At 66.0% G+C, this 54,805-nt stretch carries 58 protein-coding genes and 3 pseudogenes (1 of these 61 cut by a window edge); 31 read left to right on the top strand and 30 right to left on the bottom strand.

The window, feature by feature from the left end; translation table 11 throughout:
• Positions 1-455: the final stretch of an ABC transporter substrate-binding protein gene (locus tag QM841_RS34155; RefSeq protein ID WP_283335330.1), read on the top strand. It extends 532 nt beyond the left edge of the window; the window shows 455 of its 987 coding nt (coding positions 533-987); its start codon lies off the left edge, out of view; its stop codon occupies positions 453-455.
• 533 nt (positions 456-988) lie between these two features.
• A pseudogene (locus tag QM841_RS34150) lies at positions 989-1,417 on the top strand (serine/threonine-protein kinase); the annotation flags it as partial.
• Positions 1,418-1,855: 438 nt separating this feature from the next.
• Here QM841_RS34150 and QM841_RS34145 read toward each other — a convergent pair.
• From QM841_RS34145 to QM841_RS34130, 4 genes are all read right to left on the bottom strand, one after another.
• Positions 1,856-2,257: a (R)-mandelonitrile lyase gene (locus QM841_RS34145; protein WP_283335328.1), complete on the bottom strand. Its 402-nt coding sequence runs from the start codon at positions 2,255-2,257 to the stop codon at positions 1,856-1,858.
• Between the two features lie 11 nt (positions 2,258-2,268).
• A complete protein-coding gene (locus QM841_RS34140; RefSeq protein ID WP_283335327.1) occupies positions 2,269-3,153 on the bottom strand; it encodes an aldo/keto reductase in 885 nt (294 codons plus the stop codon).
• An 83-nt stretch (positions 3,154-3,236) separates the two neighbouring features.
• Positions 3,237-4,643 carry an MFS transporter gene (locus QM841_RS34135; RefSeq protein ID WP_283335325.1) on the bottom strand — a complete coding sequence of 469 codons (1,407 nt, stop codon included), beginning with the start codon at positions 4,641-4,643 and terminating at the stop codon, positions 3,237-3,239.
• Positions 4,640-5,689 carry an alcohol dehydrogenase catalytic domain-containing protein gene (locus tag QM841_RS34130; RefSeq protein ID WP_283335324.1) on the bottom strand — a complete coding sequence of 350 codons (1,050 nt, stop codon included), beginning with the start codon at positions 5,687-5,689 and terminating at the stop codon, positions 4,640-4,642. The genes QM841_RS34135 and QM841_RS34130 overlap by 4 nt, the downstream gene beginning before the upstream one ends.
• A gap of 101 nt (positions 5,690-5,790) precedes the next feature.
• On the opposite strand from QM841_RS34130, the gene QM841_RS34125 reads away from it, so the two are divergent.
• Positions 5,791-6,690 (top strand): helix-turn-helix transcriptional regulator, encoded by a 900-nt coding sequence (locus tag QM841_RS34125; RefSeq protein ID WP_283335323.1) that lies wholly within the window; start codon positions 5,791-5,793, stop codon positions 6,688-6,690.
• A 73-nt stretch (positions 6,691-6,763) separates the two neighbouring features.
• Here QM841_RS34125 and QM841_RS34120 read toward each other — a convergent pair whose 3' ends face one another.
• The 3 genes from QM841_RS34120 to QM841_RS34110 form a co-directional block, all read right to left on the bottom strand.
• Positions 6,764-7,588, bottom strand: a complete 825-nt coding sequence (locus tag QM841_RS34120) for a bifunctional allantoicase/(S)-ureidoglycine aminohydrolase (protein WP_283335322.1) — start codon at positions 7,586-7,588, stop codon at positions 6,764-6,766.
• Positions 7,589-7,714: 126 nt separating this feature from the next.
• Positions 7,715-8,377: a transcriptional repressor LexA gene (gene lexA, locus QM841_RS34115; protein WP_283335321.1), complete on the bottom strand. Its 663-nt coding sequence runs from the start codon at positions 8,375-8,377 to the stop codon at positions 7,715-7,717.
• Between the two features lie 392 nt (positions 8,378-8,769).
• Positions 8,770-10,059, bottom strand: coding sequence for a Glu/Leu/Phe/Val dehydrogenase dimerization domain-containing protein (locus QM841_RS34110; RefSeq protein ID WP_283335320.1), 1,290 nt, complete (start codon positions 10,057-10,059; stop codon positions 8,770-8,772).
• A 186-nt stretch (positions 10,060-10,245) separates the two neighbouring features.
• Between QM841_RS34110 and QM841_RS34105 the strand changes: the two genes are divergently transcribed.
• Positions 10,246-11,169: a LysR family transcriptional regulator gene (locus QM841_RS34105; protein ID WP_105420183.1), complete on the top strand. Its 924-nt coding sequence runs from the start codon at positions 10,246-10,248 to the stop codon at positions 11,167-11,169.
• A 6-nt stretch (positions 11,170-11,175) separates the two neighbouring features.
• Here the strand turns inward: QM841_RS34105 and QM841_RS34100 are convergent, their stop codons facing one another.
• Complete coding sequence (locus QM841_RS34100; protein WP_283335319.1) at positions 11,176-11,469, bottom strand: hypothetical protein; 294 nt, start codon at positions 11,467-11,469, stop codon at positions 11,176-11,178.
• A 37-nt stretch (positions 11,470-11,506) separates the two neighbouring features.
• A pseudogene (locus tag QM841_RS34095) lies at positions 11,507-11,908 on the bottom strand (LLM class flavin-dependent oxidoreductase).
• A 48-nt stretch (positions 11,909-11,956) separates the two neighbouring features.
• On the opposite strand from QM841_RS34095, the gene QM841_RS34090 reads away from it, so the two are divergent.
• Complete coding sequence (locus QM841_RS34090; protein ID WP_283335318.1) at positions 11,957-12,427, top strand: NAD(P)/FAD-dependent oxidoreductase; 471 nt, start codon at positions 11,957-11,959, stop codon at positions 12,425-12,427.
• A 76-nt stretch (positions 12,428-12,503) separates the two neighbouring features.
• A complete protein-coding gene (locus tag QM841_RS34085; protein ID WP_502943301.1) occupies positions 12,504-14,012 on the top strand; it encodes a protein adenylyltransferase SelO in 1,509 nt (502 codons plus the stop codon).
• 235 nt (positions 14,013-14,247) lie between these two features.
• On the opposite strand, the gene QM841_RS34080 is transcribed toward QM841_RS34085, so the two are convergent.
• Together QM841_RS34080 and QM841_RS34075 are read right to left on the bottom strand one after the other, a co-directional pair.
• Positions 14,248-14,589 carry a YciI family protein gene (locus tag QM841_RS34080; protein WP_283335316.1) on the bottom strand — a complete coding sequence of 114 codons (342 nt, stop codon included), beginning with the start codon at positions 14,587-14,589 and terminating at the stop codon, positions 14,248-14,250.
• Positions 14,590-14,872: 283 nt separating this feature from the next.
• Positions 14,873-15,310 (bottom strand): hypothetical protein, encoded by a 438-nt coding sequence (locus QM841_RS34075; RefSeq protein WP_283335315.1) that lies wholly within the window; start codon positions 15,308-15,310, stop codon positions 14,873-14,875.
• 183 nt (positions 15,311-15,493) lie between these two features.
• Between QM841_RS34075 and QM841_RS34070 the strand changes: the two genes are divergently transcribed.
• The 4 genes and pseudogenes from QM841_RS34070 to QM841_RS34060 all read left to right on the top strand — a co-directional run bounded on the left by QM841_RS34070 (position 15,494) and on the right by QM841_RS34060 (position 17,021).
• The gene (locus QM841_RS34070; RefSeq protein ID WP_283335314.1) at positions 15,494-15,760 is read left to right on the top strand and encodes a YdeI/OmpD-associated family protein; all 267 of its coding nucleotides are present in this window, start codon (positions 15,494-15,496) and stop codon (positions 15,758-15,760) included.
• Positions 15,761-15,957: 197 nt separating this feature from the next.
• A pseudogene (locus QM841_RS43565) lies at positions 15,958-16,209 on the top strand (alcohol dehydrogenase catalytic domain-containing protein); the annotation flags it as partial.
• Positions 16,175-16,300 (top strand): hypothetical protein, encoded by a 126-nt coding sequence (locus QM841_RS34065; protein WP_283335313.1) that lies wholly within the window; start codon positions 16,175-16,177, stop codon positions 16,298-16,300. The pseudogene QM841_RS43565 and the gene QM841_RS34065, both read left to right, overlap by 35 nt.
• Positions 16,301-16,577: 277 nt before the next feature.
• Positions 16,578-17,021, top strand: a complete 444-nt coding sequence (locus tag QM841_RS34060) for a DoxX family protein (protein ID WP_283335312.1) — start codon at positions 16,578-16,580, stop codon at positions 17,019-17,021.
• 53 nt (positions 17,022-17,074) lie between these two features.
• Here the strand turns inward: QM841_RS34060 and QM841_RS34055 are convergent, their stop codons facing one another.
• Together QM841_RS34055 and QM841_RS34050 are read right to left on the bottom strand one after the other, a co-directional pair.
• The gene (locus tag QM841_RS34055; RefSeq protein ID WP_283335311.1) at positions 17,075-18,367 is read right to left on the bottom strand and encodes a wax ester/triacylglycerol synthase domain-containing protein; all 1,293 of its coding nucleotides are present in this window, start codon (positions 18,365-18,367) and stop codon (positions 17,075-17,077) included.
• A 118-nt stretch (positions 18,368-18,485) separates the two neighbouring features.
• Positions 18,486-20,132 (bottom strand): alpha/beta hydrolase, encoded by a 1,647-nt coding sequence (locus QM841_RS34050; RefSeq protein ID WP_349307440.1) that lies wholly within the window; start codon positions 20,130-20,132, stop codon positions 18,486-18,488.
• Positions 20,133-20,395: 263 nt separating this feature from the next.
• Here QM841_RS34050 and QM841_RS34045 point away from each other — a divergent pair, with 263 nt between their 5' ends.
• The gene (locus QM841_RS34045; protein ID WP_283335309.1) at positions 20,396-20,767 is read left to right on the top strand and encodes a thioesterase family protein; all 372 of its coding nucleotides are present in this window, start codon (positions 20,396-20,398) and stop codon (positions 20,765-20,767) included.
• 80 nt (positions 20,768-20,847) lie between these two features.
• Here QM841_RS34045 and QM841_RS34040 read toward each other — a convergent pair whose 3' ends face one another.
• On the bottom strand, positions 20,848-21,006 hold the full coding sequence (locus QM841_RS34040; protein WP_016880869.1) for a hypothetical protein: 159 nt from the start codon (positions 21,004-21,006) through the stop codon (positions 20,848-20,850).
• Positions 21,007-21,535: 529 nt separating this feature from the next.
• Between QM841_RS34040 and QM841_RS34035 the strand changes: the two genes are divergently transcribed.
• Positions 21,536-22,879 carry an NAD-dependent succinate-semialdehyde dehydrogenase gene (locus tag QM841_RS34035; protein WP_283335308.1) on the top strand — a complete coding sequence of 448 codons (1,344 nt, stop codon included), beginning with the start codon at positions 21,536-21,538 and terminating at the stop codon, positions 22,877-22,879.
• Positions 22,880-23,003: 124 nt separating this feature from the next.
• Here QM841_RS34035 and QM841_RS34030 read toward each other — a convergent pair whose 3' ends face one another.
• Complete coding sequence (locus QM841_RS34030) at positions 23,004-23,207, bottom strand: cold-shock protein (protein WP_005242781.1); 204 nt, start codon at positions 23,205-23,207, stop codon at positions 23,004-23,006.
• A gap of 167 nt (positions 23,208-23,374) precedes the next feature.
• Positions 23,375-24,169, bottom strand: a complete 795-nt coding sequence (locus QM841_RS34025) for a class I SAM-dependent methyltransferase (RefSeq protein ID WP_283335307.1) — start codon at positions 24,167-24,169, stop codon at positions 23,375-23,377.
• 331 nt (positions 24,170-24,500) lie between these two features.
• Here QM841_RS34025 and QM841_RS34020 point away from each other — a divergent pair, with 331 nt between their 5' ends.
• Entirely contained in the window at positions 24,501-25,532 is a 1,032-nt protein-coding gene (locus QM841_RS34020) for an aldo/keto reductase (RefSeq protein WP_283335306.1), read from the top strand.
• A gap of 95 nt (positions 25,533-25,627) precedes the next feature.
• Here QM841_RS34020 and QM841_RS34015 read toward each other — a convergent pair whose 3' ends face one another.
• A complete protein-coding gene (locus QM841_RS34015; RefSeq protein ID WP_283335305.1) occupies positions 25,628-26,692 on the bottom strand; it encodes an LLM class flavin-dependent oxidoreductase in 1,065 nt (354 codons plus the stop codon).
• 456 nt (positions 26,693-27,148) lie between these two features.
• On the opposite strand from QM841_RS34015, the gene QM841_RS34010 reads away from it, so the two are divergent.
• Positions 27,149-27,658 carry a GNAT family N-acetyltransferase gene (locus tag QM841_RS34010; protein ID WP_283335304.1) on the top strand — a complete coding sequence of 170 codons (510 nt, stop codon included), beginning with the start codon at positions 27,149-27,151 and terminating at the stop codon, positions 27,656-27,658.
• Between the two features lie 14 nt (positions 27,659-27,672).
• Here the strand turns inward: QM841_RS34010 and QM841_RS34005 are convergent, their stop codons facing one another.
• A complete protein-coding gene (locus tag QM841_RS34005; protein ID WP_283335303.1) occupies positions 27,673-29,085 on the bottom strand; it encodes a PLP-dependent cysteine synthase family protein in 1,413 nt (470 codons plus the stop codon).
• Positions 29,086-29,317: 232 nt separating this feature from the next.
• Between QM841_RS34005 and QM841_RS34000 the strand changes: the two genes are divergently transcribed.
• On the top strand, positions 29,318-29,578 hold the full coding sequence (locus tag QM841_RS34000; RefSeq protein WP_283335302.1) for a WhiB family transcriptional regulator: 261 nt from the start codon (positions 29,318-29,320) through the stop codon (positions 29,576-29,578).
• A gap of 141 nt (positions 29,579-29,719) precedes the next feature.
• Entirely contained in the window at positions 29,720-30,100 is a 381-nt protein-coding gene (locus tag QM841_RS33995; protein WP_283335301.1) for a hypothetical protein, read from the top strand.
• Positions 30,101-30,124: 24 nt separating this feature from the next.
• Here QM841_RS33995 and QM841_RS33990 read toward each other — a convergent pair whose 3' ends face one another.
• Entirely contained in the window at positions 30,125-30,793 is a 669-nt protein-coding gene (locus tag QM841_RS33990) for a zf-HC2 domain-containing protein (RefSeq protein WP_283335300.1), read from the bottom strand.
• A complete protein-coding gene (locus QM841_RS33985; protein ID WP_349307439.1) occupies positions 30,780-31,337 on the bottom strand; it encodes a sigma-70 family RNA polymerase sigma factor in 558 nt (185 codons plus the stop codon). Before QM841_RS33985 ends, QM841_RS33990 begins: the two co-directional genes overlap by 14 nt.
• A gap of 198 nt (positions 31,338-31,535) precedes the next feature.
• Between QM841_RS33985 and QM841_RS33980 the strand changes: the two genes are divergently transcribed.
• The 3 genes from QM841_RS33980 to QM841_RS33970 are packed head-to-tail and all read left to right on the top strand — an operon-like array spanning position 31,536 to position 33,709.
• Entirely contained in the window at positions 31,536-31,997 is a 462-nt protein-coding gene (locus QM841_RS33980; protein ID WP_283335298.1) for a COG4315 family predicted lipoprotein, read from the top strand.
• Complete coding sequence (locus QM841_RS33975) at positions 31,990-33,096, top strand: catalase family peroxidase (RefSeq protein ID WP_283335297.1); 1,107 nt, start codon at positions 31,990-31,992, stop codon at positions 33,094-33,096. Before QM841_RS33980 ends, QM841_RS33975 begins: the two co-directional genes overlap by 8 nt.
• Positions 33,086-33,709, top strand: a complete 624-nt coding sequence (locus QM841_RS33970) for a cytochrome b (protein WP_283335296.1) — start codon at positions 33,086-33,088, stop codon at positions 33,707-33,709. Before QM841_RS33975 ends, QM841_RS33970 begins: the two co-directional genes overlap by 11 nt.
• Positions 33,710-33,974: 265 nt before the next feature.
• Here the strand turns inward: QM841_RS33970 and QM841_RS33965 are convergent, their stop codons facing one another.
• Entirely contained in the window at positions 33,975-34,859 is an 885-nt protein-coding gene (locus tag QM841_RS33965) for a class I SAM-dependent methyltransferase (RefSeq protein ID WP_283335295.1), read from the bottom strand.
• Between the two features lie 339 nt (positions 34,860-35,198).
• Between QM841_RS33965 and QM841_RS33960 the strand changes: the two genes are divergently transcribed.
• From QM841_RS33960 to QM841_RS33940, 5 genes are all read left to right on the top strand, one after another.
• Positions 35,199-35,348, top strand: coding sequence for a hypothetical protein (locus QM841_RS33960; RefSeq protein ID WP_198602318.1), 150 nt, complete (start codon positions 35,199-35,201; stop codon positions 35,346-35,348).
• A gap of 243 nt (positions 35,349-35,591) precedes the next feature.
• Positions 35,592-35,984 carry an NAD(P)/FAD-dependent oxidoreductase gene (locus QM841_RS33955; protein WP_283335294.1) on the top strand — a complete coding sequence of 131 codons (393 nt, stop codon included), beginning with the start codon at positions 35,592-35,594 and terminating at the stop codon, positions 35,982-35,984.
• 94 nt (positions 35,985-36,078) lie between these two features.
• Positions 36,079-36,783 carry a hypothetical protein gene (locus tag QM841_RS33950; protein ID WP_283335293.1) on the top strand — a complete coding sequence of 235 codons (705 nt, stop codon included), beginning with the start codon at positions 36,079-36,081 and terminating at the stop codon, positions 36,781-36,783.
• A 178-nt stretch (positions 36,784-36,961) separates the two neighbouring features.
• Complete coding sequence (locus QM841_RS33945; RefSeq protein ID WP_283335292.1) at positions 36,962-37,369, top strand: YciI family protein; 408 nt, start codon at positions 36,962-36,964, stop codon at positions 37,367-37,369.
• A gap of 190 nt (positions 37,370-37,559) precedes the next feature.
• Positions 37,560-38,195 (top strand): GyrI-like domain-containing protein, encoded by a 636-nt coding sequence (locus QM841_RS33940; protein WP_283335291.1) that lies wholly within the window; start codon positions 37,560-37,562, stop codon positions 38,193-38,195.
• 29 nt (positions 38,196-38,224) lie between these two features.
• Here the strand turns inward: QM841_RS33940 and dapA are convergent, their stop codons facing one another.
• On the bottom strand, positions 38,225-39,130 hold the full coding sequence (dapA, locus tag QM841_RS33935; RefSeq protein ID WP_105423806.1) for a 4-hydroxy-tetrahydrodipicolinate synthase: 906 nt from the start codon (positions 39,128-39,130) through the stop codon (positions 38,225-38,227).
• Between the two features lie 54 nt (positions 39,131-39,184).
• Positions 39,185-39,337 (bottom strand): hypothetical protein, encoded by a 153-nt coding sequence (locus tag QM841_RS33930; protein WP_280780224.1) that lies wholly within the window; start codon positions 39,335-39,337, stop codon positions 39,185-39,187.
• 258 nt (positions 39,338-39,595) lie between these two features.
• Here QM841_RS33930 and QM841_RS33925 point away from each other — a divergent pair, with 258 nt between their 5' ends.
• Positions 39,596-40,135 carry a hypothetical protein gene (locus QM841_RS33925; protein WP_283335290.1) on the top strand — a complete coding sequence of 180 codons (540 nt, stop codon included), beginning with the start codon at positions 39,596-39,598 and terminating at the stop codon, positions 40,133-40,135.
• Between the two features lie 944 nt (positions 40,136-41,079).
• Here QM841_RS33925 and QM841_RS33920 read toward each other — a convergent pair.
• Genes QM841_RS33920 through QM841_RS33905 form a run of 4 tightly spaced genes read right to left on the bottom strand, consistent with a single transcriptional unit; the run spans position 41,080 to position 45,129 of the window.
• Positions 41,080-42,216, bottom strand: a complete 1,137-nt coding sequence (locus tag QM841_RS33920; RefSeq protein WP_283335289.1) for an alpha/beta hydrolase — start codon at positions 42,214-42,216, stop codon at positions 41,080-41,082.
• 42 nt (positions 42,217-42,258) lie between these two features.
• A complete protein-coding gene (locus QM841_RS33915) occupies positions 42,259-43,284 on the bottom strand; it encodes a zinc-dependent alcohol dehydrogenase family protein (protein WP_283335288.1) in 1,026 nt (341 codons plus the stop codon).
• 27 nt (positions 43,285-43,311) lie between these two features.
• Positions 43,312-43,830: a cyclophilin-like fold protein gene (locus QM841_RS33910; protein ID WP_283335287.1), complete on the bottom strand. Its 519-nt coding sequence runs from the start codon at positions 43,828-43,830 to the stop codon at positions 43,312-43,314.
• Positions 43,831-43,863: 33 nt separating this feature from the next.
• Positions 43,864-45,129 (bottom strand): MFS transporter, encoded by a 1,266-nt coding sequence (locus QM841_RS33905; protein ID WP_283335286.1) that lies wholly within the window; start codon positions 45,127-45,129, stop codon positions 43,864-43,866.
• Between the two features lie 167 nt (positions 45,130-45,296).
• On the opposite strand from QM841_RS33905, the gene QM841_RS33900 reads away from it, so the two are divergent.
• The 3 genes from QM841_RS33900 (at position 45,297) to QM841_RS33890 (ending at position 47,636) form a co-directional block, all read left to right on the top strand.
• Complete coding sequence (locus QM841_RS33900) at positions 45,297-46,214, top strand: helix-turn-helix transcriptional regulator (RefSeq protein ID WP_283335285.1); 918 nt, start codon at positions 45,297-45,299, stop codon at positions 46,212-46,214.
• An 80-nt stretch (positions 46,215-46,294) separates the two neighbouring features.
• Positions 46,295-46,576 (top strand): hypothetical protein, encoded by a 282-nt coding sequence (locus QM841_RS33895; RefSeq protein ID WP_283335284.1) that lies wholly within the window; start codon positions 46,295-46,297, stop codon positions 46,574-46,576.
• Positions 46,577-47,003: 427 nt separating this feature from the next.
• Positions 47,004-47,636 carry a hypothetical protein gene (locus tag QM841_RS33890; protein ID WP_283335283.1) on the top strand — a complete coding sequence of 211 codons (633 nt, stop codon included), beginning with the start codon at positions 47,004-47,006 and terminating at the stop codon, positions 47,634-47,636.
• 80 nt (positions 47,637-47,716) lie between these two features.
• Here QM841_RS33890 and QM841_RS33885 read toward each other — a convergent pair whose 3' ends face one another.
• Positions 47,717-49,957 (bottom strand): NADP-dependent isocitrate dehydrogenase, encoded by a 2,241-nt coding sequence (locus tag QM841_RS33885; protein WP_283335282.1) that lies wholly within the window; start codon positions 49,955-49,957, stop codon positions 47,717-47,719.
• Positions 49,958-50,282: 325 nt separating this feature from the next.
• Positions 50,283-51,155, bottom strand: a complete 873-nt coding sequence (locus QM841_RS33880) for an LLM class F420-dependent oxidoreductase (protein ID WP_283335280.1) — start codon at positions 51,153-51,155, stop codon at positions 50,283-50,285.
• 1,038 nt (positions 51,156-52,193) lie between these two features.
• On the opposite strand from QM841_RS33880, the gene QM841_RS33875 reads away from it, so the two are divergent.
• The 3 genes from QM841_RS33875 to QM841_RS33865 all read left to right on the top strand — a co-directional run bounded on the left by QM841_RS33875 (position 52,194) and on the right by QM841_RS33865 (position 53,833).
• On the top strand, positions 52,194-52,721 hold the full coding sequence (locus tag QM841_RS33875) for an Rv2253 family sensor-like surface protein (RefSeq protein WP_283335279.1): 528 nt from the start codon (positions 52,194-52,196) through the stop codon (positions 52,719-52,721).
• Between the two features lie 73 nt (positions 52,722-52,794).
• On the top strand, positions 52,795-52,977 hold the full coding sequence (locus QM841_RS33870) for a hypothetical protein (RefSeq protein WP_283335278.1): 183 nt from the start codon (positions 52,795-52,797) through the stop codon (positions 52,975-52,977).
• A gap of 256 nt (positions 52,978-53,233) precedes the next feature.
• On the top strand, positions 53,234-53,833 hold the full coding sequence (locus tag QM841_RS33865) for a VOC family protein (RefSeq protein WP_283335277.1): 600 nt from the start codon (positions 53,234-53,236) through the stop codon (positions 53,831-53,833).
• 448 nt (positions 53,834-54,281) lie between these two features.
• On the opposite strand, the gene QM841_RS33860 is transcribed toward QM841_RS33865, so the two are convergent.
• Positions 54,282-54,560 (bottom strand): hypothetical protein, encoded by a 279-nt coding sequence (locus QM841_RS33860; RefSeq protein WP_283335276.1) that lies wholly within the window; start codon positions 54,558-54,560, stop codon positions 54,282-54,284.
• Positions 54,561-54,805: the final 245 nt, after the last annotated feature.

The following is a 54,805-nucleotide window of genomic DNA, read 5'->3' as shown; positions in this document are numbered from 1 at the left end:
AGTACCTCCAGGACAAGAACGGTCCCAATTATCTGCCTGAGTTGGCGGAGCAGAATCCGAAGTTCTACCCCTCGCTCATCCCGATGGCGCAGGCTGTGGCCTCCGGCGAGATCGGCGTCGCCTACACCGCCAGCCCTGCCGTCGTGCACGACCTCGAGAGCAGAGGAGCGCCGATCGACTCTGTGCTCATCAAGGACGGCTGGGCATCTCCGTTCATTGCCGGCATCCTCAAAAAGTCTCCACGCCAGGACGATGCCCAGATCGTAATGGACTACCTTCTCTCACCTGCAGGCCAGGGGGTATTCAACGGAAGTGGCGACGCCGGCAGTCCGATCGAGGGACTCGACGGCACGATCGACACCACACAGATGCGAGTCCTGTCCGAGAAGGACACCCCTCCCAAAGTGATCGCGGAGTGGGCCGTCCGGCTGCGTGAGATCTTCAACCGCGGCTAAACCCGCGCGCCTCCCCGCCGGACGCCTCGCCACAAAGGCTCCGCTCGACCCACGATCGTCCACCGTCAGTCGCGTTCTGAGGTGGCAACTGAGATAGGTGCCGTCGAGTTCAGTCGGTAGGGGCCCCTTTGTGCGATGTAGGCATGGGGTGGGCCTGTGGACTGAAGCAGGGTGTATGGGTCGTGCACTCAGTCCCGTGGCAGTGTGACATCGTCATCGCCGAACTCGGGCTTGGTCGCAAGCTCGCGGGCGTCGGGCACGCCAGCCGTCGAAATCTCCATGCAACGCCAGATGCGTCGGAGTCTCAGCATGCAAGGTCGGCGGTTGGCAGGTGCCCTAATCGGTCACAACCGACAGCAGCGATATCCTTGAGAAGACGTCATCGAGAAGTGAGCGAAAGGTCGATCCTCCCTTACTGGTCGTGCCGTCGGGACCAGTGCACAGGAACGACAGCGGCGTCGTGAATAGACCATGTGATGGGCACAGGTGATCCGCTCGACACAGAGTCGTAGTCGACTCCCCCGGTCGCCGAGCTGAGGGCGACCGGGTTCGATGATGCCCGGGAAATTGGGCGCGGCGGTTTTGGTGTTGTCTAGCGCTGCATCCAGACCCCATTAGATCGCACGGTGGCGGTGAAGGTTCTCCTCGTCGAGCTCGACGAGGAGAATCGGGAGCGATTCTTCCGGGAACAACGGGCGATGGGCCGTCTGACCGGGCACCCGAACATCGTCACCGTCCTGCAGGTCGGTGCCACCAACAGCGGCCTTTCCTACATCGTGATGCCATACCATCAGCAGGATTCTCCCGACGTCCGGATCCGCGACCACGGTCCGCTGCCGTTGCCTGAGGCGTTGCGGCTTGGTGTGAAGGTGGCCGGCGCGGTGGAGACAGCACACCGACTCGACATTCTCCATCGCGACATCAAACCGGCGAACATCTTGCTCACTGATTACGGAGAGCCGGCACGGCCCTGGCCGAAGAGGCCCTTTCCACACCGGAGGGCGAGGGGCTGGAGCAGGTGCTCTACGGCAGCGGTGCCATCCTGGCGTCGAACCGCGGATGTTTGTCTCGCATGTGGAACGACGATCAGACCACAGTTCTGAGGAACGAGTATCGGCGGATCCTGTTCGAGCTGTTGGCGCAAGCCATGCAGCAGGGCCGTATCCGTGAGGACGCCACCGACGCCGACCTGGACCTCATCTTCTGGTCCCTCCGCGGCGTCGTCGCGACGACACCGCGGAGGCACCGACACCGGCTGGCGCAGAATCCTCGCGGTCATGATCGCGGGATTGTGGCCCGGCGCGGACAACCTCGACGCGGCGCCGATGAGCGCCCAGGACGTCGCACAGATCATGGATAATTTGTGGCCTCGGTAAGGTTCGGAGGGTGGCGAGGGGTCACTACCCCGTCAGGTATTCCTCGTCGGTGACGTGTTCGAGCCAGGTCGTGGTGGTGGCCGGGTCGTCGGCGTTGTCGAGCATGGCGAGGTGTTCCATGAACGAGTCGGCGCTTGCTCCGTGCCAATGATGTTCGTTCGGTGGGCAGTAGAGGGTTTGACCGGCGTGTGCTTCGACCTTCTGGCCGCCACGGGACTGTACCCAGGCAGTTCCTTGGGTGATGTGCAGGGTCTGACCGTGGGCGTGCGAGTGCCACGCGGTGCGGGCGCCGGGTGCGAAACGCACTTTCGCCACTACCATTCGCTGACCGGGTTCTCGGGGAAAGGCGATGCGGTCGAGCCAGACGTCACCGGTGAATTGCTCGGGCGGGTTCTTCGTCGTCGGAGTGTGGGGATCAATCTGCATTGCTGTACTCCTCAGGGTTCGGGGATTTCGAGGCCGAATGTCTCGCGGGTGATGTCGTCCGGTTCCGGGCCGCCGCGCACACCGGTGTCGAGAGCGTCGATCGCGGCGAGTTGATCGGCGGTGAGATCGAAGTCGAAGACGTTGAAGTTTTCGGTGATCCGGGACGGGGTGACCGATTTCGGGATCACCTGGCGGCCCTGCTGCAGGTGCCATCTCAGCATCGTCTGGGCCGGCGTCTTGCCGTGTGCCGCTGCGATCGACTGGAGGGTGGGATCGTCGAGCGTGGAGCCGTGCGAGCCGTCGCGGTAGAAAGTGATGCCACCGATCGGGGACCATGCCTGGGACACGATCCCGTGTTCGGCGTTGGCCGTGAGCACGTCGGATTGGCGGAAGGACGGGTGTACCTCGATTTGGTTGACCGCCGGCACCACCGATGTCTCGTCCCGCAGTCGCGTGAGGTGGTCGGACATGAAGTTGCTGACACCGATGGCGCGGACGCGGCCGTCCGCGAGCAGCGTCTCGAGCGCCTTGTAGGCCTCGACGGTGAGGGTGAACTCGCCAGGGAGAGCCTGGTGCAGTATCAGCAGGTCGATCTGATCGATTCCGAGTTTGCGGGCGCTCTTGTCGAAGGCGTGCAGCGTCGCGTCGTAGCCGTAGTCGGTGATCCAGACCTTGGTCTCGATGAAGATGTCCGAGCGATCGATACCCGAACGGCGTATGGCTTCGCCGACCTCGCGTTCGTTCTGATAAGCAGCGGCGGTGTCGATGTGCCGGTATCCGGTCTCCAATGCGGCCTCGACCGCTGCAACGGTGTCATCGGGCGGCGTCTGGTACACACCGAAACCCAGTGCCGGCATCGTGATTTCGTTGTTCAACGTCAATACGGGGATCGTCATGTTTCAACCTTAGGTTCGGTCAGCGCGCGCTGGGAGTGCCTGTCGAACCAGGTACCGGCAGTACCTGGTTCGACCAGCGGATGTCATGCGACGGGCCGGTGTCGTGCAGCGGGCACGATCACCGTGAGGACGACGACCAGCGCGAGGGCGAGCAGTACGGTGCCGCCGGTGAGCGCGGCGCCGACGTGCTCGGTCACCGCTGCTGGTCCGTCGAGGTTGGCGCCTGCGTCGGCCGCGAGTGCGACGAGAATGCCCAAACCGAGTGCCATTCCGAGTTGGTGCGCCGTGTTGACCAGTCCGGATGCCGCGCCGGCGTCCGCCGAATCGACACCGGCTATTCCTGCGTTGGTCAGCGGTCCGAACGCCAGGCCTTGCCCGGCACCCACCAGGACCATCGGTAGTGCAACGTCCATGAGATACGTATCGAGTGGGCCGATGCGGCTCAGCCATGCCATGCCGGCCAGGGTCAGCGCCGTCCCGGTCGCGAGCAGAGTCCCGTTCGACAGCCGGGCGCTCAGGCGGGGCACCATGAGTGCGACGACGAAGTTGACGAGGGTCATCGGGAGGAAGCCGAGTCCGGCTTGCAGTGGGGAGAAGCCGAACCCGTCCTGGAGCAGTTGGGTGGTGAAGTAAAAGAATCCGATCATCGCCCCGAGGTACAGCAGCCGAGCCGAATAGGCGCCGGCGCGTTCGCGACTGCGGAACAACCGCAGCGGCAGGATCGGTTGCTGCACCCGACCCTCGTGAACGACCAGCCCGACCAGCAGGAGAGCCCCGAGTGCCAGAGCGGCCTGTACCCGTGCCGATCCCCAACCTGCCTCGGCGGATTCGATGATTCCGAAGATCACGGCGCCCATGCCGAGTGTCGCACCGAGAGCACCGATCACGTCGAACCGTCCGGTTCGCCGTGGTGTTTCGACGAGCACTGTGCCGGACCAGACGATCAAGGCGACCGCGATCGGGACATTGACCAGGAAGGCCGCTCGCCAGGATATCCATTCGGTGAGCGCGCCTCCGACCAGAAGGCCGAGGCTGGCGCCGATACCGGCTGTTGCTGCGTACCAGGCAACGGCCTTGTTGCGGGCCTCGCCGTCGAAATAGGTCGTGATCAACGCCAACGAGGTCGGTGCGACGATCGCCGCACCGATTCCCTGCACGGCGCGGGCGGCGATCATCCACCATCCCGCGGGCGCGATTCCGACGAGCAAGGATGCGGTACCGAAGATCGCGAGACCGATCCTGAACAGTCGGCGCCGCCCCACGATGTCCCCCGCGCGGGCAGCCAACAGGAGCAGACCACCGAAGACGAGGGTGTAAGCGTCCTGAACCCACGACAGCGCCGCCGGTGACAGGTCGAGCCCGGATCGGATGCTCGGCAATCCGGTGAAGATCACCGAGTTGTCCAGCAACACCATGAAATAGCTTGCCAGGATGATCCCCAGAATCGCGGCCGGGGTGGCCGTGGCCCGACCGGAAACAGCGGTGGTCACGGCCGGACCGCGACCTTGAGCGCATCGCGGGCATCCATCGCGGCGTAGCCCTCCGGCGTCTGGCCGAGACCGACGGTGCGGTCGAACACCTTCCCCGGCTGGACAGTGCCGTCCAGGACTGCCGGAAGCAGCTGCTCGATGTAGGCGCGCACCGGCGCCGGACCACCGGTCAGCGTGACGTTCGGCCCGAACAGGCTCCCGAACCCGACAGGCGCGTCCTCGTACTGGGGCACCCCCACCCGACTGATCACTCCACCCGCGCGGACGACGCCCACCGCCTGGTCGTAGGCCGGCCGGTGACCGACCGCCTCGAGGACGACCGGGCTGCCCAGTCCGCCGGTCAGCTCACGAACCTTCGCGATCCCCTCCTCGCCACGCTCGGCAACCACATCGGTCGCACCGAACTCGCGACCGAGATCGGTCCGCCCCTGGTGCCGCCCCATCAACACGATCTGCTCGGCACCGAGCAGGCGAGCCGACAGCACGGCCAACAATCCCACCGCCCCGTCACCGATCACGGTCACGACACTGCCCGCGCCGACGCCGCCGCGGACCGCGGCATGCCAGCCGGTGCCGTACACATCCGACAACGTCAGCACGGAGTTGAGCAGCGCATCGTCGGCGTCCTCGCCCACCGGCACCTTCACCAGCGTGCCGTCGGCCAGCGGCACCCGGACCGCCTCGGCCTGACCACCCGCCGTACCCAGCGAGGCGTCATTCCAGAACCCGCCGCGCACGCACGACGTCTGCAGACCCGCAGCGCAGAACACGCACGTGCCACACGAGACCGCGAACGGTGCGATGACGAAGTCGCCGACCCGCAACGTCCTCACATCCGTACCGATCGCTTCGACGACACCGATGAACTCGTGGCCCATCGATCTGCCCGCAGGATCGACCTCCATGGAGTGATAGGGATGCAGGTCGCTGCCACACACGCAGGCCCGCACGATCCGTACCAGGGCGTCGGTGGACGACTGGATGGTGTGATCAGGAACATCGATGACGCGGACATCGCCCGCGCCGAACATGTACGTCGCTTTCATGCCACCCAGTTGACCTCCATTCGGGCCGCCCGGGGAGTCACGGACGTTCCGGGTACTGCCAGTACCTCCCACAACCGGCGGCCACTGCCTACCGTGGACTCATGAGTTCGACCGACCTGCGCACCGAAATCCGCGAGTTCCTCAGCACACGGCGCGCACGCATCACCCCGGAGCAGAGCGGGCTACCCGTGTACGGCGGCAACCGCCGTGTCAAAGGCCTGCGCCGCGAAGAGGTCGCCATGCTCGCCGGTGTCTCGGTCGACTACTACGTCCGCATGGAACGCGGCAACCTCGCCGGCGCCTCCGACAGCGTCCTCGACGCCCTCGTCGTCGCCCTGCAACTCGACGACGCCGAACGCGACCACCTCTTCGCCCTCGCCCGGCAAGCACAGGCAAGCACCACCCGCCGCCCCCGCACTCCGCCGGTGACCGTCCGCCCGGCAATTCAGCAAGTACTCGATGCCATCACGGACGCACCGGCCTGGGTCCGCAACGGCCGCCACGACATCATCGCGATGAACGACCTCGCGCGCGCCCTCTACTCCCCTGTGCTCGCCGACCCCCGCCGCCCCGCCAACACCACCCGATTCGTCTACCTCCACCCCCAGGCAGCCGAAGAATTCTTCGTCGACTACGACACCATCGCCAGGGACGCCGCCGCCATGCTCCGTCTCGAAGCTGGCCGCAACCCCCACGACAAGGCGCTCATCGCGCTGGTCGGGGAACTGTCCACCCAGAGCGAACTCTTCCGCCAACGCTGGGCGTCACAGGACGTCCGATTCCACCGCAGCGGCCGAAAACGCCTGCGCCACCCCGCCGTCGGCCAACTCGACCTCGACTTCGAAGCACTCGAACTGCCCTCCGAACCCGGCCTACACCTCAACATCTACACCGCAGCCGCCGGCACACCCACCGCCGACGCCCTCAAACTCCTCGCCTCCTGGGCCGCCAGCCAGGATCAGCTCGGCACCGAACACGACGCTCCCAGCAGACCACATTGACTCCCGCGCACAGGCGATCCGTGAGCCGCCACCCTTGCGACAACGGCAGCGGCACAGAGGATCATGACCAGATTCAAGAGAGTCCGAGTTGGAGGCCGGCGTGCCGGTTGGTGTCTTTGTAGAGCAGATAGCGGAAGCGACTCGGCCCGCCCGCGTAGCACGCCTGAGGGCAGAAGGCCCGCAACCATAGGAAGTCGCCCGCTTGCACCTCGACCCAATCCTTGTTGAGCAGATACACCGCCTTGCCCTCGAGGATGTACAGGCCGTGTTCCATGACATGCGTCTCGGGGAACGGAATCGCACCTCCCGGTTCGAAGGACACGATGTTGACATGCATGTCGTGGCGGATGTCGGTCGGATCGACGAAGCGCTGGGTCTTCCATGCGCCATTCGTGTCGGGCATCTCGGCACCCTCGATATCCTGCTCCCGGGTCACGAAGGACTCGGGTATCTCGATGCCGTCGACCTGCTGATAGGTCTTGCGGATCCAGTGGAACGTCGCGGTGGCCGGACCGTGGTTGTGCAGGGTCCACCGGGCGCCGGGAGCGAGGAAGGCGTAGCCGCCCGCATCCAGCACATGCTCGACCCCGTCGAGTGTGAGAGTGAGCGCACCGTCGACAACGAACACGACCGCCTCGGCGCCCGGATCGGCATCGGGACGGTCACTACCGCCACCAGGCGAGACCTCGACGATGTACTGCGAGAAGGTCTCCGCGAATCCGGACAAAGGCCGCGCCAGCACCCACGCCCTGGTCCCGTTCCAGTGCGGCAGCAGACTGGCGGTGATATCGCTCATCGTGCGACGCGGCAGGACCGCGTAGGACTCCGTGAAGACCGCGCGGTCGGTGGTCAGGTCGGTTTGCGGCGGCAGGCCGCCTCGCGGAACGAAGTAGTTCATGCTTTTCCTCATCGGGTTGTCGGGACAGCGGCGGTGGCGAGCCACCGGTGATGTCGATCTTCCGCCTGTGGATCCCACACGAGAATATTCGTGGGGAGGGTGTCGGCGGCAGCCGAGTCCGGGCCCTCAGATCCGCCGCATCACCGATACCACCTTGCCCAGGACAACTGCGTCGTCACCGTCGATCACGGCATACGCGGGATTACGGGGCTCGAGGAAGACGTGGCCATCGCGGCGCCGGAGCACCTTCACCGTGGCCTCGCCATCAATCATCGCAGCGACGATCTCGCCGGAATGGGCTTCGTCCTGGCGGCGCACCACAACGACGTCGCCATCGCAGATCGCGGCGTCGATCATCGACTCACCGCGCACCCGCAGCCCGAACACGGTGCCGGAGCCGACGAGTTCGCGAGGGAGCGTCAGCATCTCATCGGCGTGCTCCTCCGCGAGGATCGGTGCGCCGGCTGCGATGTCGCCGACCACCGGTACCGTCACATTGTTTTCAGACGAGCGACCCTGCTTCCCCTCGGAGAGAAACGGGCGCACGTCCAATTGCCGAGCCATGGCCGTGCCCCTTCGGAGAAAGCCCTTTTCCTCGAGGCTCTTCAGATGCTGGGACACCGACGACGCGGAGCGCAGGCCCACCGCGTCCCCGATCTGTCGGGTGCTCGGCGTGCATCCGTGTGCAGCCACCCAGTCCCGGATCGCTGCCAGAATCCGCTGCTGGCGGGATGGCAGGGTGGAGGCATCGAGGCCACCGAACATGTCGAGATCGTCGTAATCGGTCACCGAAGAATCGTAGGGGGTGACGACAGCCCCCTCGAGCACGGCGTAGGCGTGCGACCAGAAGCGGAGCCTGTCCCGTTCCACCTCACGGAAATGTCGACCTCAGTCGATGCGCCACCACCCGGAACCACAGTTGAGGGTGATCTTCCCCATGGACTTGAATCTCACTGCCCGCGGCTCGACGCCTCTACGCACCGTCGAGCCGCGCCCGATATCGACTCTCGCACAACGGGAACAGTCAGCTCAATGCCGCAATGCACCGCACCGCACCGCGCTCACTCGGGCCGCTGCCACCCCGACGCGCGAGCACTGTTGGCTCACCGCAAGGCCACACAGACGAGCACGTGACGGTCCCGTAGCCGCCGGCCCGGTGTTCTCTCGCCGATCGCCGACCTTCACGGGATGGTGAGCGCCGGCACTGCCAGAGGGTCGGTGGGAGCCGGCGCGCGGCGGTTGGCCCCGACGAGATCCCACGCGGTCTGCCGTGGCGCCACGCCGTCCAGTTTCCATTGCCCGAGCAGCAACGCGACCTTGGCCAGCATCTCGGTACGCAGCCGCAGGAACGAGTCCTCCGGGTCGGTGCCGACCTGACTCAGTAGTACCCACCAGGCCCAGGCGACTGCTCCGGCATTGGCAACGAAATCTGGGACCACCGGAATGCCCCGGCCGGTGAGCACCGCCTCGGCCCGCGGGGTCGTCGCGGCATTCGCCGCTTCGATCACGACTTTCGCTGCGACCTGGTCGACGTTATCCGCCGTGATCGCATACGAGATCGCGGCCGGGACGAGGATGTCTGCCGCAGTGGCGATCACAGCCGTGCTCGGCAACCGCTGAACATGCGAGGGGACGCGGGAGCGGTCGATCTCGCCGTAGCAGTCCCGCAGGTCGAGCAGCGCGGGAACGTCCAGGCCGTCGGGGCAGTACAGCGTGCCGAAGGCGTCGGCGACAGCAGTCACGCGCATACCGGCCTCGTACAGATACCAGGCCGCGCCGCCCCCCATGGTGCCGATGCCCTGGATTGCCACCGTCGTGTCGGCCGGAACCCAGCCATATGCGTTCACCGTGCCGATGCAGGCCTGCGCGACTCCGTAACCGCCGATCACATCGCCCAGCAGAAAACCGCTGGGCACCGGGGCGTTCAACGCGGCTCGTACCCGGCGCAGAGTCCTCTGCGGATCGTCCGCACGGCTGATCGCCGCATGGTAGGACTGTTGTAGGCCGAGCCGCGCGAAGACGTCGTCGAGCAGATGCTGCGGCACCCCCAGATCCTCCGCGGTCACCCAGTGCGCGGCCAGCCACGGGCGCATCGCCTGACAGAACCGCTCCAGAACACCGACGGCGCGGGGGTCCTTCGGGTGGAAGTCGATGCCACCCTTCGCGCCGCCGACCGGAAGGTCGAAAACCGCGGTCTTGGCAGCCATGCCTCGGGCCAGATCCTCCACCTCCGACATCGTGCAGCCTGCCCGCATTCGGGTGCCCCCGGTTGCCAGGTCGGACACCAACGTGTGCACGACGAGGTAACCACGAGCACCGGTGACCGGATCAGACCACGTCACACGTAACAGGGGCTCACCGCCGCGCACGGTCGCCACATCGACCCGATGTGGCGTCGCAGTGTTCTCACGGTAGTCAGACTCTCGGTGCTCGGGGGTGCGCCCGAACCCGCATTCCGTTGTCGTGGTCACCTCGAGTTACCCCAATCGTCCTCAGAAAATCTTCGCCTCCACGACCACTCAGCCGATGACGTCAGAGTGCGCGCGCTGGTGACCAGGCGTCCAGTTAAGAATCTTGAAGGATTGAGTTCACGCTTTCTACACAGCGCAACGCGTGGTCCGGTTGGACGGTTCGGAATGGATGCATAGGCTGGCGGCATGGAGCTGTCATTGCGCCGGTTGCGGATGCTTCGGGAGTTGCATCGCCGAGGCACCGTGACTGCCGCGGCGCTGGCCTTGCACTACACCACATCCGCGGTATCCCAACAGCTCACCCAGCTCGAACGCGATGTCGGCGCAAAGCTATTCGAGCGGCGCGGTCGGCGGGTGCAGCTCACCGAGATCGGCCTGCTCCTCGCCGAGCACGCCGAGGAGATCATTCGATCGGTGGAGCGCGCGACGACCGCTCTCGAGCAAACGCAGGACGGGGTCACCGCCCGATTGACCGTCGGCGTGTGGGCGTCCGTCGCGTCGAGCCTGGTGCCGAGTGCGCTGACGTTGCTGGCCGCCGAACATCCCGGCATCGAGGTGCGAACGAGGGAGCTCGCGCCGGAGGACACCGCGGTCGCGGTACGGGACGGGTCGCTGGACTTCTCCTTCGTGATCGACTATTCCGACTACCCGATGCAGTGGGACCCGGAGTTGACCAGGGTGGTGATCGCGGTGGAGCGACTGCACGCAGCGCTGCCTCCGGGAACGGTTTCCGCCAGAACCATGGCGCTGGCGGATCTCGCCGAGCACCCCTGGATCCTTGCGGGACCCACGTCGCATTTCGGCCGCGCGGTGCGCTTGGCCTGTCAGCGTTGCGGATTCGAACCCAGGATCAACCATGAGGTCGGCGAGCAGGCGACGGCACTCGCGATGGTTGCCGCGGGCCTGGGAGTCACCCTTGTCTCCGATCTCGGACTGACGCTGCGCCCGCCGGGAATGGACGTCGTCGCGCTCACCGAACCACTCATGCGGACCATTTCCATCGCCCATCGGGGGACGGAAGCGCACCGACCGCCGCTACAACTGGTGATCGACGCAGTGCGTGCCGCGGCGGCCGCACGGGGGCTCGCGGCGCGGTCGCCGTACCCGTAAGCGCGTTCACCTCCCGCAGGACGGAATGTCGGGCGTGTGGGCGCATGGTTTCGAGCATGTAGTCGAGTTCGGCGATGGTGCGGTGGGGTGGGAGTGTGAGGATCGGCATCTCGGCGCTGCGGTGTACCAGTGCTGGAGTTGGTCGTGAGCGGTGTCGGGTGTGCCCCAGACGGTGAGCTCGTCGAGCAGAACAAGGGCCGGCACGTCGGTGGTGTCGTGGGTCGGGTTGCCGGCGAGCACGGCCTCCACCTGCTCGCGGTATCCCCGTTCGCTCAGCGAGCGGCGGTAGAGCGAACCCATGCTGGTGGGGTAGAACGCGACCCACCACGACGCGATCTCACGAGCGGTTGCGTGATCGGCCGCGACGGCTGTGGGGACGGCCGGGCGCTAGGAAGGGCATCCAGCCGTCGGCCACTTCGCCGGCGAGTTGGATGGATTTGTTGCCGAGTCCGGCGAGGTAGATCGGCAGGCCGGTGCGCGCGGCGACACCCAGCCGCAGGGGCCGGTGGTCGCGGGTCGCCGTCGGGCGGACCCGGTCGCCGTCGAGCAGTCAACGGACCTGTACGGTGACCGCGCGTAGCTTGGCCACCGGCGCGGTGAACGATTGGTCGTGCAGTCCTTCGACGAGCTGCGGACTGCGTGCACCCAAGCCGAGGACGAAACGGCCGTGTGAGACCTGGTCGAGGCTGGTGGCGAGCATCGCGAGAGTGCCGGCGGTGCGGCCCCAGACGCTGAGCACACCGGCCGCACAGACCTCGACCGAAGCTTTCACGCCGCCCTCGATCTGGTGCCAGGACTGCGTGACACGGTCGCCTCCGGCCACCGCGAACAACGTTTCGTCGGTACCGCCAACCTGCCCAATCAATACCGAACATCGGTCGGACCGGGCTGGGCACTCCTCGGCGATGCCGGCCACCACAGGGACCCCTCCACGGGAATGGGCATCGCCGACGCGTTCCTCAGCGCCGACCTGCTCGCGGAGGCCATCCACAGCACGCGCGCCGGCCGTCCCGTCGACGACGCTCTCGGCGACTACCAACGTCAGCGCGACCAGCTCACCGCCGACGGGTTCGAACTCGCGCTCAGCACGGCCCGCCTCGCGCCGCTGTCGAACCGACTCACGGCGTTCTACAGGGCGGCCGCGGCCCAACCGGAGGTAGTCGCGCGGATCTTCGGCGTCCTCGGCGGGTCGGTGCCCATCCGAGACATCTACTCCGTGCCGAACATCGCGTCGGTCCTCACACAAGCCCACCCTTGAATGCACATTCCCTTGCGCGTGCGCACACCGGTGCCATCGCGTGCGCGGCGTTCCGTGTGGTGGTTACCCTCGCAGGATGACTGCAATTCCGGATTCCACGGTGGGCACGAACACAGCGGTGGCCGGCCTCGAAAGCACCTTTGCCGACGAGCTGGGTGCCCTGACGGTCCCCTGGCAGGGTGCGCATGCGCCTGACCCCACGTTGCTCGTGCTCAACGAGCAGCTCGCGGCGTCGCTGCGGTTGGAAGTCCGGGCACTGCGAAGCGAGGACGGGGTCGGCGTCCTGTCCGGATCGACGGCGCCGGCCGGGGCCAAGCCGGTGGCGATGGCATATTCGGGCCATCAGTTCGGCGGATACGCACCGCTCCTCGGCGATGGCCGGGCGTTACTGCTCGGCGAGCTGACCAGCAGTGATGGGCAGCGGGTGGATCTACACCTCAAGGGCTCGGGGCCCACGCCGTTCTCCCGGGGCGGCGACGGGTTCGCGGCAATCGGCCCGATGCTGCGCGAATACCTCGTCAGCGAGGCCATGTACGCCCTCGGCATCCCCACCACGCGCGCGCTGTCGGTGGTCGCGACGGGCCAGCACGTTCATCGATACGGCGCCGAGCCCGGGGCCGTGCTCGCACGGGTCGCGGCCAGTCACCTGCGGGTGGGCACCTTCGAATACGCGGTGCGGCAGGGTGAGGTGTTGCAGCCGCTCGCCGACTACGCGATCGCCCGCCACTACCCGGAGCTGACCGAACCGGCGCCGGGGCGTGACGGCAATCGCTACCTGACGTTCTTCGAGGCGGTGGTGGAGGCGCAGGCCTCTCTGGTGGCGAAATGGATGCTCACCGGTTTCGTGCACGGGGTGATGAACACCGACAACACGACCATTTCGGGCGAGACCATCGACTACGGTCCGTGCGCCTTCCTCGACGCGTTCGACCCGGCTGCAGTGTTCAGTTCGATCGACCACGGCGGCCGGTATGCGTTCGGCAACCAGCCCGTTGTCCTGAAGTGGAATTTGGCGCGCCTCGCGGAAACGCTACTGACGCTGTTCGATTCCACGCCGGATGACGCGATTACCGCGGTGTCGGCAGTCCTCGACACCTTCGACGACCGGTACGACGGCCACTTCGCGGCCGGGATGGCGGCAAAGCTCGGTTTGGCCGGCGAACTCGTCGATCGAGCGCTGGTCGACGACCTGCTGACGCTGATGGAGGAACACGGTGCCGACTGGACGGGCACCTTCCGTGCTCTCGCGGACGAACTACGCGGACATTCGACGCCTCTCGACGGCCTCGTTCCGCGCGAGCACATCGGGCCATGGCTGGAACGCTGGCGCGGCAACCTGACCAAACATGGGCACGGGGCAGCGGAGACCGCCGACGCGATGGACAGCGTCAACCCGCTGTACATCCCGCGGAATCATCAGCTCGATGCTGCGTTGCGCGCCGCGGCCGACGGGGAGCTCGCTCCGTTCGAAAAGCTACTGGAGGTCGTCACGCATCCGTTCGACCGCCGCGACGAGTGGTCGGACTACACCACACCCGCTCCACCATCATTCAGCAAGTCCTTCCAAACCTTCTGCGGCACTTAACTTCCAGGACGGACTTGCACGGCGACGTTCGTGTCGAGGAAACTTCTCGCCGACGATTCGTCGCCAGAACGACTTCGGCTGGTGTCGCCGCGACGGGATGCCGTCGTGCGCAGTTCGCGTCCGACCGATCGACTTCCGCGACGAGGAAAAGGAGCGCTGCAAGGGCAGTAACTCCGTCGAACGTTATTTCAATCTGGGCGAAGCCGAATGCGATTGCCCGAGACGTCGACCCCTGTCAGCTGGCGGGATCGTAGTGGAACGCGCGCAGCTCCTGCGCGCACCGGCAGGCAACCGCGATCTTCGCAGCCCATTCCAGTGCCGCCTCGCGGGAAGGCAACTCCAGTACCGTGTAGCCGCCTTCGAGCTGCTTCGTCTGCGGGTACGTGCCCTCGGTCACCGTGCCATCCCCATCGACCAGGACAGGCGGAACGCTCTCGTCGATTCCACCGCCGAACACCCAGACGCCGGCGTCCTTCGCCTCCTCCACCACCGCGTGCGACGCATCCGACACTGCCTGTAAATCCTCGTCGGGAAGGACCATGGCACCACTTGGGAAAGAGATCAGGTACTTCGTCATCGCGTCGACTCCTTCTTCGCATGTCGGGGATCGGACCCATCCTCGCCGACACGGGCCGGCGCGCACAAGATTCGCCCGCCCTCCCCCAACCGGTCGGAACAGGCCGTCTCCACCACCGCACTTACCGCGGGCATCAAGCACTTGATCAACACGCCCGAGTGCGCGTGGGTAAGTAGTGTGACGGTCGTGTTGTGGCAAGCCACTGCACAGCGCAATATCTGCGGACTGCCGCCCAAGGGCTGGAGACGATCGTGGTCGGCCGTTCCCCACCCAATTCACCCTGTCACACGCCCTGCCATTTTTCCCCGACCGTGGCGTGGATGGCTCTGCGACGACTCACCTTGGCCGATATCAAGCCCGATGCGACCACAACCTGCCCCAGCATCAGCGACGCCGGCAGTATCAACAACTCCCACCCCGTCGAACCATATGCCTGCGACCACACCACGATCACGATGGCCAAAATCCACGTCAAAGCCTGCCCCAGCGTCATCAACGCGCCGGCCCACGTCCGATCAGCGCGTCGGACGAGCCCGATCGTGCCCGCGACCGCCCCCACCAAGGCGGCGATCAAACCGACCGGGGTCGGGAGCAGCACCATCAGACCGAGAAGCGGTCCAGGCTCGATAATCCCCGTGGTGACCAGTTGCGGCACTACGAACAACCACACCGACACAGCGCACAGCACCGAGACGACCGATGCGCTCGTGGATACCTTCATCGCATCAACCTAGACCAGACGTCGGGTTCACCCGGCCGTCCACGATTGCAGATGAGACTCACCATCACGCGGTCTCGCTTGCAGCGACCGCGCGAAAATAGAGCGGGCCCGCCCCTGAATCAACACCAAGACTCCGGTGGCTACGACCCGCCCTACCTCTGCGACAGTCGGTAGACTCCAAACATGGGCAAGCGCACGGTCCCGAGTGGCACGGTGCATAGAGTGCCGGCAGACCTACGGATGGCGTTGGCCGATGACGGCCCGGCGCTGAAAGCGTGGAATGACATCACACCATTGGCACGCAATGAGTGGATCTGCTGGGTCGAGGATGCCAAGCTCGACGAAACGAGAGCGCGTCGAATCAAGCGGACGCATACCGAACTGGCTGAAGGCAAGCGCCGCCCATGCTGCTGGCCTGGTTGTAGCCACCGGGAAAAGACCGGTAAGTAGGACCCTCCTACGCAGCCGCAGCCGACTTGTCCTATCCGGGACCTTCGGCCTCGCGCGGTCGCCTGCGCGACCTTGAATCCACGGCCCCTTGTTTCCGGAGACAACGAGGTCGCGCGCATATTCGACGCAGCGGACAATCGACATAGCTTCAGCGCATGGAAGCTGGATGTAGTCGTATACGACTCGAGGAGCATCACATGAAAGCCGTTCGCATCCATGAGAATCGAGGTCCCGCGAACCCGGAGCTACTCGTGTTCGAGGATGCCCCCGACCCGCAGGCCGCCACCGGTGACGTGATCGTCCGAGTGCACGCCACATCCTTCGTCCCCGACGAGCTCGACTGGCCAGGAACCTGGACGGATCGGGCCGGCCGCGACCGCACGCCCTCCCTCCCCGCACACGAGGTGGCCGGCGTTGTCACCGAAGTTGGCTACGGCACCACTGGTGTTCGACACCATCGGCGGCGACGTGCTCGCCCGATCGGCCGCGATCGTCAAGCCGGGCGGCGTGCTGGTCTCGATCAGTGCGCCGCCCCGGTGACGCCACGCGGCGGACGAGCAGTCTTCTTCATCGTCGAACCCGACCGGTGCCGGGCAAGGTGGTCCTCGACGTCCTGCCTGCGGGGTTGCCGACCTAGGAGGATCACCCGAACGGAGAGCCTTCCAGCGCCGCGGTGAGTTTTCCCGTCGCCTCTGGTCTGTACTGGTGTGAGTAGACGCGGAGCGTGCGGGAGCAGTCGATTTGCCCGCGTGACGCCGTCGGGCAGGTGCCACCGGTGCGCGGTGTACCGCTCCATGAACAGCAAGGAGAAAGTCTCATGACATCGACACCACCCTCCACGGGAACCACCAACTCGACACCGGCGCCGACGGGCGGAACCACGAAGAAGGCCAGAATCGCCGGACTGGTCGTCAGCGCCCTCGTGGTGCTGTTTCTCCTGTTCGACTCGCTCATCCACATCGCAAACACGCAAATGGTGCGCGAGGCGATGGCCGAGCTGGGTTTTGCCGAGAACCTCAACCGTGTCATCGGAATCGTTCTCTTGGTATGCCTGATTCTCTACATCGTGCCCGCCACGGCGATTCTGGGCGCGGTGCTGCTGACCGGATACCTCGGTGGAGCCGTCGCTACCAACATGCTCACCGAGCAGCCGGTCGTCAGCACCACCCTGTTCCCGATTTACGTCGGCATCTTCGTGTGGGGCGGTCTGTACCTGCGGGACGCGCGGGTGCGTTCGATCATGCCTGTCCGACGCGCCTGAGCCACCAACCCCCGCCTGGCAGCGAATGCCATTGACACAGGACGGATTCGACGTCATGTGATCGCGGCGTCACGCAATTCGGCGTATGAATCGTCCATCGCCACCGCCAGCCGGGCAACGTCGGGCAGCGCCTCGGGGTCTGTGCAGAGCCCGATACCGACGATCCCGGCGCAGGAGATCGCCGAGATCCGCAGCGCGTGGTGCGCTGCGGGCTCGGAGGAGGAGAAGAGCCGCTCGACCCGACGTCCGGAAACGCTGACCGGCACGGGCGGGCCGGGGACGTTCGAGATCGACAGGCTGAACTCGCGCGCGCTGCCGGCGAGTCGCTTTGCGGCTTCCTCGACGCGTTTCACGCGTCCGAGAGCGTGGAAGAGATCGAACAGCTCTTCGGCGTCGTCGAGGAGCTTGCGCTTGCTGGTCTCGGCGTTGATCCGGTCGAGTCGGGTGAGCGGATCCGCCTCGGCGAGCGGCAGATCGACGTTCAGGAAGGAATCGCGGTTTCCCAGCTTGCCCGCTCCCTCGTCCCGGTGGTGCAGGCTGACCGGAACTTGAGCACGAAGACGCGGCAGGGCCGTCTCGCCGGCGCCGAGCCAGCTGCGCAGGCCGCCTGCGACGATCGCGAGGAGTACGTCGTTGACGGTTGCGCGCGCGGGACGTGAGGCGCCGATTGCCTTCAGCTCCGGGAGCGGGGCGACGGTGAAGGCGAGCTCGCGGGCGGCACTGATCGGGCGGTCGAAAGGCGAGTGTGAACCGCGGTGGCCGAGTTCACGACGCACAGCCGCGGGCATCCGCAGTGCCTCGTCGACCCGCGAACGCTGCGGCGAAGCGGCGCGAAGGCCCGGCCGCGTTCCTCTCGGGGGCGGTTCGGGGTGCCGATCCCAGAGCACGTCGTCGAGGAAGCGAACCGCGCTGATCCCGTCGGCCATCGCGTGATGGATCCGGACCGCGATCGCCTCGCGCCCGTCGCCGAGTGGACCGAACAGATCGAACGTCCACAGTGGTCGCTCGTGGTCGAGGTGCTCGGACATCAGCTTGCTGACGGCCCGCCACAGATCGTCGCGCGAGGCACACCCAGGCTCTTCTCGGCGCCGGACGTGGTCACTGATCTCGAACGCCGTCGCCTCGGTCCAGCGCGGCTCCGGTCCCGAGGTATCGATCCGTTGCGTCGCTCGCGGCTGGCTCGAAAGCCGCTCCGCCACGGCAGTTCGCAGAGCCTCGACGTCGAGCGGGGAGGTGGCCGGCCCGAGAACGACGAGCTTGAGCGTGTGGCCGGTGATCACCGCCGATTCGAGCCCCAGGATATGTGCGTCGTCGGCGGACAGCCGATCGGGATCCTCGCGGCTCACCTCGGCAAGTCTATTCGGATCTGCTCCTTTTCGAACCAGGAACGTCGGTCCCGCAGCTCAGCACGGACCCGGAGTGTTGCTTGCCTAGATCACTTCGTCCGCGGCCCGGCCCCGGACTTCACAGCGGTGCGGTGATCGGCGCCTCAGGGGCGTGCGTGACAGTGGTGCGCCCGGTCTCGAGGTACTCGGTGACGGCCTGGTCGACGACGGCGTTGCCACCCTGGATCCCCGCACCGTGATCTCCTCCCTCGACGGTGACGAGGTGCGCCCCCATGTCGTGGGCGAGCTGAACTCCGCCCTGATAGGGGGTCTGTGGGTCGCGCATTCCCTGCAGGACGAGCGGGGCCGTCGCCAGTCCTCGATTGCTCAACGTGGGCAGCGCGACGACGGGCGGCGCACCGGCACATTCGGGCCCGGCGCTGTAGCTGTACCCGATGAGGTCGAAGAGATCTCCGGTGACGAAGGTGGAGAAGAGCCAACCCGGAATGCGGTCCGGCCGAGCGGCGACATTGTTCTCGTTGCACAGGACCAGTGACTGCATCACCTGGGCCTGGGCAATCCGCTCGTACTCTTGCTCCGTCAGGTCGTCCATCGCGGTGCCGTCGGGAATCGCGTCTCGCCCGTCCCGGATCACCCGGGCCATGAGTGGCCAGCTGTTGCGGGCGGGAAGCACCTGCCGCGTCATCACGTAGATGCTGGACGACATCTGGGTGTGCGACGGGTCGGCGAGGCTACGGATGAAGGCCTCGAACTGAACGCGTGCCGGTCCGGTGAGATCGACCCCACCGCGATAAGCATCCGCAACGGCCTGCAGGCCGGGCGGTACGTCACCGATCTGGGCGGGCGGTGGCGCGAGGGTCGGGTTCCCGCCGGCTTCCTCGACGATCCGGTCCGACCACCGCTGATACACCTTCAGTGGGGTGTCACCGAGCCCGTACGTGTCGTCGTGGGCCGTGATCCAGTCCATGAGGTCGTAGAAGCGATCCTTGTAGCCGTCGTTCTGCTGCCACAACACGTCGTTCCACAGCCACTTCTGGTCGACCGCGGAATCGAGGACCATGCGACCGGTGTGCTGAGGGAAGAGCGTCGCATAGGTGGATCCGAGAATCGTGCCGTACGAGAGGCCGTAGATGTCGATGACGTCCTCGCCGAGTGCGATCCTGACCTGCTCCCAGTCCTTCGCGGTGTTCTCGGTCGTCAGGTGCGCCGTGGTGCCTGGCGCAGCGGACTCGCATGCGTTGCGCGTCGCAGCACCGCCGAAGCCGAGGCTCATCGCCGTCGTCTGTTCAGGGGCCAGCACGCACTCGACCGCGCCGGCGTAGGGAAGACCGCGCGGTTGGATACCGATCACGTCCCACTGTGCGCGGACCGCGTCGGGCAGGATCTCGACGAACATGCTGTTCGAGCCGATCGCGTCTCCGCCCGGCCCACCGGGATTGGTGAACAGCACGCCGCGGCGCGAGCTGGGATCCTCGGCGCGGTGGCGGGTGACGAGCACGTCGATCGTGCCGGCGGCGGGGTCCGCGTAGTTGCGGGGAACGGTGACCGAGGCGCACTGATCGGATGCCGGGTCCAGCTCGTATTCGGCCGGGCAGGACCCCCAGCGAAGATCGTCACCCGGTGCCGGCTGTGCGGTGGCGAGCGGTACCGCCCCCAGGGCGAGTGTGGCGGTGAGGCCGCCGATCAGGGCGACAAACCGAGTCCGCCGTGCAAACCTCGCGCCCGCGCGCTGCCTCGAGTCCAAGTGCCCATCGATCCCCGGCATACTCTCGCGATCCCCCTCGTAGTCCCGTGTCGTGACGACAGTGGCGCCTGGGCCGCAGCCCGCCCGCTACCGCCTCAGCAGCCAGTGTCTCAGACGCACCATCGCGACGACCGGTAACCCCGGAAACGAAGATGTCGCACGGAATGTCCGGGTGCACACGCCTTTGCGGTGCTGCGCCAGCGTGCACCACCGGCGGGACCGTCAAAGCCCGAACCGGAAGTGCTGTACCAAGGGATCGGCCGCGCCTGACGTACTGTATTGGCGTGCGCTACGAGGTAGTTGAGTCCGATACCGCGACCGCATTGGGCAGCGGTGACGTTCCGGTGCTGTCGACCCCACGGCTGATTGCGTGGATGGAGGCGGCCACCGTCGCCTGCGCTGCATCATTCATCAGTGCGGGCCAGACGACAGTGGGGACCGCTGTCCGAATCGAGCACCGCAGCCCGACACCGGTCGGTGCCAGCGTCGAGATCGCGGCCGAGCCACCAGCCGCCGCTGTCGGCCACCGCCTTACCTTCGCCGTGCGGGCGACCGATAGCTCGGGGAAGGTTGTCGCGTCGGGCGAGATCGACCGGGCGATCGTCGACCGGGACCGGTTTCTCGCGGCGACGTCACGCGCGAAGCCTGATCGCTGACCGAGCTTGTCGCGCACTGACCGCTGATCGCCACGTCACGACCAGCCCGATCCCCTAGCCCTGACGGTGGGCACCGTTGCTCACTCGTCGCTGAATAGTGACCGGTGGATCTCGGCGGATGTTTGCGTGGGTGAATCACCGGTGCGCGGCGCGTCGGAGACGGGCTCGGGGGTGCTGTGGGTCAGCGTTCGCTGCGCAGAGAAGAGTGGGAGTTCGGATTTGTCGTGATCGATGGTCATTCTGTTCCTTGCTTCAGGTGTATGTGGGCGCGGCCGGTTGGGGTGATGGCGACCGGGTAGATCATGGTCGAAATGTGTCGCGGTCCGCATGACGTCGTAGGCAGCTCGCCATCAGGCGTGGTGTCGGCATCGAATCCGGGACGGCGCGCCCACCCCGGGAAGTGTTCGCGCGGTGCGGATCTGCGCGGCGCCTGGGCGTGCGTGCCTGTAGCCATTGGCATCAAATGGACGCTCCTCGCATCGGCCGGCATTCTTTCGAATCGGGAACGCCTGAGCGACTCGCTCGATGCGACGACCATTCCGATGTATCAAGCCTATACCCCCATACGATCCTCCTGCTGAGCAGTGAACGATCTCACTGCGCGGCCGCCGCGAATAAGCGACCTGCTGGGGCAGCGCCGCCCCCACCTCGCGCGGCCTGTTGCCGACCATTCCAGGTGATGATCGGGCGATCTACTCGCGAGGACCACACCCCAGGCGCCCGTCGCAAGCGATACTGGAATGCCCCACCCTCCGAGGAGACGTGAACATGAGCCTGTACGCAGTTGTGGACCCCGCCACCGGACAGACGGTGCGCGAATATCCGACCGCGACCGACGAGCAGATGCAGGCGGCGTTGTCCGCGGCGGAAAAGGCGCACCGTGAGTGGTCGCGCGGCTCGACGGTGGTTGAGCGCGCCGAACTGCTCAGGAAGGTGGCCGAGTTGCACACCGAACGCCGCGACGAACTGGCCAAGATCATCCAGAGGGAGATGGGCAAGCCACTGGACCAGTCGTTGGGGGAAGTCGACTTCAGCGCCGCGATCTATCAGTACTACGCCGACAACGCCCAGAAGTTCCTGGCTGACGAGCCGATCGACCTGGTCGAGGGTGAGGGTACCGCGCTGATCCGCCGCAACTCGATCGGCGTGCTGATCGGGATCATGCCGTGGAACTACCCCTACTACCAGGTCGCCCGGTTCGCGGGTCCGAATCTGGCGCTGGGCAACACCATCGTGCTCAAACACGCACCGCAGTGTCCGGAATCGGCGGCGGCACTTCACCAGATCTTCACCGACGCCGGATATCCGGAGGGCGCCTACGTCAACGTCTACGCCACCAATGAGCAGGTCGCCGACGCGATCGCCGACCCACGGGTCCAGGGCGTGTCGTTGACCGGGTCCGAGCGTGCGGGCGCAGCGGTCGCCGAGATCGCAGGCCGCAACCTCAAGAAGGTGGTACTGGAACTCGGGGGTTCCGATCCGTTCATCGTGCTCAGTTCAGATGACCTCGACGCCACCGTCAAAGCGGCAATAGAAGGTCGTTTCGAGAACACCGGGCAGGCGTGCAACGCCGCGAAGCGATTCATCGTCGCCGAGGACCTCTACGACGACTTCGTCGGTAGATTCACCGCGGAGGTGCTCGCCACCGCAGACGGACTCGCGCCGCTGTCATCGGTGGCCGCCGCCGACCGGTTGTCCGAGCAGGTGCAGCAGGCGATCGCCGAGGGCGCCACGCTGGTGTCGGAGGGCGATCGGAAGGGTGCCTTCTTCCCACCGGCCGTGCTGACGAATGTGTCACGGGATTCACGAACCTACCGGGAGGAACTGTTCGGGCCGGTTGCGACGATTTACAAGGTGCGTTCCGAGGACGAGGCCGTCGAGCTGGCAAACGACACTCCGTTCGGTCTCGGCTCGTATGTCTTCACCACCGACCCCGATCAGGCCTACCGCGTCGCCGACTCACTAGAGGCCGGGATGGTGTTCGTCAATGCCGTTGGCGCCGAAGGAGTCGAGCTGCCGTTCGGCGGCGTGAAGCGCTCCGGTTTCGGTCGCGAGCTCGGCAAATACGGGATCGACGAATTCGTGAACAAGAAACTCATCCGCGTCAGCTGAGCCGACAATTCCAGTATTTCAGCGCCCTCGGCGTGCAGTTCGATACCGGCGCCCTCACCGGATACCCATCCGGCAACAGAAATGGGGACCGCACCCACCGGATGCGGTCCCCACGTTGCACTGGTCAGACAGAGCGCACGTTCGTGGCCTGCGGGCCCTTCTGCCCCTGGCCAACCTCGAACTCCACACGCTGGTTCTCGTCGAGCGACTTGAAACCGCTGCCCGAGATCTCCGAGTAGTGCACGAATACGTCCGGAGTTCCGTCGTCGGGTGCGATGAAACCGAAGCCCTTCTCACCGTTGAACCACTTCACAATGCCCTGCGCCATGCCGATACTCCCTCAATCTCGATCCGGACCCTCACATCGAGGTTCCGATCTCGATGACTTGATCCTGCCATCCCCGATGTAGTCGCGAAGAACCGGTCACCTGCGGGTCGACGTTTTTACACACACCAAGCGCGGTCTGCGGACCACCACCCAGCGCCGTTGTCCCGTCAGCCCGGACGTTTGCGTCCCACGAGATGAAAGACGCGGCTGAGTTGACGGTAGGGGTCTCGTCGGCTGGCCTCGAGTTCGACGGCGGCCGCCGCCGCCACCTCCTTCGAATCGTTCGGGTCCAACTCGGCACCACCGAAGTCGAGCCAGTCGACGAACAGCCATACCCCGTACCAGCGCACCGGCTCCACGCCGCGGCTCCGCACGAGTTCGCTGAGTTCCTCCACCGTGTCGGCTCGAGTCGGCACTCCCAGCACCCCGATCTCGCCCCTGGTGTCAAACGACGCCAGAGCGTCGTCCCACCGTTGTTCCAGGGCCGGGCGCACTGCCATCGCCTTCGCGTTGCCCGTCATGATCGATACGACGCCACCGGCAGCAGTGCACCGGCACAGCTGGTCGACCAGCGGCTCCGGATGCTCCAGGTACCCGAGCACGCCATGACACAACACGGCGGCAAAGCGTTGACCATTCACCGCCTCATCGGCGTTCTCGCCGTCGGCCTCCACGAGCGTCACCCGTCGTTGGACCTCACCAGGCAGCCGCTGGAGTCGCTGTCGAGCCTTGTCCAGCATCGCCGACGACGGGTCGAGCACCGTCACGTCGTAACCGGCTTGCGCCAGCGGGAACGATTGATGGCCCGCGCCGCCGCCGACATCGAGCACAGGGGCTGGGGGCGCCGGCAAATGCTCCAACAGATGCTGGTGCAGCACATAGGTGCGCACGAGCCCCTTCACCGAGGTATACGCCTCGTCGGCAAATTGGTCGGCCACACTGGCCCAGGTGTCATCGCCCACAGCCCCAAGATAGTGATTCGAAGTTCTCGACGATGGGCGGGACGTCGGGCCTTTGTCCCCATTTTCGATCGGATCGATTCGAGATCGGGTCGAACGATCCGCACTCTGCCCCCGCTTCTGCTGTGTGTCGTCGCGAATGTGGTGCGGGCTCGACAGTCTTTTCAGAGAATCTGCACGATCTCAACGATTCACTTTCCATCGTCGTCCGGTGACAGTGTTTGTATGGAGCAGACTCGATGTTGCGCCGTCTCTCCTGCACCGGGCCGACACCGCGCGCCAGTCTGTGACCGACCCACGACAACAACCGAACAGACCGGAAGAGACGACACCGATGACCGACAGCCCCTTCGATCTCACCTACGCCGCGGCCGGAGACCGCTACGAGAAGGTCCCGTACCACCGCACCGGAAACTCCGGACTCGATCTGCCTGCCTTCTCGTTCGGCCTGTGGCAGAAGTTCGGTAGCGACTACGCTTTCGCGACTCAGCGGGAGATCATCCTCCACGCGTTCGACCTAGGCATTACCCACTTCGACAACGCCGACCGCTACGGCCCCCCGCATCGCGCAGCCCAGAAGAACTTCGGCGCCGTGCTCGCCAAGGACCTCGCGCCTTACCGGGACGAACTCATCCTGTCGACCAAGGCAGGCAACCCGATCGGTCCGAGCCCGTATCTCAAAGGCGGCTCGCGCAAGTCGATCCTGACCTCGCTCGACCACAGTCTGCGCGACCTCGGCACCGACTACGTCGACATCTTCTACCATCACAGCCCCGACCTCAGCACGCCACTGGAGGAATCCGTCGGGGCTCTGGTCAGCGCAGTGGAGCAGGGCAAGGCGCTCTACGTCGGAATCTCCAACTACCTACCCGATCGCACACACGAAGCCGCCGAACTGCTACGCGCGGCCGGCGTTCCGCTGCTCATCCACCAGGCGCGTTACTCGATCTACGACCGCCGTCCCGAACAGAACGGCTTGCTGGACACCGCCCGGCAGGACGGATTCGGGCTGATCGTGTATTCACCCCTGGCGCAGGGTCTACTGACGGACAAGTACCTGGAGACGATTCCCGAACACGCACGAGCACAGAACAGCACGTTCCTGACGCCGGATGTGATCGACGAGACCTACCGGCAACGCACCGCCGAGCTCAACAAGATTGCCGAGGCCCGCGGCCAGTCACTTGCACAGCTCGCGCTGCAGTGGGTGCTGCGGCGGCAGGAGGTCACCTCGGCGCTGGTCGGAGCGAGTTCCACCGAGCAGCTCGACCACAACATCGCGGCCCTGAACTTCCCGCCGCTCACCGACGAAGAACTCGCGCTCATCGAGGAACACGGCGTGCACGGAACCGGACTCAGACTCTGACAACCAGTCACCCGCTCGTGCCCGACTGCGCGGGCGGGTGACTGTCACCGTGTGCGCAAACCTGTTGCGGGGAAGCGCAGGTAGCGCTCCCCCGCTCATTCCCGCAGCAGCGGCAGCAGCTGGTTGCCCTGACGCTCGATTTCCGGCAGATACGGGGTGTCCGAGAGTACGAAGTGGGTGATGCCGAGGTCCTGGTACTTGCGCAGCGACTTCGCGACGTCCTCCGGGGAGCCGACGAGCCAGGTGGTGCCGGCGCCGCCGCCACCGAACTTCCCGGGTGCGGTGTACAGGTTGTCGTCGAGCACGTCGCCACGGGTAGCCAGGGCGAGGAGTCGCTGCTGTCCCACGGCGGTTTGGCGATGCGGGTTCTGCGGCGGCGCACCCTGATTCTTCGCCAACTCCGCTACCTTCTCCTCTGCCTCGGCCCAGGCCTGCTCGGTCGTGTCCCGGACGAAGGTGGTGATCCGCAGGCCGAACTCGAGCGGCGCATGCGCTCGGCCGAGTTCCTCGCTCAGTGACCGCAACCGTTCGATCCGCTCCTGCACACCCGCGAGCGGCTCACCCCAGAAGAGCTGAACGTCGGCCTCGGTCGCCGCAACACGCTCGGCGGCATCGGACGCGCCACCGAAGTAGAGCTTCGGGTGGAGTCGATCTCCGCGTGGTGAGATCCGGGGCAGCACTGTGGAATCGGTGACCTGGAAGTGCTCACCCCGGTAGCTGACGTTCTGCTCCAACCACAGCTTGCGGACGAGCTGGAGGAACTCCTTGGTGCGAGCGTAACGGTGGTCCTGGTCGCTCTCGTGTTCGCCGTAGGCTCCGAGGTTGTCCTTCCCGGACACGATGTTGATCCGGACCCGGCCGCCGGTCAGATGGTCGAGAGTAGCGACGGCGGAGGCGAAGTGAGCCGGTCGCCAGTAGCCGGGCCGGATCGCGATGAGCGGCTCGAATGTCGCCGTCCTGGCCGCAAGGGCGGCGGCGACGGTGAGTGTGTCCGGTCTACCCCAGCCGGTGCCGATCAAGGCCCCTTTCCAGCCGTGGTCCTCGAGGGCCTTCGCCTGGCTCGTGAGGGTGTCCAGACTGTTGTGGTCAACCGTGACGGCGTCGCCGCGGTGTCCCGGGGTGACCTGATTCGGGATGTACCAGAGGAATTCGAGACTCATGAGGTGGTGATTCCTGTTCGACGTCGATGATCGGCCGGCTGAGATCGGCGAATCGTGCCGTCTCCAACGATTGGGCGGAGAGCGCGTCCGGACTGACGGCCGTGTGCGCCGCCGCGATTGCGTCCATCCCCTACTTCCGCCCCCGAGGGACGACTCATCACCCGACTGGACGACGTGACCAGCATCCGGACATCGCGATACTAACCCCGGTTGTCACCGTTGAACGTCCATGCCCTGCGTCCTCCACGATGAGAAACAGGGCCTGACGTGCGACAGTTCGACACAACTGGACATAGATTCCTTCAGATCGGAAATGTCGATGCACCTTGCACCTTCATCGGTAGCGAACAGAGATTGCTGGACACCGTTGGCGTCAAGGTGATTTCAACCCTCGAATCCCGGATGAAGATCGGGAAGCATCTACCGAAACTGCATTTTCATCGACGGAGAATGTGAATGACCTCTGAATTAGCACTCTCGCACCTTCACGTAACCGCGGTGTCTTGGTTCGACCCCGACGCGGAGGCATTGCGAGAGGCCATGGCCCGCGAAGTGGGGCCGCGATACTCCGACCGAGTATCGACTGCAGACCGCGCCGCCACCAATGCGGTTGACTCGACGTCCGTTTTCCTCACAGTGGTGGTGTACACCGCCGCGGGGGCAACCGACACTCGAGAAGCGGTCGGTCACGCCGCGCTCAGGTGGAACGGCGACGACCTGGAGTTGAAACGGATGTTCGTCACAGTGGAACATCGCGGAACCGGGGTGTCGACAGCGTTGTTGAGCGCGGTCGAGGATGCCGCCAGGAAGGCGGGGCGCCCACGCCTGATTCTCCAGACGGGCGACCGGCAACCCGATGCGGTCAGGTTGTACGAGAAGAGCGGCTACTCACGGATTCCGATCTTCTCCCCATACGAAATCTTGCCCTTCTCGAATTGCTTCGAGAAGGTGTTCGATCAAGGATGACGAATCACCGCACTTCACGCGACAGGCGAGGTCAGGACGACGTCAGCGTCCACCAACGCCACGGCTCGCCCGTTCTCGGACACGACGACCGGCCCCCGGTGCCCCCCGATTCGTCGCATTGCCACCGACAACTCCTCGGTGACTCCCACGACGGGCAACGGCTGATCGACGTGCACACCGATCGGGTCGTCTTCCGGAGCGTGTGACAGCGCCGCGGCACTGACGGACCCCTGGATCTCCGCGACCACGACCGGACCGGTGATCGGGCGTGCCAGCACGACGGGCAGGGCCGGGGTGTCCGCGAGCACGTCACGCGCCTCCGCAACGGTCGCGGTGGACGGCACGGCCCGGGGTGCGCTCCCCCGGCCGCCCAGTGCGTCACCGACAACGGGTCCGGTCGCTGCGTGGTAGAGCGGGAAGCCCAGCCGTCCCAGCCACTCGTTGTCGAAGTACTTCGACAGGTAGGCCCGGCCCGAGTCCGGGACGATCACGACCACGACGTCGTCCGGACCGAGGGTCCGCGCGACCCGCAGGGCGGCGGCCACCGCGGTACCGGCGGAACCTCCGACGAGGAGTCCTTCCTCCCGGGCGAGGCGGTGCAGCACCGTGAGCGCCTCGATGTCCGGGATCCGCTCGAGTCGGTCGACGACGTCCGGGTGATAGGAATCCGGCCACTCGTCGTGCTCGGTCTGCGGGTGCAGAAAATGGCCCACGGATTCGATGTACCAGGCCCGTCCGTCTCCCCCACCGTATACGGAGGTATCAGGATCCGCGCCGATGATCTGCACGGCCCCGCCGGAGACCTTCGTCAGGAACTCGCCCGTCCCCGTGATGGTCCCACCGGTTCCGACACCGGCGACGAGATGAGTGACTCGGCCCTGGGTCTGACGCCAGATCTCCGGACCTGTCGTGGTGCGGTGCGCGTGGGGATTGGCCGGGTTGTCGTACTGGCCGGCGAGCCAGCCGCCGGGGATCTCCGCCGCGAGACGAGTGGCCACGTTGCGCACGAACTCGCGATGGTGGCTGGGCCTGCCGCCCGGTGTCACATGCACCTGCGCCCCGTGCGCCCGCAGCAACGCGATCTTCTCGACGCTCGTCTTGTCGGGTACCACGACGACGGAACGGTATCCCCGCGCGGCGGCGACCAACGTCAGCCCGACTCCGGTATTGCCCGACGTGCCCTCCACGACGGTGCCTCCGGGCAGTAGTTCCCCGGATTCCTCGGCCGCGTTGATCATGGCCAGGGCGGCGCGATCCTTCACACTTCCGCCGGGGTTGAGGAACTCGAGCTTGGCATACACCGTCGCGGAGATACTTCCGGTTACCCGGTTCAACCGGACGAGGGGTGTGTTGCCGATGGCGTCGGTGATCGAGTCGTAGACTCCGAGGCTCGCGGCGTCGACTGTCGGGGGATCGAGGATGGTCATGCGTCTGCCTTTCGAGGCCGCCCGGGTGTCACCCGGTCAGCATCGCAAGAGCAGTCGTCGAACAACAGGATTCGCGTCACGCCGATCAGATCTTCAGTGGCTCACCAAGAACGGCGCGGCGCGTTCACCCCGCAATCCTGGAGATTCGAATTCTTCTCGTGTGTTGCCGAATGGGCTGTAATTCGGGGCGACCGAGAGCGAAGGGGGTAGTCGAAAGATGTCGACACCGGTGATGACACTGCATCCTCACGACACCGAGTTGTGGCAGTGGCGATTGTCTGCGCGTTGCCATGAAGCGGACGCGGAGATCTTCTTCCCGGCTGACGCCGAACGCAGGAACGCTCGCTCCGAGCGGGAAGATCTCGCCAAGGAGTTCTGCCGCGGCTGCGCGGTGGTGGAGGAATGCCTCGAGTATGCCCTCCACACCGGCCAACAGCACGGCGTCTGGGGTGCGACGACACCGGGCGAACGGCTGGCACGTCTCGGCCGGTGAGCGAATACCCGCGCCGGCATTCTCACACGAGCGACTCGGCACGAGCGTCGTCGGCGGATGCGAAACATTCGCGACGAGTAGATTTGGTGGCCCTGATCGGGTAACCAGGTACGTTCGAATCTCGCAGTCTTAGGAGAGACCGTGGTCGCCCGCGTGCTACCTGGGGCGCCTCAGGTCGTCCCGGTCTCGGCGGCCAGGGAGCGGACGGCTTCAACCCGGGTACCCACGACGTGTCGGCGGGCCAGTTCTTCCGCTCCGTCCGGGTCTCGTGCCTTCGCGTGGCTACTCGCCTGGGCACTCGACGCACGCCTCGACGAGGATCTCGAGGCGTGTTTCGGACTCGCCGCCGACGGCGGTGCTGCCGCCATGGGGCTGCCGCGGGCCGACCTGCAACCGGGTTCACCCGCCGACTTCATGTTGCTGGACGGAGAATGCGTGCCGCAGATCGTCGTCGACGTCCCCCGTCGGGACACGGTGGTGCGGGCCGGAGGGGTCGTCGCTCGCGACGGCCGGCTCCTCTGAGTCGTCCACGAGGATTGGCGTCGGTCAGGACCGCAGGGGCGCTTGCAGCAGGGTCCGGTCGTCGCCCGGGGCGCTCACCCCGAGCATCGTCGCATCCGACATCGGCAGCCCCACCGCCAACTGCATCGACATCGTCTTGTCGCCGCCGGCGATGAAACTGCCGGCATTCATGCGACTTCCGTCGGAGCGTTGGAGCCAAACGTTGTACGTGCGGCCCTGTGGGAGTCCGGCGACGTCGAGGCTGATTCCGGTTCCCCACGCCCGGTTTTCCACCCGCGCGGAGGCGTCCACACCTGCGGCGAGCACCGTGAATGCCACCGGCTGCCCGGGCGGGGCTGTCGAGGTGCCCCCGCGCAGGAAGAACCCGCCGGCCACCAGGCCGACGGCGATCACGACGGCCGCGGCGGCGACTGCGATCCGGTGGTACCGCTTCCGTCCGCGTTCGCGGTCGACCGCCCCGAAGATCGCGTCGGGCAGCGTCGACGACGGCCGGGGCGCAGGTTCGGTGAGCCGGTCCGGGTCCGCCGCAGAGAGGGCAGCCGCGACCGGCGTCAGCAGACGCAACTCGGTGCGGCACTCCGGGCAGCCGTCCAGGTGCGCGCGAAGCGTGATCATCTCGCGGTCGTCGAGGCGACCGAGCGCGTACATCCCCAACATGGTGCGTATCTGCTGGCAGCGGTCAGTGGTCACCATGCCACCCCATTTCTTCGAGTACGAGTCGGAGAGCCTTCAGCGCGTAGTACACACGACTGCGGACGGTGCCCACGGGAATGCCGAGCTGTGCGGCCACCTCGGCGGCGGGCCGGTCACGCAGGTGAATCTCGACCAGGACGCAGCGGTGCTGATCCGACAGCCGCCGCAGCGCCTCCTCCATCTCGAGCCCCACCAGCAGTTGTTCGAGGGGACGCTCGGGTGCGGGCAGCTCGGGTGGTGCAGCGTCGGCCAGCTCGGGTCGGGCGGCACGAGCCCGGATCGCGTCGATCACCACGTTGCGGCAGATCGCATACAGCCAGGTCCGGAGCGTAGCGCGTCGCGGGTCGAACCGGTCCGCGCGCCGCCACGCCCGAAGAAACGTCTCCTGTACCGCCTCCTCCGCGCGACCCCGGTCTCCGAGGGAGCGGTAGGCGAGGGCGAACAGTTCCCTCCCGTGGTCGTCGTAGGCGGCCCGCAACACCTTCTCGTCATCCAAACTTCCCTCGGACTGGTCCCCGCGTGTGCGCACGATACGAAGCCGCACCACTCACCTCCCGAACACCGGATACGGCGTCGGCTCGCCCGACACCCACCGAGGAGTACGGGCGTGGGCGGCGCGGCGTTCATCTCGAATTCTGCCACTCGGGTGCGCGGGGGCCGCTGAACGTGGGTCGCCGACCATCCGTACTCCCCAGCGCCGAACGATCCAGCATACGGAACGAACGAATGGAGACCCGAAACGATGTTGAAGAAATCGATTCTTGCGGCGGCCGGCGCCGCCGGCACGATCGCGATGATGTCGGCGTGCGGCACCGCCACCGACGACACTCCGCCCCAGGTGCAGCCGTCTGCGTCCACCGCGGGGCAGGTGGAACTCGGCACCCGGGAGACCGCTCTCGGCACCGTGCTCACCGACGGAGACGGATTCACGCTCTACCGATTCGACGAGGACACCCCGGGCACCATCCGGTGCACCGGCCCGTGCGCCGAGATCTGGCCGCCCTCGCTCGTCGGTGCACCCCGGCCCGACGCCACCCTCGCCGCCCGCGCGGGTGCCACGACGCGGCCGGACGGAACCGAGCAGATCACCTACGACGGCCACCCGCTGTACCGGTTCGCGAAAGACACCGCCCCCGGGCAGACGGGCGGCGACGGCGTCAAGGGAACCTGGCACGTGGTGACGGTCGACTCCGCCCATGGATGACGCCACCACACCCCCGGATCAGGCGCCGCGCCCGGCCGTCAGTCGCCGCAGTGCGCTGCTCGGCCTGGCCGCGGTGGGCGCCATCGCGGCAGTGGACGTCGGCGGGTTCCTCTGCGCGGCGGGGACACTGGACGCCGACGATTTGACCCCGGCACGGTTGACCGACCGGTTCGAGGAGGTCTCCGGGCATCACGTCGGGTTCCGGCGCAATCACGCCAAAGGAGTCAGTGCGACCGGATACTTCACCGCCACCGGTGCCGGGTCCGGAGTTTCCACGGCCAGCGTTTTCCGGGCCGGCCGGATGCCGGTGACCGGTCGGTTCTCACTCTCGGGCGGGAATCCGTCCACTCCGGACGCCGACGCCACGGTCCGCGGGCTGGGGTTGGCGTTCGACCTCCCCGATGGCGAGCAGTGGCGCACCGCGATGATCAACACCCCGGTGTTCCCCGACCGGACACCAGACGGCTTCTACGAGCGGTTGCTCGCATCGAAAACGGACCCGGCCACCGGCAAGCCCGATCCGGATCGCATGGCGGCGTTTCTTTCCCGCCATCCCGAGACCGCGGCGGCGATGAACCTCATCCGACAGCATCCACCGACCTCCGGGTTCGACAACAGCACCTTCTACGGTCTCAATGCCTTCCATTGCACCAACGACACCGGAGTCACGGTTGCGGTGCGGTGGACACTGGTCCCCGCGCGACCGGTCCGCTCCCCCGGCCTGCCGCCGCTGCCGGGGCGCGATCACCTCTTCGACGCCCTCACCGCGGCAGTCTCGCGTGGGCCGCTGCGGTGGCGGATGTTGCTCACGATCGGTCAACCAGGCGATCGGACCGACGACGCCACCCGGCCGTGGCCGCCGACCCGGCAGGTCCTCGACGTCGGCACCGTGACCATCGAGGCGGTCCGGACCGAAGCGCCGCACAACGCGCGGGACCTCAACTTCGACCCGCTCATCCTCCCAACGGGCATTGCACCCTCGGACGATCCCCTGCTCAGCGCCCGGTCCGCGGTCTACACCGAATCGTTCACCCGCCGGTCCGGGGAGCCGAAAACACCGGCGCTCGTTGACGTGGATGGGGTGCGCGATGACCGCTGACCCGACCGACCGCCCACTCCGGTTCGCGGCGACCGTCCGGTTGCTGCATTGGGCGATGGCGGTCATGGTGATCGCACAACTGCTCATCGGCGCCGTCATGGTGACGACCCTCGACCGCTACCACCTGCTGCGCTCGGTGCACGTCCAGGTGGGCGCCGCAATCCTCGCGCTGGTGATCGTCCGCATCGGCAACCGGCTGGTGTGCCGCACGCCCGCACCACCCGCCTCCATGAGACCGGTCGAGCGCCGGGTCGCAACCGCGTCGGAGTACCTGCTCTACGGGCTGCTCGTGATCCAGCCACTCACCGGGTGGGCCATGCTCTCGGCCGGTGGCTACCCGATCATCCTCTACCAGCATCTGCACCTGCCCACGCTGCTTGCACCAGCTCCCAGCGTCTACGCGTTGTCGAGACAAGCTCACACCGCATTCGCCTACCTGCTGTTCTTCACCTTCACCGCACACATGTCCGCCGTCCTCTTCCATGTGCTGGTCCTGAACGACAGGCTCCTCGACCGGATGGCGCCGTGGCGCACTCGCCGAAAGTCTTCGCCTACCACTTCCCGACTGGCATCGGCGCGGATCGTCGATGACGTTGCTGCAGAGCAGGATTGAGAATAGTGATGCTCACAGCACCGGTGCTGAGACCGGCGTGCGACTCGTGCCGACCGCGTGATAAAGCACCAGGTCGGTGAGCGGGAAAATGCCCCAGACAGGGGTTCGGCCGGGAATGCTCTCACATTCTCGGCCGGATCTCTGCTTCTCGAGTGTTTCACCGTTGCCGATTACTCTCTCGATCCGCAACTACCAATGTACGCGCGGATGGCGGTCCACCGCAATGGCTCGCCCCTGCGGTTCATCGCTGCAAGCTGGGCAGTGGCTACTTGACCGCCGTCAGGTACGTCGATCGCTTCGACAGATCGACAAGTTCTTCAGGGAGATCCGGAACCGGCCGCCCGTAGGAGGCCGCCAGCTCGAGCGAATTGGACCGCCGCACCGACCAGCCGTGCCCGGTCAACCACTGCACCGGATCGGCCCGCTCGTCACCGTAGAACAGCTCGGAGATGTCGAGGTCGCCGAACGGATTCTCGGCGAAATACTTCGCTCTGATGGCGTCGAAGCGTTGCATATCGGTTCCCGCCGCGAAGTTGTCCACGGCAAGGTGGCTGCCGGAGCTGGACAGTTGGTCGATCCGCTCGAACAGCGCGTCGTGCGCCGCGCCCGGGAGGTAAGCCAGCAGGCCCTCCACCGACCACGCGGTCGGCTTACCAGGGTCGAAGCCTGCGGCTTCGAGGGCGGCAGGCCAGTCGTCCCGCAGATCGACGGCCACCGGGCGACGATCAGCCGTCGCCCTGGCCCCATGATCGGCGAGGACATCCTCTTTGAATTCCAGCACCTGCGGTTGGTCGACCTCGAAGACCGTCGTGCCGGTCGGCCAGTCCAAGCGATATGCCCGTGCGTCCAACCCGGCCGCGAGGATCACCGCCTGCGAAACCCCCGCGCCCGTGGCTGACGAGAAGAACTCATCGAAGAATCTGGTCCGAGCACCCATGAAGCCCGAGAACGGCATGTCCCCGAGTAACGACGGGTCGGCCAACAGCCCGGTGAAATGTGGTTCACCCGCCGCTTCGACGAACAACCGCGCGTAGTCGTCCTGAATCAACGCGTCGGGGCGGACTGTCTCCAACGCCCGAAATGTCGCCACTCCCAACGCGGTCAGGCCCACGCTACTGACGATGTCCCAACTGTCTCCATCGGTTCGCATCGCTGAAGTACCCTCCCGATCTCGTCGCAATTCGGAGCCGACTACCGAGCAGAGCAGATCGGCGACGAGGCCGGAGAAGTTCGGTAAGGCCTCACCGAAATCCGGGCCCAGCGTGATCGACCGAACCCGCGCAATTCTACGCTCGGGCCATCGCAATCAGCCGGAGCCGATTCGCCGACCTCGCACCCGCTCGGTCGCGTTCCCGGCCACCGCCGAGGTGACCAGGCCGAGTGGCACGGGACCGAACATGTGGTGTACAACATAGTCGGCCACGATGTGAACCAGATCACAACCGTGACCGCGAGGCACACATATCGGTATCCGACGAAAGCAGGACACATGGCGACACCCTCGATTGCCCCGACGACTCCCACCGGACGGCAGACGCCCCGGCGCAGCGGCACCATGAGCACCGCGGAGATCAAGTCGAGGATCGAGGCCATGTTCGCCGACGACCGCAGGCCCACCCGCCCCGCAGTCACGAACTGACGAAGCTCGCCCCCGCCGACGAGGGGATCGGATGAACACAGCATGACCTGTCCGTCCGATCCCCCGCCGCGCGTCGCACAACTTCTTGGCGAACTCGGCATCGGAGGATGCGAATACGCGCTTCCACTCGAAAACGTGCAGCACTGGCAGCCATAGAACAACCGGCCGACCAGTTGTCACGCACTACGGAGACGTCGGGGGGGCCCGCACCTCGGAAGACGACCGGCAGGCTACGGGGGCGCGGTGCCAGTGCCGGTACGTCGAGGGTCCGCACTGAGCCCATACCACGACGCGATACGCATCGCCGGCGCATTCGAATTACCTGCCCGCGACGAGCGGGTTCCCGAGCGGCGGATCCGACGCCTCGTGGACCAGGTGCACCCGTACTTGGCAGGATGGGCCCCCGACACGAATGTCGACATTCGTTCCGGCAGAGCCGGATTACGACCCGCCACACCCGACAGCTTGCCGTTCATCGGCCCGGTTCCCGGTCACCGCGGCCTCTACATCGCCGCCGGCCACGGCATGTTGGGTGTCACCGTGGCACCTGCCACAGCTGAAGGGATCGCCGACATTGTTACCAGCCGTCACATCCCGGAATCGATGCTTCCGTTCCAGTTGGCAGGACGCATCTGATGACAGAATCAGGTGCACCACGGTTCGTTGCGGACGCTGATCCCGCCCGGGACGCACGGATGACCGTAGGGATCGAGAGGGAGGACATATTCGAATGCGACGCGTCGTACGGGCCTTCTGGGGGCCGCGGCCGGAGCCGGTCGAAACGCTGGCAGGACGGTGGCGGCAGACGTTGGAGCACGTCACGGAACTGCTGCCGGCGGCTGCGCCACCGGTGCGAGGCGAGTGGCGGCAGGTTCACGCGTCGGGACCGGACACCGCCTGTGCGCCGGACGACCTGACAGCGGTACTCCTGGACGCGCAGGGCGCTGAGGCGTGGTCGGATCTGACGGGGACCGGATTGCGACTGATACACACCGGTGCGGACGGGTGGGCGGTCGAACTGTCCGGCGTTGCGGGTGGTGCCCCACAGTTTCTCCTTCAGTCACTGGTGATGACGGTCGACGCGCCCGACGGCGCCATCGTCCGCGAATCCGAACTGCTCGCAATGCTTGCGTCGGTGTGGGAACCGGACTTCGGTGACGTCAGCGACGACGACATTCTCGATGCGCTCGAAGACGGCGCCGGGTTCACCGTCGGCGATCCTGTCGTCGGCCGGTTCGGCTATCTGTCCGCGGCCCGCGCAGTCCTGGTACCCGATGGCCCGGGGGCGGTCCGTCAGGACACGCTGGACGGCGGCGTGCTGCTGCACATTGCAGCACCGGGCGACATCGACACGATTGTCCGCGTGTACGGCCGGTTACGGGACGCCGGCGCACTCGCGCCACTGCGACGTCCGCTCGACCGGCCGACACTGTGAGGTCCTGTGCCGCGAGCGCTGTGCACGACGCGCCCGGCTACGCAACTACAGGCCTCCGCCCCCGGTTCGGACGAGACCCAAAAGATTCTTCGGGCGGCGTGTCGAGAAATCTTGACTGGCTCCGTCTCCACAGTGAACGCGACCAGAATGGGCCGCACCACCACCGAGGAGAAACACAATGGGTAAGTATCTTCTGCTCAAGCACTACCGCGGCGCCCCGGCTGCGGTCAACGATGTGCCGATGGACCAGTGGGCGCCGGAGGAGATCTCGGCCCACATCCAGTACATGCAAGACTTCGCAGACCGACTCGAAGGCACGGGCGAGTTCGTCGACGGTCAAGCGCTCGCCCCCGACGGAATGTTCGTCCGCTACGACGGCGAGGGGCGGCCACCGGTCACCGACGGCCCCTTCGCCGAGACCAAGGACCTCATCGCCGGCTGGATGATGATCGACGTCGACAGCTACGAACGCGCCATCGAGCTGGCAGGAGAGCTCTCCGCTGCTCCGGGGGCGGGAGGGAAGCCGATCCATGAGTGGCTCGAAGTGCGCCCTTTCCTCACCGAGCCGCCCACGATCACCGACTGACCCCCTCCTCCGCCAGTACCCCGAAGGTGCTCGCCCAACCTCGGCCGCCGCGGACTCCGCCCCGCGGCGGCCGAGGTTGGGCGAGACGGAACCGCACACCCTCGCAGCTCGGCGCGTGAGGTGTTCTTCTCTTCGTCGAGCCTCTTGGAGGCAGAAAGGTGGTGGCTCGCTACGCGAGTCCAGGTGCCCGATGACGGACAAGACCGACTTCAAGAAGACCCTCGCCGCCTACCAGTCCCCCCGAGGCGAGTTCCGGATCGTGGATGTGCCCGACCTGCAATACCTCATGATCGACGGTCACGGCGACCCCAACACCTCACCGGCATTCAGCGACGCCGTCGAAGCTCTCTACCCCCTCGCATACAAGCTGAAGTTCGCCAGCAAGCGTGACCTCGGCCGCGACTATGTCGTTCCTCCGCTGGAGGGCTTGTGGTGGGCCGATGACATGGACTCCTTCACCACGGTGCGGGACAAGTCGCGATGGGACTGGACGATGATGATCATGACCCCGAAGTGGGTCGACCAGGCCATGTTTGCCACCGCGGTCGACCAGGCCGGTGCCAAGAACCGCCCGGTACGCCTCGACGATGTCCGACTCGCGGATTTGAGCGAAGGGCGGTGTGTGCAGACACTGCACGCCGGCTCCTTCGACGACGAAGCAGCCGTGCTCGCACAACTGCATGACGATTTCATCCCCAGCAACGGACTACGTGTGTCCGGCAAGCACCACGAGATTTACCTCAACGACTTCCGCAGGATCGCGCCCGAGAAGCAACGCACCATCCTCAGACAACCAGTCGCCACCCGTGCCGCCTCCGGCACCTGACAACCACGGCGACCCCGTGCACTGCTCGGTCAGTGCAGCAAACCCGAAGCGAGCAGCCCCGTCCGTAACGCCTCGTACTCGCCGTCGTCGAGGGCAAGGAGCGGGGACCGCACGGTTCTGTTCTGCAGCACACCGAGCAACTGCAGTGCCCCCTTGACCGTCGTCGCGCCGTAATTGGGGACACCCATGACCGCACGCAACGCCGGCTGCAGGCGGGCATTGATCTCCCGTGCGGTTTCGACCTCCCCCGAGAAGAAGGCGTCGATCATCGTGCGGATCTCGTCACCTGCCACGTGACCGAGAACCGAGACGACCCCGCACGCCCCATACGCCAGGAAACCCAGCGTGAGGCTGTCGTCTCCCGAGTAGACCGCATAGCCCAATTCGCGCAACATGATCGCCTGAGTGGGATCTCCAGCGGCATCCTTCACCGCCACCACGGACGGCCACTCCGCCATCGTCTCGAACGTCGACGGCGCCAGCTTGGTACCGGCCCGGCCGGGAATGTCGTAGACCATGACAGGAGCATCGACTGCCTCCACGACGTACCGAAAGTGCTGCAGTACACCGCCCTGGCTCGGCTTGTTGTAATACGGCGTCACCAGCAGCAGCCCGTCAGCCCCGTGCATGACAGCCTGCCTCGCCAATTCCAGTGTGTGCCGTGTGTCGTTCGTTCCTACTCCGGCAACGATTTTTGCGCGGTCGCCCACCGCATCCTTGACCACTTGCAAGATCCGACCGTCCTCGGCGGTGGTAGTAGTGGCCGCCTCACCGGTCGTCCCCGAGACGACAAGGCCGTCGTGCCCATGATCGACCAGATGTAAGGCGATCCGAGCAGTCGCCTCCTCATCGATCTCGCCATCCACGGTGAACGCCGTAGCCATCGCTGTAAGAACGCGCCCGAACGGAGCCACCGGCGCTGACGAATCGGTCATCGCCCTAGTGTATGCGCGACGAACGCGCGTCAGCCCAGACCAGATCTCCCCCGGTCATTCACCGGGAGGGATTCGGCGTTCGAGCAGCTCAGTCAGCTCGGCGATGGTGACCTCGACGGTGCCGAACAGGGGGTCACCATCCATCGCGGCACGGGCGACAGCCCGACCCAGACGTTCTATGAGGTCGGCGTGCAGTTGATCGGTCATGACTGAACAGTCTCCAGGAAATCCGCACCGGGTGACCCATTAATGCGTCCCACGGTCCGTCCTGATTCCAGCACCATCGGCAATTCCGAATTACGCAGAGCCAATGAGACATTGACGTCGCCAGCACAACCGGGCGGTGACCGTCGACAACAACGAAGTCCACCGGTTCACCAAACTCACGGAAACAATGCCAGTCGGTCGGTTTCTGCTGCAGGATGCACACATCACTACTCATCACACCGACGAATAGGACACCGCATGCCCATGAGTGCCCGTACCACCCTCCTTGCCGCGGCCACCATCCCACTGGCAGTCGCAGCGGCCGCGCCGGCATCAGCGGCCGAAACCACCGACGTCATCTTCGCCTTCACTGTTGACGGATCGACTGTCACCAACACCATCACCAACAACAGCGGCACCATCATCGGCTGCGGAACTTCTCTCGCACCTGCCCCCGACAGGGTGCTGCCACCCGTCCGCGACGTCCTCAGCGCCGGTCAATCACTGTACGAGACAGGCGAGGTTCAACCGGGGACGACAACCCAGTCGGTGATGGACGTTCCGGACGGCTCCTACGTCGCACTGGCCTCTTGCTCGCGCACCGATACCGACCCGGCCATGTGGATCTCCGACTACCCCGGAATCGAGGACTACCTGGCACAATGGCCCGGCACGGAGTTCACCGTCCAACAAGCCTCCACGGTCGTCACCGTTGCCGTCGCCGGCGAGGATCCCGCGCCCCCTGCCGCCGGCGACGCCCCCGACGTCGACGATCTCGGCACCATCTTCGGCAGCTAACCGCCATCAGCACAACACAACACACCCGAACGCGGCGCAGACAGGGACGGGGCCGCCCGGGGACCTGCCACCTCTCCACACATTGACCGATCCAGTGAACCCACTCCCGTCAGTCACGGGATGCAGTCCGCGAAGGAGTGTCAATGACGTTCGAGAAATTTTCCGATCAAGCCCGCCAACTGATCGTGTATGCGCTTCGTGTCGTCGCTGATCGCTATCACTCCACCCCTGCAGCAGTGTGCGCAGCGGCGTACTGCTCCGCGGTGACCGGCTCCAGCCACGTGGTGGCAGCTGCCCGTTGCCGTGGGCGTGCCAGTTGGTGCGAGCGCCCAGGGTGAACCGGACCAGCCCGCAGACCAGCTCCGAGGCACCGTCGCCGTCGAACACTGGATTCAGGTCCTCGGCGATTGTGCGGTCGTAGATGCGCTCGGGCATTGCACGCCTGCTGTCTAGCAACGCTCCGATCTCGTGTTGCTGCTCCAACCATCAACGCTAAGGGAGCGCGGGAGGTTGGGACGTACTTCCAGTAGACGGACACCATCCTCCGTTACGGCTCGCGTCGTGACGGGGGCGGTTCCGAGCGGTCAATAGATCAGTGAATCCAGGTAGGTCAGGATGGCGGTGATCGCGATGGCGAGCCCGATCGCGATGGTTCCTGCTCGATCGTGGTTGTCGTGACTTCTGTTCCCGATCATCGGTGTCCTTCCGTCGGTGCCCTCCTATGCGGTTTCGCATGCTCGCGGCGCTGTGCGGCCTTGTCGCCGCGAGAGCGCGGAGTTGTGTTACGCCCTCTTGGTTGTCGTGGTGTCCGGGCATCGCTCGTCGAGGTTGACAGTTGAACCGGGTATGCCGGCGTGCATAGTCGGTGCACGCTGGCATACCCGTGGGTCCTCTTGTGGGGTAAGAACACTCAAACCGGGTTGCCGGTCGCTGCCCGCATGCCGTTAGGTGAGGTTCTGGGTGTAGAACTCGGTCAGCTTGTCGAACGGGATCAGTTCAGTGCGGTCGTAGAGGTCGACGTGCCCGGCGCCGGGCACGATCACCAGTTCCTTGCGGTCACCGGCGAGGCGGTAGGCCTCTTCGCTGAACTCGCGGGAGTGGGCGTTTTCGCCGGTGACGAACAGCATCGGGCGCGGCGAGATGGTCTCGATGTCGTTGAAGGGGTAGAAATTCATGAACTTCGCGTTGCTCGACAGCGTCGGGTGCGTAGTCAGGTCCGGGGTGGTGCCTTCGGGGGTGAATGCGCCGCGCTGGGTGCGGTAGAAGTCGTAGAACTCGCGTTCGATGGGAGTCGAGTCCGCGGCCAGTTCGCGGACGGTTCCGCTGGTGTATTCGACAGGGCCGCCGGTGAATTCGACATCACGCTGCGTAGCGGCTTGGGCGAGGATCGCCTGGCGCTGCTCGGGGGTGACGGAGTGGCCCAGCCCGTTGCGGTTGGCGCCGCCCATGTCGTACATGCTGACCGTGGCGACGGCCTTGATGCGGGGGTCGATCTTGGCGGCGGAGATGACGAAGCTGCCGCTGCCGCAGATGCCGAGCGCGCCGATGCGTTCGGGATCGACGTTGTCCTGGGTGCGCAGGAAGTCCACGCCGGCGGAGAAGTTTTCGGTGTAGAGGTCGGGGGCGACGGCGTTGCGGGGTTCACCCGCGCTGCCGCCCCAGAACGCCAGGTCCAGCGAGAGCGTCACGAAACCTTGCTCGGCCATTTTGGTGGCGTAGAGGTTGGCGCTCTGCTCCTTGACCGCGCCCATGGGGTGGCCGACGACCATGGCGGCTGCGAGGGTGCCGGCGGCGAGGTTCTTGGGGACGAACAGGTTGCCGGAGACGTCCATCCGGTACTGGTTCGTGAACGTCACCTTCTCCATGGTGACCTGGTCACTGGTGTAGAAGTTGTCGGCACCGTTAGACAGATCCCCGGAGGCCGGGTTCGCGACCGGCGAGGCAGGAGCCGCTGAGGAGGTGTTCGAGTCGGTGGCGGAGCAGGCTGAGGCGGCCAGGACGGCGAGCGTGGCAACCCCGGCGCCGGCGATCCTGCTCCAGCGGCTATGGCCTCGCCGCGCGGTGGTTCTGGTGTTGGTCATTGCGGCACTCCTGGTGTGTGTGAGTGAGTTGGGGGCGGGAGGTCAGAGGGTGAGCAGGGTTTTGATGGCGCGGCGCTCGTGCATCGCCTGGTAGCCCTCGGCCGCCTGGTCCAGCGGGAGGGTGAGGTCGAAGACCTTGCCGGGATCGATTTCGCGGCGCCAGATCAGGTCGATCAGCTCCGGCAGGAAGCGGCGGACCGGTGCGGGGCCGCCCATCAAGTGCACTTCGGCGAAGAACAGTTGGTTGGCGGGCAGGGTGACACCGTCGTGGGAGACGCCGACGTAGCCGACGTGCCCGCCGGGCCGGGTCGAGCGGATGGCCTGCAGCATCGACTCCTCGGTGCCGACGGCTTCGATGACGCTGTGTGCGCCGAGCCCGCCGGTGAGTTCCTTGATCGCGGCGACACCCTCGTCGCCGCGGGATTCCACGATGTCGGTGGCACCGAACTGGCGGGCCAACCCTTGGCGGTCGGCGTGCCGGGACATGGCGATGATCCGTTCGGCGCCGAGCTGTTGGGCGGCGAGCACACCCATCAGGCCGACGGCACCGTCACCGACCACGGCCACGGTCTTACCGGGTCCGGCCTCGGCGGCGACGGCGGCGAACCAGCCCGTCCCAAGGACATCCGAGGCCGCCAGCAGCGAGGGAACCAGGTCCATCTCCGGCTGACCGGGCGTCGCCACCAGCGTTCCGTCGGCGTACGGGATGCGGGCCTTCTCTGCCTGGGTGCCGATGTCTCCGGCGACGAAGGAGCCGTGCAGGCAACGGGATTGGTAGCCGGCGCGGCAGATCTCGCAGGTGTTGTCGGAGACGGCGAACGACCCGACGACGAAATCACCGACCGACACGGTCTGCACGGCGGCACCGATTTCCTCCACGACGCCGACGTACTCGTGTCCCATCAGGGTGTGATCGACCGGTTCCACACCCCGGTACGGCCACAGGTCGGATCCGCAGATGCAGGTCGCGGTGATCCGGATGATCGCGTCGGTCGGCTCGATGATCTTCGGGTCTTCCCGCTCGACGACGCGAACATCGCCGGGGGCATACATCACTACTCCACGCATGGTGGTCCTCTTCGGTCGTTGGGGTGATCAGGCGGCGGTGATGGTGAGGGTGCCGTTGCCGTCGGCGTCGGTGATGGCGTCGAGTCCGGTGTCGATCTCGCCGATCATCACGATCCCGGGATCGGGAATCGTGAAACCGTCGTCGCGGTAGTAGATGGCCAGGTCATTGGTGGGTGCCCAGTAGCCGAGTTGCCCGGTCCGGTAGCTGCTCTGGCCCCGACTATCGGCGAGCTCGCGAGGCAGCGGTCCGGCCTTCTCGCGGCCGCCGAGGTCGTGCAGGGTGATCGTCACCGGTATCAGGGATGCGAAGTCTCGTGCCGTGGCGTTGTCGTAGAGTCGTGCGGTCGCCTCCGAGGCGCCGATCCTCAACCGAATCTGCGTGAACGGTCCTTCCTGACCAGGTTGCGACGTCGCAGGTTGCGCGGTCGGTGACGCCGACGGCGCACTGTTTTCTGCCGAGTCCGTTGTGCTCTCGCAGGCGGTGAGCCCGGCGACGGCGGTGACGGCTGTCGCGAGGACGACCAGCCCGGTGATCATGGGGCGCATGGTTTTTCTCCTGTAGCGGTGTTCAGCCACGCTCTAGCTCACGGACGTGGGGACCCGCAGCGTCTCCTCGTGGGTGGGTCGGGGCGGCGGGTTGCCGGCGGCAGGACGCGCCCGGGTGGTCGCCAGCAGTGCGATCGGTATCAGCGCGGTGGCCGTGATCGCGGCGCCGAGGACCGCCGGCCCGACCACACCCAGTGACGTCGACAAGGTGGTCGCGGCTAACGCCGTTCCGGCGGCGGTGCCGAGGTTGAAGGCCGCGGTCGCCAGCGACGACGCCAGCCGGGAGCCATCTCCGGCGAATCGCATGGTCTGGGCAATCAGCACCGGGTTCGCCCCGAGCCCGGAGGCACCCAGGACGATGATCAGACCCACCACGATCGCCCCGTGGCCTGCGGTCGCTGCCAGGACGAGCAGCAGAACCGAGGTCAGTGCTACCGCCGCGGCGATGGTCGCCAGCGGCCACCGGTCGCCGATCCGACCGGCCAGCGCGGTCCCCACCAGGGCACCGACACCGAAACCGACGAGTACCAGCGGCACCAGTGCGGCGGAGATGCCGGCGCGGTCGGTCAGCAGCGGGCTGATGAAGCTGTAGGCGCCGAGGAACCCGGCCTGCGCCAGCATGATCGCACCCAGCACCGCCCACACCCGCCACGGCCGCACTGCCGAGATCTCCGAACCCGCCGACACACTCACCGCGTTCCCGGTCGCGGTGCCCGGAGCGAACCGAAGAACAGCGACGATCGCCGGAACCGCCAGCACTGCCAGCATCCAGAACGGGCCCCGCCACCCGGTGAACTGGCCGGCGAAGGTGCCCAACGGGACACCGGCGACAACAGCCAGGCTCAACCCACCCGAGAGCACCGCCAATGCCCGCGCGCTCGCCCCCGGTCCGGCGACCGCGGCCGCCACCACCGCACCGGTCGCCCAGAACGTGCCCGTCGCCAGCGCGGTGAGGACGCGGGAGGCGGTGACGACGGTGAACGAATCGCTGACTGCCGCCACCACATGCCCGGCGGAAAACACCATCAGCGCCCCGATCAAGGTCGCCCGGGCGGGCAACCGCAGCGTGGCAAGCGCCATCACCGGCGGGCCGATGATCATGCCGACCGCAAACGCCGTGACCAGCAACCCGGCCCGGGCGATATCCACACCCAGATCCGCGGCGACGTCGGGCAACAGTCCGGCGACCATGAACTCGGTCGTGCCCATCAGGAAGATCCCGGCCGCCAGCACATACACCAGCACAGGCAGGCCAGTGCTGGTGCTGGTGCTCGGTTGGACAGCTGTTTGCGTGGTCATGTCACCTCGTCGATATCGAAGGATTCGGTCGCAGAGCACCTCCGTGCTCGCAGCATCCATGCAACGCCGCTAACCGCTCGCGTGGGAGGCGAAGATTAGGGGGTGCTGCCAGCACCCCCCTCACAGCACCTGGCAACCGCCGACGCGAAGGTCGTAGCCTCGGTTGTATGGAGTCCACCAACCGAGTCGCCGAGATCGGCCAATTCCTTTCGTCACGGCGGGCCAAGATCACCCCCGAGCACGTCGGTCTGCCGGTCTACGACGCCGCCAAGCGCCGTGTCCCCGGGCTGCGCCGCCAAGAGGTCGCCACCCTGGCCGGGCTCTCGGTCGACTACTACACCCAGATCGAACGCGGCAAGGTCAACGGCATCTCCGAATCCGTGCTCGACGCCATCGCGCGTGCCCTCGAACTCGACGACGCCGAACGCTCCCATCTGTTCGACCTGCACCGCAGCGCCCTCAGCAGCCCGCAACGAGTCCGCTCACGCCGCACCAAGGCGGTGCGGCCGATGGTGCAGCGACTCCTCGACGGCTACACCGGGCCCGCATTCGTACGCAACGCCCGCCACGACCTCGTCGCCGCGAACCAGCTCGCCTACGCCTTCTATTCGCCCCTCTACCCGGACCAACTGCACCCCGATCCCAGCAAGGCGGTCAACTTCGTCCGCTTCTGCTTCCTCGACCCCCGTGCCCGCGAGTTCTATCCCGATTGGGACCAGATGGCCGACGGCGCGGTCAATCTGTTGCGCACCGACGCCGGCCGCGACCCGTACGACCGCGGCATCTCCGACCTCGTCGGTGAATTATCCACCCGCAGCGATGAATTCCGGGTCCGCTGGGCCAAACACAATGTGCGCCTGCACTACACCGGCACCAAGACCTTCCACCACCCCGTCGTCGGCGACATCACCATCGACTACGAAACAATGCCGCTGCCCGCCGACCCTGGCCTGGTCCTGACCCTCTACAGCGTCGAACCCGGCAGCCCGTCGGCCGACGCCATGACCCTGCTCGCCAACTGGGCCGCCACCAACCTCACCCCCACCGCATCAGCCGACCATCCGGCCCACACCACCGGCGAATAACGCTTCGGCGACTCCATCCTGTCGAAAACGACCATTGCAATCATCGGCCCCGGACCCGGGCTCGGCGCGGCGACGGCCCGATGCTTCGGGCGGGAGGGATTCACGGTAACGGTTCCAGCGCCGCAACACCGAACGGCGACGTCGCGGGCACCTCGACCGCACTCGCCGATGAAACCGACTACGGCGCAATGCTCCACGAGGCCCTCACACCCCAGAACACTCACGTCAAACAGCTCATCACCCCCGGCGCGATCGGTGGTGGCGACCCGCTCTACGCCCCCGACGCCCTGGCCGATCGGCTCTGGAACCTCCATGCCCGACCCGGCCCGTTCCGCACCACCGTCGGCGCAGAGTCGGCGTAACCAGTGGGTGCAAGGGGACACGGCCGGACCCCATCCACCTCATCAACACGTTGCGCTGGCTCCGGCAAAGGTGTCGATTACGGCGCAGGTACCTCGGCCAACGATGCCGTCGTGACACCGTTGCGTCAGCTTTCTCCAAGCCCGCGCCCACGATGCCGCCCACGCCGCCGGCCAAAAGCTCGAAACCTGGATTCACGACCGCATCATGGACACCCTCAACCAATCCGACTAGCAGCTTCGGTGGAGGCGAAGAACCGCGCCACCGACGTAGCCATCGGCAGGAACCCTATCGCCACCTGCGGTGACAAGCTCGCAGGCGGACGCGCCCCTCACGAAGATCCGTCGATCTACTTCCCGTGGCCGCTCTCCGTGAAGCGAGACGACCCATGGCACGGTTGAGGTCTGCGACGCCGGGTATCCACCGGTCATGACCACCGAGCATCCGCCGCGCCAGTGTTCCCCACGGGCGGAGGATTACCCCACCGTTCGGATAGTCGCGGCCCGCGAAGCCCAGCTGATGCGGACGCTGGGGCGGGCGGTGAACATCCTCTCGGCCGCTGACGTGCCGTTCGCGGTCGGCGGGGACTGCGCCGTCCACGCTCGCGGCGGACCGCCAGCCGAGCACCAGGTGACCATCATCGCCTCGGACGAACACCTGACCGAGGCACGGACCGCGTTGGCTGCGGGTGGGATGCGGTCCATCGTTTCCTCCCGACTCGGGTCACGACGGCTCGTCGGCAGTGACCTCCGGGTCACCCTGCTGCATCCGGCCTCTACCACCGGGACCGGGGAGGGACTCCTCGAGCGTGCCGAGACGATGCGGATCGGGCAGATCTGGGCACCGGTCCTCAGCGGAACCGATCTGATGATCGACAAACTCCGTCGTCTCGGTTCCCATCGGTGTGATTTCGTGCCGATGCTGCCGGTCGCCCGCGCATTGCGCGAGCAGGTCGACTGGCCCACCGTGGCGGGGGCCACTGCCGACCTCCCCTGTGCCCGGGCATTTTTGGGGCTGCTCGACGACCTGGCGGTCACAGGGTCGCTGGAGGGGCGGCCCTGACCCACAAGGGCCAGGGCCCTGCCCCGCACCAGTGTTCGACCCGTGCACAGGTGCCGAACCGGCGGTTCAGCGGTTCGGGCTCACTGTTGCGCGGCCGCCAGCGTGGTGTTCAAAGTCTTGCTCGGCCTCATCGCGGCGTCGGCCTTCTCGCTGTCCGGCTGGTAGTAGCCGCCGATGTCAACCGGCGAGCCCTGCACCTCAATGAGCTCCCGCACGATGGTCTCCTCGTTTTCGGTCAACGCCTCGGCAAGCGTGGCGAAACGTTCCGCCAGTTCCTTGTCCTCGGTCTGCGCGGCGAGTTCCTGTGCCCAGTACAACGCGAGGTAGAACTGGCTGCCCCGGTTGTCGAGCTCGCCGGTCTTGCGCGACGGGTTCTTGTTCTCGTCCAGCAGCTTGCCGGTCGCCGCGTCGAGCGTCTTGGCCAGGATCTTGGCGTGCTCGTTGCCGGTCTTGATGCCGAGGTCCTCGAGGCTGACGGCCAGCGCCAGGAACTCACCGAGCGAATCCCATCGCAGGTGATTCTCCTCCACAAGCTGCTTGACGTGCTTGGGCGCCGACCCACCGGCGCCCGTCTCGTACATGCCACCGCCGGCCATCAGCGGCACGATCGACAGCATCTTGGCGCTCGTGCCGAGTTCCAGGATCGGGAACAGGTCGGTGAGGTAGTCGCGCAGGATGTTGCCGGTCGCGGCGATGGTGTCCATCCCGCGGATCAGCCGCTCCAGCGTGTACCGCATCGAGCGCACCTGCGACATGATCTGGATGTCGAGGCCCTCGGTGTCATGGTCCTGCAGGTACAGCTCGACCTTCTTGATCAGCTCGTTCTCGTGCGGGCGGTACGGGTCGAGCCAGAACAGGACCGGCATGCCGGAGTTGCGTGCCCGGGTGACCGCGAGCTTGACCCAGTCGCGGATCGGCGCGTCCTTGACGGTGCACATGCGCCAGATGTCACCAGCCTCGACGTGCTGGGTGAGAAGCACCTCACCGGTCTCGACATCCACGAAGTTGGCGTCGCCGTCCTCCGGAATCTCGAAGGTCTTGTCGTGCGAGCCGTACTCCTCGGCCTTCTGCGCCATGAGCCCGACGTTGGGGACGGTGCCCATGGTCGTCGGGTCGAACGCGCCGTTGGTCTTACAGAAGTTGATGATCTCCTGATAGATGCGCGCGAACGTGGACTCCGGCATCACCGCCTTGGCATCCTTGAGTCGCCCGTCTGCGCCGTACATCATGCCGCCCGAGCGGATCATCGCGGGCATCGAGGCGTCCACGATGACGTCGCTGGGCGAATGGAAGTTCGAGATGCCGCGAGCGGAGTCGACCATGGCCAACTCCGGACGGTGCTCATGGCAGTCGTGCAGGTCCTGAATGATCTCCTCGCGCTGCGTGCTCGGCAGTGTCTCGATCTTGTCGTAGAGATCGACGAGGCCGTTGTTGACGTTCACGCCCAGTTCGTCGAACAGCTTCTGATGCTTGGCGAAGGCGTCCTTGTAGAAGGTCTTCACCGCGTGACCGAAGACGATGGGGTGTGAAACCTTCATCATCGTCGCCTTGACGTGGAGGGAGAACATCACGCCCGTCTTGCGCGCATCCTCCATCTGCTCCTCGTAGAAGTCGAGCAAGGCCTTCTTGCTCATGAACATGCTGTCCATGATGTCGCCCTCGCCCAGGGTCAGCCCCTCCTTGAGGACGATCGTCTCGCCGCTCTTGGTCACCAACTCCATCCGGACCGTGCGCTGCCGGTCCAGTGTCATCGACTTCTCGCCGTGGTAGAAGTCGCCGTGCCGCATGTGCGCGACGTGGCTGCGCGAGGCCATCGACCACTCACCCATGCTGTGCGGGTGCTTGCGGACGTACTCCTTCACCGCCCGGGGTGCGCGGCGGTCGGAGTTGCCCTCACGCAGGACCGGGTTGACCGCACTGCCGAGGATCCTGCCGTAGCGCTGCCGGATATCGCGTTCCTCGTCGGTCTTGGGGGCTTCCGGAAAGTCCGGAATCTGGTAGCCCTTGCCCTGCAGTTCCTTGATGGCGGCCAGGAGCTGCGGCACAGACGCGCTGATGTTCGGCAGCTTGATGATGTTGGTCTCGGGCAGTTGCGTCAGCCGACCCAGCTCAGCCAAGTTGTCCGGGACGCGCTGCTCTTCGGTGAGGCGGTCGGGGAACTCGGCCAGGATCCGCGCCGGTACCGAAATGTCGCTGGACTCGACCTCGATGCCTGCGGCACCGGCGAAGGTGCGCACGATCGGCAGGAAGGCGTAGGTCGCGAGTAACGGCGCCTCGTCGGTCAGCGTGTAGATGATGGTTGGATGCTTATCGGCGCTCATGGTTGTTCTCCCGCGTCAGTTCGTTCCGAGGTCGATAGGCTCCTCGTGAGGCTATCGGTCTCGCGTCGAGTCCAGGTTAGGTGCGACATCATCAGAGCATATTCAAGCGCCCGATTTTGATTCACTTCGACCACTTTGGTTCACCATGCGAACACTCCGCGGTTCACGTGCCCATCGGTCGCGTTCGCCGGGACCAGGCTGCGCGCCTCGACGTCCAGTTTCCGTCCACCATCGGCCTCTCCGAAGCTTCGCCACCATGCACTCCACCGAGGCCTGGCGGCGCTACCGCGGACGACCGGATCAGGCGATCCGTGCGCCGGAGGGATCACCAGTCCGCGATCACCGGAACCACGCGCTCGCCCAAGATCTCGAGGGGCGTGATCGACGCGACGTCCGGCACCCATCCGTGAACGTGGGTGACTCCCAGCTTCGACAAGTCCTCGAGCTGACCCAACAGTGTGTCCACGTTCTGTCCGCCCGCACCCGGGTCGAGTGGGAACATCACGGTCTTCTCGATGGCGTCATAGTCGGTTCCGAGAGCGTCGCAGTGGCTCTTCAACACCTCCAGCTTGTGCGCGACCTCGGGTCCACCGAACAGGTTGCAGGCCTGTGCGTACTGCGCGACCAGCCGAAGCGTCTTCTTCTCACCCCCGCCGCCGATCAAAATCGGCGGGTGTGGGCGCCGCAGCGGCTGCGGCACATTCAGCGTGCGGCCGAGCTGGTAGTGCGCTCCCTCGAACGGTCCGTCGTTCTCGCTCCACATCTGCAGGCAGATCTGCAGAGTTTCCTCCAGTCGTTCGAAGCGTTCGGCCGTGGGCGGGAAGTGGAGCCCGAGTCCCACACTCTCGTCCTCGTTCCAGGCGGCGCCGATTCCCAGGTATGCCCGACCCTTGGACAGGACGTCGAGCGTGGTCACAGCCTTGGCGAGAAGGCCTGGCTCGCGGTAGACAGTCGCGGTGACCCAGGCCAGCAAGTCCACCTTCTTCGTGACGGCAGCGAGGTAGCCGAGAGTGGTGTAGGCCTCGAGCATCTCGGTGTCGATCGGTCCTACCGGTTCGATCTGCCAGAGATGATCCATGACGCTGATCTTGGCGAAACCCACGTCCTCGGCGGTGACGGCAATGCGAGACAAGTCGTGCGCGAGGGTCGACGGTCCGTCCGGAAAGGTGAAGTCGGCGATGTGCAGTCCAAGTTCCATAGCCCCACGTTAGGCTTGTTGCCTACGACTACCCAGGGATCGTCAGTACCACCTTGGCCACCTGACCGACTGGTAGAGGGTCGCGGTGTCCTGTGGCTGTGGACGGTCCGCGGTGTGCGACGTGCTCGATCTTGTACTCTCGCAGCGAGTTGCACGGATGAGGGGCGCGGATCTCCTATCCACAAGGATCTCCTCCTCGCTACCACCCCGAATGGCGTCCACCTGCAGGCGAATTCGACCGTATTGGAAGAATGTCGAGCGATCCGCGCCCTGTTCGACAGATCCTCGGGATCGAGCCCACCGCATTGTCGCCCTCGCCGCCCGCAACGACTGCGCCCGGGCCGCCGCACAGTCCTGGATACGGATGCGTCGAGCCGATCACGAACGCGAAACAGCCGTGCGCCAACGACTAACACCCGTCCGGGCTGCGTCCAGGCCCGCGCCGGCACCAGCACCGAACACGACTGCGCTAGTGATCACTTCCACCAATCCCGTCTGCGATGCGCGACAACGATGTCGTCGAAAGCCGTAGTGTCACCGGCATCCCACCGGCGATACCCCTCCGCGAGGTTGCGAGCGGTACGGCGACGCTCGCGACGCAGATCACGAGCATGGCCCTCACCGTCGTGGCACAGCGTGCACGAGCAAATCCCGGTGCCCGTGTACGCGAAAGCCCAGAAGCACTTCGTTGCGAGCAACCAGGCCCGACCTCCCTGAATCCGCTCAGGGAGGTCGCAGACGTCATGGCAGTCGGCGTGCCACGGTTCAACGGCAAGTTCGCCACGGCGAAGACGAACCCAGACAGGAGAATGTGCATCGGTACGGGACAAGGCGGTGGCTTTCAGCGCTCATGCGCCCCAGCCCGCTACCCCCGATTGAGGACGGACCGGGGCGGCGATTGGAGCACCGCATCCCTCGCCCGCCGAAGCGGGCGTCGCCATCCACAAGAACTCATGCACCCATCCTTGCATTCACATACGACAGACCCGAGCCGTCTATCACCCCGGACACCGCCGATACCTGTGATTCAATCTCGTCATGCGCAAATCACTGCTGGTTGTCGCGTTGATTGCGTCCGGGACGGTCTTCGCGGCCATGCCCGCGGGGGCGGCACCGACGCAGCCGTCCTGGTCGGGCGAGTACTCGGTGAAGCGCTTCGCCGCGACGAAGGACGGTACGAGCTTGGCCGCGCGGCAGTGGGAGCCCGACTTCGCCGATACGTACACATTCGAGACCAGTTGCGCGGACGACACCTGCGTGGCCACCGTGACAGATGGGCCCACACCAGCCAACCCGACACTGCCGCTACCGCCGCAGTACACCTGGGACGGGACCAGCTGGGTCCACACCTACGACTGGGAGTGGGACTGCTACCAGGGCGAGGGGGTGCCGAAGGTGTGGGCACCGGCGCACTCGGTTGCGTACTACACACCGCAACCAGACGGAACGCTGACCGGTTCCTGGCGTACCGACATCGACAGTGGCCCGTGCGAGGGCTCGGTGATCATGGACGTCGCGGCCTACCCCGTCGCGACGCCGCCCGGACCATTCGGCAGCAGTTCATAGCCGCCGCGACCGTGCTCCACCGGAAGTGTGTCAGCGAGCAGTCGGAGTGTCGGGCCGGCGATCGTCGGCGTACATGGCTTCGATTCTCGCCTTGATTTCGGCGGTGCTCATCGCGCTGGGCCGCCTCAGCGTGCGAGGTGTGGACACGGAAATCGTCGGAGTCGAGGGTGTCGCCATGAGAATTCTGCCTTCGTCGCTTCTAATGGGGCGCCGCCGTGAGCGGTCGCGCAGTTTCAGCAACCACGCACACATGTGATCTGATTCACACGCAGATGCGTTACATTTTTCGTTTCCCGCGTCGCCTGACTGCCTTCGCATGCCGGGCCTGTGGGACCTGCCGAGTTCGAGACGGTCCGCAAGTACTCCACTTCCGCTACGGCCGCCACTTCGCCTGCGCCAGGAAGACGGAGTCGCGCACGCACCCGTGGTGCACTCACGCACAGAGCAACCATGGAGCAGACTGATCAGGAATCGAGAAGCGACTGCCCGCGGGCGACATTAACGTCACTCGCATGAACATCGAATCCCTCGCCCTCGAAACCCCCGACCCCACCACCGCGAAAGCCTTCCACGCGGCCCTCGGCCTCGATGAACACATCAGTGCCCGCGACACGGACGCACCGACCACCGGCTTCCGCGGTTACACCCTCTCGCTCGTCATGTCCCAGCCGAACATCGTCGACGCCTACGTCGGGGCTGCCCTCGAAAATGGCGGCACCACAATCAAACCAGTCAAGAAGAGCCTGTGGGGGTACGGCGGTGTCCTGCAGGGTCCCGACGGAGCGCTCTGGAAGGTCGCGACATCGTCGAAGAAGAACACGGGGCCGGCGACCCGGCACATCGAGGACCTCGTCCTGCTGCTCGGCGTCGAAGACGTCAAAGCAAGCAAGCAGTTCTACCTCGACCACGGACTGGAAGTGACAAGAAGCTTCGGTCGCAAGTACGTCGAGTTCGCCACCGGCCCGAACGTCAAGCTCGCGCTCTACGGGCGCCGCGCCCTCGCGAAGGACGCCGGCGTCTCCCCCGACGGCACCGGCGCCCACCGGATCGTCATCAGCGGCGACGCCGAACCCTTCACTGACCCCGACGGCTTCACTTGGCAAACAGTGTGAATCGGAGAAGTCCTCGGGCGCGAGTTGGGGCCGGTGCCTCATCGTCACCGGCCCAGTTCGGTCGACACGGAAAACTGTGTGGCGTGGATCACATCCCCGCGATGCGACCGGCCGGCCGATCTAGCATTTCCTCACGCCAGTACAGACCGAGTACCGGTCGCCGATGCCATCTCCGACGCCCGAGAAGGCATTGGCAGCCAGGCAAACCACCAGGCACACCGGCGCGGACCCAGTCGTCCGATGCAGAGCGCGGTGGCGTCCTGTTGCACGTCCCGGCGAGGCCCGGCCGGAGCGGAGAACACTCCGACCGGGCCGCTTCGGCTTACAGAGGGCCCACCGCACTCCCGGACGATCCCGGGACGCGCATGTCACGGCAGTCGAGAGGTTCCGGAGACACGGAAGCTGGACAGCCCCGAACCGGAATCGCGCAGTCCGGTCCGCGCCGCCCTTACCCGATACAGACGAGTACACCCACGACCACGACTGCAACCAGCGAGGCGCCGCCGCAGATCAGCCACGCGCGCGTTGCGAGCTGCCGCCACTGATCAAACCGACCAGCCACTTCCGCGACCGCGACCGCTCGCCCCAGGTCCGCGTCGGACGGCTGCGCCTCCGAGAGGCGGCGGGCCTTTGCATCCGCCCGTGCCGCCACAGCGAACGAGACGGGGACCACCAGCAGCGCAACCACCAGTAGGCCAACCATCGCACCCGTACCCGTCCCGAGCATTCTCATTCCTTCCACTCCACACGACGCCCGTCACGGGTGCCGGTATCGATCACCGGACCCACGAGCACAACCAATCCCCCGTCAGCTATATCGCCGAACTGCCGCCGGGTGTTGCACTCCGGCCTACCGCGGGCCGGCGAAGGTCCATAAGCCTGGATGCACCGATCTGGACGAGTCCGTGGGTGGGTCGTAACGGCGAAATGCCCTGTCGTAGTGGAAGAATTGAACTTCTCACAGAAACAATT

Source organism: Rhodococcus sp. IEGM 1307 (genome assembly GCF_030056915.1).
In the GTDB taxonomy this organism is placed as follows: Bacteria; Actinomycetota; Actinomycetes; order Mycobacteriales; family Mycobacteriaceae; genus Rhodococcus_F; species Rhodococcus_F opacus_D.
The sequence above is the reverse complement of the archived record's forward strand: the minus strand, read 5'-3'. Positions and strand labels throughout refer to the sequence as shown.

What these genes read in the sequence shown, in the direction of transcription:
- QM841_RS33870 (WP_283335278.1), top strand. Translation starts at nt 52,795, where the DNA reads ATGGCTTCGATTCTCGCCTTGATTTCGGCGGTGCTCATCGCGCTGGGC.
- QM841_RS34020 (WP_283335306.1), top strand. Translation starts at nt 24,501, where the DNA reads ATGACCGACAGCCCCTTCGATCTCACCTACGCCGCGGCCGGAGACCGC.
- QM841_RS33920 (WP_283335289.1), bottom strand. Translation starts at nt 42,216, where the DNA reads ATGACCAACACCAGAACCACCGCGCGGCGAGGCCATAGCCGCTGGAGC.
- QM841_RS33990 (WP_283335300.1), bottom strand. Translation starts at nt 30,793, where the DNA reads ATGGTGACCACTGACCGCTGCCAGCAGATACGCACCATGTTGGGGATG.
- QM841_RS33980 (WP_283335298.1), top strand. Translation starts at nt 31,536, where the DNA reads ATGTTGAAGAAATCGATTCTTGCGGCGGCCGGCGCCGCCGGCACGATC.
- QM841_RS33925 (WP_283335290.1), top strand. Translation starts at nt 39,596, where the DNA reads ATGCCCATGAGTGCCCGTACCACCCTCCTTGCCGCGGCCACCATCCCA.
- QM841_RS34100 (WP_283335319.1), bottom strand. Translation starts at nt 11,469, where the DNA reads ATGGGTTCGCTCTACCGCCGCTCGCTGAGCGAACGGGGATACCGCGAG.
- QM841_RS34140 (WP_283335327.1), bottom strand. Translation starts at nt 3,153, where the DNA reads ATGACGATCCCCGTATTGACGTTGAACAACGAAATCACGATGCCGGCA.
- QM841_RS34000 (WP_283335302.1), top strand. Translation starts at nt 29,318, where the DNA reads ATGACACTGCATCCTCACGACACCGAGTTGTGGCAGTGGCGATTGTCT.
- QM841_RS34035 (WP_283335308.1), top strand. Translation starts at nt 21,536, where the DNA reads ATGAGCCTGTACGCAGTTGTGGACCCCGCCACCGGACAGACGGTGCGC.
- QM841_RS33965 (WP_283335295.1), bottom strand. Translation starts at nt 34,859, where the DNA reads ATGCGAACCGATGGAGACAGTTGGGACATCGTCAGTAGCGTGGGCCTG.
- QM841_RS33940 (WP_283335291.1), top strand. Translation starts at nt 37,560, where the DNA reads ATGACGGACAAGACCGACTTCAAGAAGACCCTCGCCGCCTACCAGTCC.
- QM841_RS34060 (WP_283335312.1), top strand. Translation starts at nt 16,578, where the DNA reads ATGACATCGACACCACCCTCCACGGGAACCACCAACTCGACACCGGCG.
- QM841_RS34075 (WP_283335315.1), bottom strand. Translation starts at nt 15,310, where the DNA reads ATGAAGGTATCCACGAGCGCATCGGTCGTCTCGGTGCTGTGCGCTGTG.
- QM841_RS34130 (WP_283335324.1), bottom strand. Translation starts at nt 5,689, where the DNA reads ATGAAAGCGACGTACATGTTCGGCGCGGGCGATGTCCGCGTCATCGAT.
- QM841_RS33945 (WP_283335292.1), top strand. Translation starts at nt 36,962, where the DNA reads ATGGGTAAGTATCTTCTGCTCAAGCACTACCGCGGCGCCCCGGCTGCG.
- QM841_RS33895 (WP_283335284.1), top strand. Translation starts at nt 46,295, where the DNA reads ATGCTTCGGGCGGGAGGGATTCACGGTAACGGTTCCAGCGCCGCAACA.
- QM841_RS33865 (WP_283335277.1), top strand. Translation starts at nt 53,234, where the DNA reads ATGAACATCGAATCCCTCGCCCTCGAAACCCCCGACCCCACCACCGCG.
- QM841_RS34145 (WP_283335328.1), bottom strand. Translation starts at nt 2,257, where the DNA reads ATGCAGATTGATCCCCACACTCCGACGACGAAGAACCCGCCCGAGCAA.
- dapA (WP_105423806.1), bottom strand. Translation starts at nt 39,130, where the DNA reads ATGACCGATTCGTCAGCGCCGGTGGCTCCGTTCGGGCGCGTTCTTACA.
- QM841_RS33970 (WP_283335296.1), top strand. Translation starts at nt 33,086, where the DNA reads ATGACCGCTGACCCGACCGACCGCCCACTCCGGTTCGCGGCGACCGTC.
- QM841_RS34050 (WP_349307440.1), bottom strand. Translation starts at nt 20,132, where the DNA reads ATGCCGGGGATCGATGGGCACTTGGACTCGAGGCAGCGCGCGGGCGCG.
- QM841_RS33975 (WP_283335297.1), top strand. Translation starts at nt 31,990, where the DNA reads ATGGATGACGCCACCACACCCCCGGATCAGGCGCCGCGCCCGGCCGTC.
- QM841_RS34070 (WP_283335314.1), top strand. Translation starts at nt 15,494, where the DNA reads ATGGGCAAGCGCACGGTCCCGAGTGGCACGGTGCATAGAGTGCCGGCA.
- QM841_RS33960 (WP_198602318.1), top strand. Translation starts at nt 35,199, where the DNA reads ATGGCGACACCCTCGATTGCCCCGACGACTCCCACCGGACGGCAGACG.
- QM841_RS33950 (WP_283335293.1), top strand. Translation starts at nt 36,079, where the DNA reads ATGCGACGCGTCGTACGGGCCTTCTGGGGGCCGCGGCCGGAGCCGGTC.
- QM841_RS33900 (WP_283335285.1), top strand. Translation starts at nt 45,297, where the DNA reads ATGGAGTCCACCAACCGAGTCGCCGAGATCGGCCAATTCCTTTCGTCA.
- QM841_RS33905 (WP_283335286.1), bottom strand. Translation starts at nt 45,129, where the DNA reads ATGACCACGCAAACAGCTGTCCAACCGAGCACCAGCACCAGCACTGGC.
- QM841_RS34105 (WP_105420183.1), top strand. Translation starts at nt 10,246, where the DNA reads ATGGAGCTGTCATTGCGCCGGTTGCGGATGCTTCGGGAGTTGCATCGC.
- QM841_RS34015 (WP_283335305.1), bottom strand. Translation starts at nt 26,692, where the DNA reads ATGAGTCTCGAATTCCTCTGGTACATCCCGAATCAGGTCACCCCGGGA.
- QM841_RS34010 (WP_283335304.1), top strand. Translation starts at nt 27,149, where the DNA reads ATGACCTCTGAATTAGCACTCTCGCACCTTCACGTAACCGCGGTGTCT.
- QM841_RS34085 (WP_502943301.1), top strand. Translation starts at nt 12,504, where the DNA reads ATGACTGCAATTCCGGATTCCACGGTGGGCACGAACACAGCGGTGGCC.
- QM841_RS34030 (WP_005242781.1), bottom strand. Translation starts at nt 23,207, where the DNA reads ATGGCGCAGGGCATTGTGAAGTGGTTCAACGGTGAGAAGGGCTTCGGT.
- QM841_RS33860 (WP_283335276.1), bottom strand. Translation starts at nt 54,560, where the DNA reads ATGCTCGGGACGGGTACGGGTGCGATGGTTGGCCTACTGGTGGTTGCG.
- QM841_RS33880 (WP_283335280.1), bottom strand. Translation starts at nt 51,155, where the DNA reads ATGGAACTTGGACTGCACATCGCCGACTTCACCTTTCCGGACGGACCG.
- QM841_RS34080 (WP_283335316.1), bottom strand. Translation starts at nt 14,589, where the DNA reads ATGACGAAGTACCTGATCTCTTTCCCAAGTGGTGCCATGGTCCTTCCC.
- QM841_RS33910 (WP_283335287.1), bottom strand. Translation starts at nt 43,830, where the DNA reads ATGCGCCCCATGATCACCGGGCTGGTCGTCCTCGCGACAGCCGTCACC.
- QM841_RS34120 (WP_283335322.1), bottom strand. Translation starts at nt 7,588, where the DNA reads ATGAACTACTTCGTTCCGCGAGGCGGCCTGCCGCCGCAAACCGACCTG.
- QM841_RS33875 (WP_283335279.1), top strand. Translation starts at nt 52,194, where the DNA reads ATGCGCAAATCACTGCTGGTTGTCGCGTTGATTGCGTCCGGGACGGTC.
- QM841_RS33930 (WP_280780224.1), bottom strand. Translation starts at nt 39,337, where the DNA reads ATGACCGATCAACTGCACGCCGACCTCATAGAACGTCTGGGTCGGGCT.
- QM841_RS33915 (WP_283335288.1), bottom strand. Translation starts at nt 43,284, where the DNA reads ATGCGTGGAGTAGTGATGTATGCCCCCGGCGATGTTCGCGTCGTCGAG.
- QM841_RS34040 (WP_016880869.1), bottom strand. Translation starts at nt 21,006, where the DNA reads ATGACCATCGATCACGACAAATCCGAACTCCCACTCTTCTCTGCGCAG.
- QM841_RS34125 (WP_283335323.1), top strand. Translation starts at nt 5,791, where the DNA reads ATGAGTTCGACCGACCTGCGCACCGAAATCCGCGAGTTCCTCAGCACA.
- QM841_RS34005 (WP_283335303.1), bottom strand. Translation starts at nt 29,085, where the DNA reads ATGACCATCCTCGATCCCCCGACAGTCGACGCCGCGAGCCTCGGAGTC.
- QM841_RS33890 (WP_283335283.1), top strand. Translation starts at nt 47,004, where the DNA reads ATGACCACCGAGCATCCGCCGCGCCAGTGTTCCCCACGGGCGGAGGAT.
- QM841_RS33885 (WP_283335282.1), bottom strand. Translation starts at nt 49,957, where the DNA reads ATGAGCGCCGATAAGCATCCAACCATCATCTACACGCTGACCGACGAG.